Origin of the sequence: Streptomyces sp. cf386 (assembly GCF_900103585.1) — a bacterium.
Lineage (GTDB): Bacteria > Actinomycetota > Actinomycetes > Streptomycetales > Streptomycetaceae > Streptomyces.
The window spans coordinates 1-56,986 of record NZ_FNHV01000020.1; the positions used below are offsets into that span (position 1 = coordinate 1).

Here is a 56,986-nt window from a genome sequence, read left to right on the forward strand (position 1 = left end):
GGCGATCATCTCCAGGGTGGACTGCTGGCGCTCCAGCTCGGCGTCGAGCGCGGCGGCGACGGCCGGGTCGAGCTCATGCAGGGGCGTGTTCAGAACGGTCATCCGCGGCTTCCTCGGGTTGGGGTGCGGGTGCGGCGGTGCTCTGCGTCTCGAAGGCTGTCTCGAATAGCGCAACCTGCTTCTACATATGCAACATGCTTTCCGCTCGGCTCCGAGGTTGTCAAGGGGGCGGCGTCTTGACAGAACGCCACCGGGCGGGGTTCCTTGGATGCGTTGCGTATCGTGAGATGTCGATCGCATTATGCAACTCAAGGCTTCCATCGTCCCGCGGAGCGCATCGATGACCCGCAAAGCCCCTGCCGAGGACCCCGGCGACGCCCGACTGCGGGTGGGCCCGCCGAAGGACCACGCCGCCGGGCTGCCGGCGGTCACCTCCTCGCTGCGCCACGCGAACGCCCAGATGGGCGCCCGCCGCAGCCTCCTCACGCTGCTCCAGGTCAACCAGAAGGACGGCTTCGACTGTCCCGGCTGCGCCTGGCCCGAACCGGAACACCGGCACCGTGCAGAGTTCTGCGAGAACGGCGCCAAGGCGGTGGCCGAGGAGGCCACGGTGCGCCGGGTGACCCCGGAGTTCTTCGCCGAGCACGGTCTGGCCGAACTCGCCGGGCGCAGTGACTACTGGCTCGGACAGCAGGGGCGCCTCACCAGTCCCCTGTACCGGCCGGCGGGCAGCGATCACTACTGCGCGATCTCGTGGGAGGACGCGTTCGGGATCGTCGCCCGCGAGCTCGCCGCGCTCGACCATCCCGACCAGGCCGCCTTCTACACCTCCGGCCGGGCGAGCAACGAGGCCGCCTTCCTCTATCAGCTGTTCGTCCGGCTCCTGGGCACCAACAACCTGCCGGACTGCTCCAACATGTGCCACGAGTCGAGTGGTTCGGCGCTGGTCGAGACGATCGGCATCGGCAAGGGCAGCGTCCGCCTGGAGGACCTTTACGAGGCCGACCTGATCCTCGTCGTCGGCCAGAACCCCGGCACCAACCACCCGCGGATGCTCTCCGCCCTGGAGCGCGCCAAGCGGCGCGGCGCCCGTGTCATCGCCGTCAACCCGCTGCCCGAGGCCGGTCTGCTCCGGTTCAAGAACCCCCAGCGGCCGTCCGGCGTGGTCGGCGGCGGTACCCAACTGGCCGATCTCTTCCTGCAGATCAGGCTGGGCGGCGACCAGGCGCTGTTCCAGGCGTTCAACCGGCTGCTGCTGGAAGCGGAGGACGACGCGCCCGGCACCGTCCTCGACACCGGCTTCATCACCGCCCACACCCTCGGCTTCGAGGAGTTCGCCGAGCTCGCCCGCAAGACCGCCTGGGAGGACGTCCTGGCGGCCACCGGGCTGTCCGAGGACGAGATCAGGGCCGCGTTCCGAGAGGTGCTCGCCGCCGAGCGGATCGTCGTCTGCTGGGCGATGGGTCTCACCCAGCACCGCCATTCCGTCCCGACCATCCGCGACGTCGTCAACTTCCTTCTCCTGCGCGGCGACATCGGCCGCCCCGGCGCCGGACTGTGCCCGGTGCGCGGCCACTCCAACGTGCAGGGCGACCGGACCATGGGCATCCACGAGAAGCCGGGCGAGGACTTCCTCGACGCGCTCGGCGCCGAGTTCGGCTTCGCACCACCACGGCACCACGGCCACGACGCGGTCGACACCATCCGCGCCATGCGCGACGGCCGGGTGAAGGTCTTCGTCGGGCTGGGCGGCAACTTCGTCGCCGCCGCCCCCGACACCGAGCTGACGGAGCGGGCGCTGCGCGGCTGCCGGCTCACCGTGCAGATCTCCACCAAGCTGAACCGATCCCACGCGGTCACCGGAGAACAGGCGCTCGTCCTGCCCTGCCTGGGCCGCACCGAGGCCGACCTGAGGCCCTCCGGGCCCCAACTGGTGACGGTCGAGGACTCGATGGGCCTGGTGCACCTCTCGCGCGGACGGCTCGCCCCCGCCTCCGACCATCTCCTCAGCGAGGTGGCGATCATCTGCGGGATGGCCCGGGCCGCTCTCGGACCCGACGACTCCCGGGTGCCCTGGGAGGACTTCGCGGCCGACTACGACCACATCCGCGACCGCATCGCCCGCGTGATCCCCGGCTTCGAGGAGTTCAACGCCCGAGTACGGCAGCCGGGCGGTTTCGCGCTGCCCCACCCGCCGCGCGATGAGCGCCGCTTCACCACCGCCACCGGCCGGGCCAACTTCACCGTGAACCCACTGGAGTTCCCGCGGGTGCCGGAAGGCCGGCTGCTGCTGCAGACACTGCGGTCGCACGACCAGTACAACACCACGATCTACGGGCTGGACGACCGCTATCGCGGCATCCACCAGGGGCGCCGTGTGCTGTTCGTGCACCGGGACGACCTCGCCGCCCGTGGCCTCGCCGACGGCGACCTCGTCGACATCGTCAGCGAGTACGAGGACGGCGTGGAGCGCAGGGCGCCGGCCTTCCGCACGGTCGCCTTCCCGACGCCCCGCGGCTGCTGCGCGGCGTACTTCCCGGAGACCAACGTCCTGGTGCCCCTGGACTCGACGGCGGCCATCAGCAACACCCCCACCTCCAAGTCCGTCGTGGTCCGGCTGGAACCGGCGGCCGGGCTGACGGGGGAGTAGGGCCTGTCTCCTCGGCCGGCGGCGGAGCCGAACCTCGACCGGCAGTGGAGCCGAACAGAGGCGGGCTGTCGTCCGTTCGGAGTTCCGGATTGCTCCTGATGACGCATCGGAATGCGCACTCTGCGAGCGCGTCGGATGCTGGTGCTCCGCGGGACGTCGGGCTAAGGAGAAATCCATGCAGAGCGTGCGGTTCAATTCTTGCGGCAATGAGGTGGCGAAGGTTTCCTACACCGCTCGCCGTCTTGTCGAGCTGGGCTACGGAGACATAGGAACACTCGGCCTGAGCGTGCCGGATGAGCCTCCACGGGCAGGTGACCTGGTGTTGTGCCGGGTGACGGAAGTCGGCCAGCACAGATTCCTCGGGCAGGTACACGGAAAGCGGAATCGGCTGTTCGTCGGAGACACGATCGTGGTCGCCTTTGGCGCCCGCTATGCCCCCGACCAATTCGAGGCGGAGGTGCCCGACGACTTCGGACCTTGTGACCTGGTCGCCGGAGGCGGCATAGCGGGGCGGGTCGTGTCCTCCCACTCCAGAATGAAATCCCCCACCCGGTTGCAGCCCTTGGGCCTGGTGACCGACGAGCACGGCGACGTCATCAACCTCGCCCGCCTGGCCCGGCCCGTGGTGCCGGTCCTCGCTCCGCGACCGCGCACCATCGCCGTACTCGGCACCTCGATGAACGCGGGCAAGACGACCGTGGCCGCCGCCCTCATCCGTGGCCTCAGCCTGGCCGGCCGCCGGGTCGGCGCGGCAAAGGTGACCGGCACCGGCGCGCCCGGGGATCCGACGCTGATGGCCGACGCGGGCGCGGCGCGGGTCATCGATTTCACCGACCTGGGTTTCCCCACCACCTACCAGCAGCCGATGCCCCAGGTGATCCGCATTCTGCGCAGCGCGATCACGGATCTGACGAGTCACCAGGCAGATGCCATTGTGCTGGAGGTCGCGGACGGCCTCCTGCAACGGGAGACGGCGGCTCTGATGCGGACACCGGAGTTCCGCACCGGCGTGGACAGCATCGTGTTCGCGGCCGGTGAGTCGGTCAGCGCGGTGGCGGGAGTACGGCAGCTGCGTGAGGAGGGACTTCCCGTCGTGGCCCTGAGCGGGGTGCTGACGTCCTCTCCGCTGTCCATGGCCGAAGCGCTGACCGTCGTGGACGTCCCGGTGTACAAGGCGGCCGCCCTGTCCGACCCGTCCGTCGCCGAGCAACTGCTCGCGGGCGCCGTCGCAGGCAGGGGCGCCGCGGGAGACGGCACCACGAGGCTGGAGGAGGCCGGCCGGCTGACGGAACACAGCGGGGTACCGCAGGAACGCAGCCGACTGGCGGACTACAGCGGTCCCCTGACGGCCGAAACAGTGGCGTGACCATGACCCGACGGCGGCGCGTCCGGATGCCGCACACCCTCGGCGGTGTGCGGCGCCGGCTGATGCTGCTGTTGGTGCTCGCGGGTTTCGGGCAGGCGGTCTGTGTGATCGCCTTCGCCCTGCTGGTGCATGGCGCGGCCTACCGCGTCACGCACGGCGGGGGCATCACGTCCGGAAACGACCGCAGCGCCATCTACACGCATGTCGCCGGTTATTCGCCCACCACGCTGGCCGTCGGACTCGTCACGTCGGCCTGCGCGACCGTGCTGCTCAAGGCGGCGGGCGAACCGCTGGCGGAACGGCTGGCCCAGAGTTACGTACACAGCGTCAGAATGCGTCTCTTCGACCACGTCGCCCGAAGCGAGGCGGGGGGGCCGTTCCGGCGCACGGTCGGCGTGACCGTGCTCCGCTTCACCGGTGACGCTTCCGCCCTGCGGCTGTGGATGAGCAAGGGTGTGGCACCGATTCTGGTGGACGGGGTGTTCGTGGCGTGCGCGCTGGTCGTCCTGGCCGTCACCGTGCCGGGCATCGGCGCGCTCTCCGCGGTGCTGGTCCTCCTCGCCGCCGTGGCCGTCGCCCTGTTCGGACGACGGCTGGGCGACCGCGTGCGCGACACCAGACGGCACAACGGCAGGCTCGCCGCCTTCGTCAACGAGCGGGTCACCCACACCGCCGTCATCCAGTCCCTCGGACGGGTCGCGCAGGAGCGCCGGGTCATGCGGCGGCACAGCCGGGAGTACGGTCGCGCGATGGTGCGCCAAGCGCGGCTCACCGGAGCGATGTCGGCGACGGCCGAGGCGTGCGGCATCGGGATCCTGCTGATCGTGGTCACGGTGGGCCTGATGGCGGGCACCACCTGGGAGACCCTCGCTTCGCTGCTCACGGTGGCGAACTTCCTCGGCGGGCCCCTGATATCGCTGGTCCGTGTACAGGAGCACTGGCAGCGGTCGCGCGTCGCACGGCGGCGCATCGCCGAGGTCCTCGCGGCACCGGCTCCGCTGGGCGGACCACGCAGAGCCGAGCCGCTCGCGAACGGACCCGGGCAGCTGGAACTCGCGGAGCTGCGCGTGGACGGCGTCCTGGAGGCGTCGGCCGTCGCCCGGCCCGGGCAGCGGATCGTGCTGCAGGGACCCCCGGGCGCGGGAAAGTCACTGCTGCTTCGCCTGATCGCGCGGCTGCAGAAACCGGACTCCGGCGCCGTACTGCTCGACGGCCAGGACCTGGCGCGGCACGACCCCGAATCGGTACGGCGGGTGATCAGGCTGACCAGCCCCGAACTGCCGTTGCTCCGCGGGAGCGTGGGCAAGAACCTGCGGCACGGTGAACCACCGGACGCCGCCGAGGGGGCGGACGAGGACCACATCGAGGCCCTGGCCGAGCTGCTGCCCGACGGTCTGCGCACCCGGGTGGGCGAGAACGGGCACGGCCTGTCCATGGCCGTGCGCTACCAGGTGGCGATGGTCCGGGCGCTGCGCAGCGGGCCCAGGGTTCTGCTGCTGGACGACGCCCCACCGGAGGAGGCGCTCACCTCCGGCCTGGTGGAGCGCCTGTTCGAGCAGTATCCGGGCACGGTCATCTACGTCACCGACGAGCCCAAGCTCGCCGCGCGCGCGGATGTGCTCTGGCGCATCGACGACGGCAGACTGACGGTCCATGAGCCGGCGCGGCAGACCGACGAGCCCGTGCGGCCGGGCATGGAGAAGGAAATGGATTAGCACTCCCGTGTGACTTCGTGGGAAAAGGGCAGGCGGACGAGCCGAACCCACGACACCAGGAGATGGACACATGCCCCCTTCGTACGACGTGATCGTCGTCGGCCTCGGCGGAATGGGCAGCGCGGCCGCCTACCATCTCGCCGCACGCGGCCGGCGTGTGCTGGGGCTGGAGCGCTTCGGCCCGGTCCACAACCTCGGCTCCAGCCACGGCGGCTCCCGCATCTACCGGCAGGCCTACTTCGAGGACCCCGCCTATGTGCCGCTGCTGCTCCGCGCGCACGAACTGTGGAAGAAACTGGCCACCGACTCCGGCCGCGAGGTCTTCACCGAGACCGGCGGCCTGCTGATCGGCCGCGAGGACAGCCTGGCCTTCGCCGGAACCCTGGACAGCGCCCGGCAGTGGGGCCTGGACCACGAGGTCCTGGACGCGGGCGACATCCGGCGCCGCTTCCCCACCTTCACCCCGGCCGCCGAGGAAGTCGCCTTCTACGAGCGCAGGGCCGGCGTGGCCCGGCCCGAGGCCACGGTCGGCGCCCATCTGGACCTCGCCCGCGCGCACGGCGCCGAGCTGCACTTCGCGGAACGCGTGCTCGCCTGGGAGGCCGACGGCCCGGGCGCCAAGGTACGGGTGGCCACCGACCTCGGCACCTACACCGCCGACCGGCTGGTCGTCGCCCCCGGCGCCTGGGCGCCGAAGCTGCTGTCCGACCTAGGGGTGAACGTGACGGTGGAACGCCAGGTCATGTACTGGTTCCAGCCCGAGGGCGGCACCGGTCCGTTCACCGCGGACCGGCACCCCGTCTATATCTGGGAGGACCCGGACGGCACCCAGATCTACGGTTTCCCCGCCCTCGACGGCCCGCAGGGCGGTGCCAAGGTCGCCTTCTTCCGCAAGGGAGGCACCACCGACCCGGACGCCCTCGACCGCCGGATCCACCCGGAGGAGATCGAGACGATCGCCGAGTATCTGCGCCCGCGCATCCCCACCCTTCCCGGCCGCTTCCTCAAGGGCGCGGCCTGCATGTACTGCAGCACCCCCGACGAGAACTTCGTCCTGGCCCTGCATCCCGAGCACCCGAACGTCACGGTCGCCTGCGGCTTCTCCGGACACGGCTTCAAGTTCGTGCCGGTGATCGGCGAGATCCTCGCCGACCTGGCCATCGAAGGAACGACCGACCATCCCATCGCCCTCTTCGACCCCCGCCGAGTGCGAGCCTGAGGTCCCGGCGAAGTGACCGTGCGGATCAGGCCGTTGCCGGGTACAGCAGACAGTCCTCCGGCCTGATCAGCAGGCTGATCTCCGTGCCGTCGTGACGATTGGCCGGCGTACCCGTCGGCGTGCAGGCCCTCGGTACCAACCCGCGCAAGAGCGGCAAGGCCGGCAAGGGCGAGGTCGACGTCCCGGTGACCCTCGGCGGCGTCACTTTCCGCCCCGGCGACATCCTGCATGCCGACGAGGACGGCGCGGTGCTGCTGCAGGCGTCCGCCTGGTGACGCGGCGGGGAATGCGCGCGGGCCCTGCGGATCTGTGAGGTCTCGCCGCCCGCGCGCGGTGCGTCGTCGGGATTCTCGGTCAGCCCTCCCCGCGCACGAAGACGGGCTTGAGGTGCTTTTCGGGCAGGGCGTCCGGGAGTTGCTCCCAGTCGATGACATGGGAGACGACCCGACGGGGGTCGACCTCGCCGGAGCGGGCGAGTTCGAGGGCGTCGGGGATGTGGCCCCGGACATTGTCGCGGGCGATGCGCAGCGTGACGCCGGTGAGGTACATGTCGAGCAGCGGCAGTTCGCCGGGGCGGAAGTGGTTGCCGGCGGACTCGCAGATGCCTTCCGGGGCAAGGGACTTGACGGCCAGGGCGAGCTGCTCGACGCGACCCGTGGCCTCGACGGCGATGTCGAAGCCGTGCCGGACGGGCTCCAGTGCCTCGGCGGTGGCGGCGCCGAAGCCGCGGGCGAGCTCGCGGTGCGCGGGGTCGGGATCGACGTACAGCACCTCGGAGGCGCCGAGCGCGCGGGCGATGTCGCATACGTACAGGCCGATGCTGCCGCGGGCGACGACCAGGACGCGGGCGCCGGGCCTGTTCCTCAGGTGGGGGGCGACCAGACGCCAGGACAGTGACCAGTTGTCGCTGGCCGACGCCATGGCGACGGGGTCCAGATCGCCGGGCAGCGGCACCAGCATGGCGTCCGCCCACGGCACGCGGACCAGGTCGGAGAAGAGCCCGCCCCAGCTGCCGCCGATCGGCGCGCCATACATCGCCATGTGCGGTACGGCCGTGCAGTGCGCGGTCAGTCCGGCGCGACAGTGGTCGCAGATGCCGCAGTTGATGGACCAGGGGACCACCACCAGATCACCCGGCGCCACGGTGGTGACGGCGTCGCCGGTCTCCACGACCCGGGCCACGCACTCGTGCCCGAGGGCGAAGGGCGGATCAATGAAGCCGTGCCCCGCCAGGATCGCTGAGTCGACGTCGCAGGAGGTCGCCGTGACCGGGGCGACGATCGCCTCCTGGTCCGACCGGAGCTTCGGATCGGGCGCCTCACGCCATTCGACCGTGTGCCGGGCGACGTAGGTCAGTTCACGCATCGGTCGGCTGCCCCTTCGCCAGCGCCACGAGGTCGGCGTACCGGATGACCGATCCGCCCGCGCCCCAGGTGCCGTCGGCCTGCTCGTGCACCAGCACCCACACCCGCAGGGCATCGGCCTGGGAGAGTCCGGCGGCGTCGAGCACGGTCCTGGTGGCCTCCTCGACCAGACCGGCCTTGCGCCGCTCGGAGAGCGCGCCCTGCGGCACCGTCACCTCCACGAGGAACCGGGGCGCGTCGTCCTCGGCGGTCGTCTGCGCCCCATCGGGCAGTTCGACGAGATAGCTCCACGCCTGGGCGCGGAAGAACGCGGTGTCGGGCGCGCCCTCCCAGCGCAGCAGTACGGCGGCCAGGTCCCGCTGGACGGTCCTGCGGCCCTCCTCGGTCAGGGAACCTGACGGGACGGTGAGCCGGATCATCGGCATGACTGAAGTCTCCCCTCGTGCGCTGGGCCCGCCTATAACACTCGTTATAAGAGAAGGTCAGGCTAGAGTATGACGAGTGTTATAGTCAGAGGGGAGTTTCGGTCTTGGCCAAATCCAGCGCGCCGTCACGTGACCGCATCGTGGCCGGTGCGGCCGACCTGATCAGCAGGCGCGGTCTGAACGCCGCGAGCATCCGGGAGGTCGCCAAGCACGCGAAGGCGCCGCTCGGCTCGACTTATCACTACTTCCCCGACGGCAAGCAGCAACTGGCCACCGAGGCCGTGCGGTACGCGGGCACGGCGGTCGCCGGCATCCTGCGCAAGGAGCTGGACGTCGGGCCGGTCGCCGGCCTGCGCGCCTTCCTGGCCCTGTGGCGCGGCATCGTCGTCGAGAGCGACTTCCGCGCCGGCTGCCCGGTGCTGGCCGTGTCCGTCGAGGAGCCCCCGGCCGACGAGATCCCGCCGGCTCTCCTCGCCGCCGCCGAGGCCTTCCTGGAGTGGGAGCGGCTACTCGTCGAGACGCTGTGCGCGCACGGGGCCGACCCCGATCAGGCCCCTGGGCTGGCGGCCCTGATCGTGGCATCCGTCGAGGGCGCGATCGCCATGAGCCGCGCCGAGCGGAGCATGCGGGCGCTGGACCGGGTTGCGGAGCAGCTCGAAGTGCTGATTGTGGGGGCGGTGGGGCGTTCGGCCTGAGGGGAGGGGAGAGAGGGGGGTGCGGGGTGAGGCGGTTGCCGACGTGGGGCGTACGTGACGACCGCCGAGGCGTCCCCGGTGGCGATTTCCTGGTCGGACGGTCAGATCACGCAGCCCACATGCGCCAGCGCCTGCTTCAGCAGCACCCCGTGTCCACCCGGCATCTCGCTCTGCACCGCCGGGGACAGCGCCTCCTGCGGGCTGAACCACACCAGGTCGAGGGCGTCCTGGCGGGGGCGGCAGTCGCCGCTGACCGGGACGACGTAGGCGAGGGAGACCGCGTGCTGGCGTGGGTCGTGGTACGCCGTGACGCCCTGCGTCGGGAAGTACTCCGCGACGGTGAACGGCTGCAGGGAGGTCGGGACGCGGGGGAGCGCCACCGGGCCGAGGTCCTTCTCCAGATGGCGCAGCAGGGCGTCGCGGACTCGCTCGTGGTGCAGTACGCGGCCGGAGACCAGGGTCCGGCTGACCGTACCGTCCGGTCCGATGCGCAGCAGGAGGCCGATGCTGGTGACCTCTCCGCTGTCGTCGATGCGCACGGGCACGGCCTCGACGTACAGGATCGGCATGCGGGCGCGTGCCATCTCCAGCTCGTCGGGGGACAGCCAGCCGGGCGTGGTTTCGGTCATGTCAGACATTGCTTGATCATACTTTCCGGGAATTGCGAACGCTCAGTCGCGGGGCTGACGGGATTCGGGAGCGGGAGCGGGAGCGGGAGCGGGAGAGGGAGGGGAAGGGGCGGGTTCGGGGGCGGGCAGTCCATAGAGGCGGCGGGCGTTGTCGCCGGCCGTCCACGCCGCGATCCGCAGCGCGTCCGGCAGGCTCAGTTCGTCGGCGTCCACCCGGTCCTGGAGCAGGTCGCCCAGGCCGCGGCGGAACGCCAGTGCGCCGAGCCGGTAGAACTCGGCCAGACCATACGCGTCCGAGCTGTACAGCAGCTTGCGGAACGGGGTGATCTCCAGGGCCTCGGCCAGGATCGCCCGGGACCGGGCCGGGCCGACGTGGTGCAGGGTGAGGCCCACGTCCAGGTACACCTGCTCGAACACCGCCGCCAGATAGGCGGCCTGGCGCTGGTACGGCCAGCAGTGCAGCAGCAGGACGGGGATGGTGCCCTTGGTGAGGTGCAGCCAGTCCGTCAGGTGGGTGGGGTCCACCCGGTGCAGCCGGATGTCGTTGTCGCCGAACCCGGTGTGCAACTGGAGCGGCAGTCCCAGGTCCACCGCCGTCCACAGCAGGTGCCGTACCAGGACCGGATCGGCCAGCCGGCCGCCCTCCGCCAGCCAGCGCCGGGCCGCCGCGGTGACGAGCACGTCCGCCGGGCGCGCCGGGTCCAGGTCGAAGCCCGTGCGATACGCGGCGACCGACTTCACGGCCACCACGCCCGGACGTCGTACGGCCTCCTCGACGGCCGTGCGGAAGGCGGTGGCATACGCGTCCGGCTCGACCCCCTCCGCCGCCACCGCTTCGGCGACCGCTTCCAGCCGTACGACTTCGTACGCAGCCCCGTCGGCGGTCTCCGCCAGTTCCCCCGGTGTGGTGAGGGGGTGCGGGGTGTACCCGGTGTCGACGCAGAACACCTCGGTTCCGGCGGCGGCGAGCAACCGGCGGTTCACCTCGCGTGCGCCGAGTTCCGCGCGCCGGGACAGGTAGGCGTCGGCGGGGGCGTGGCGCGGCAGATCGAGCAGGGGTGCGCAGTGGCGGCGTACGGCCACGCCCGCCGGGGTGTCGAAGGGCGAGATGCCGGGCCAGGGCTCGCCCTCGGTGAGCAGGGACTCGAAGCCCTCGCGGTCCAGGTCGGCGGTGACCACCCCGTGGCAGTGATGGTCCACCAGCGGCAGCGCCGCGAGCGCCTCGTGGACCGGGCCGGTGGCGCTCATCTCAGTACTTCCACCGGTACGCCGCTGCCACTTGATCGTCGTTCAGCCCGGCGACGGCATCGAGCTCGCCTTCTCGTACGGCGATCACGGCGTCGGTGAGGACCGGGCCCAGCGCGGTCCGCAACGGCTCGTCCGCACGGAAGTGTCTGACGGCCTCACGCAGCGATACCGGTAGCCGGCGGACGCCCCTGGCTGCCGCGACCTGCGCAGCGAGGTGCGCCGGATCGCCGGTGATCTCCTCGGGCAACCGCGCGCCCGAGGTCAGTCCGTCCAGCCCGGCGGCGATCAGACAGCCGAGGGCGAGATACGGGTTGGCGGCCAGGTCCACCGGCTTGACCTCCAGGTTGGCGGCCTGGTCGCGGTGGCCCGCCGTGCCGGTGACGACGCGCAGCCCCGCCTCCCGCGTCTCCCGGCCCCACGCGGTGAACACCCCGGCCCACTGCGAGGGTTTGAGCCGCAGATAGCTGGCCGGGCTCGGCGCGGTGACCGCCGTGAGGGCGGGGAGGTGGGTGAGGACGCCGGCCGCGAAGGCCTCGGCCTCGGGCCGCATACCGTGGCGGCGATCCCCGCCCGCGTGCAGGTTGACGCCGTCGCGCCACGCGGAGAGGTGGACATGGCCGCCGTTGCCGACGCCCTGTCCGAGGACCGCCGGGGCGAAGGACACCGCGAGCCCGTGGCGCTGCGCCACCGCGCGGATCGTCTGGCGTACCAGCACGCTGCGGTCGGCCGCCGCCACCGGATCGAGCGCGCTCACCGACAGCTCGAACTGCCCGGCCGCGTACTCGGGATGGAGCTGGTCGACCTCCACCCCCTGCCGCGCGAGCGCCGCCAGCAGTTCGGCCATGCAGTCGCTCAACTGGACCTGGCGGGTGGCGCCGTACGCCGGTCCCGTGACCGCCGGTACGAACTCGCCGTCGGCGCCGGGTGGTTGGGCGAAAGCCCACTCGATCTCGATGCTCGCCCTGAAGGTGACGCCGTGCCGCTCGGCGGCCTCCTGGACCGTCCGCCGCAGGAAGGTGCGGCCGCATCCGGGATGCCGCCCGCCCTCCTGGGTGATCCGGTCGACCGGCGCCCACGCCCAGCCGGGCTGCCCGGCCAGCTCCACCAGCTGGTCCAGGTCGGGGTAGAGACGCAGATCGCCGTCCGGGGAGCCGAGGACGTCGGTGGTGACGATGGAGTCGTTCGCGAGGAACGTGTCAAACACCGGTGACATCCCGATGCCCCAGGCCGCCGCTGAGGCGAGCTTCGCCGTCGGGACCGCCTTCACCCGGCCGATGCCCGCCGTGTCGACGTACGCCAGGACGATCCCGTGCACGCCCCGCCCGGACAGCTCGCCGCTCAGCGCGGTGGCCCGCTCGACGTCCCCGGGACGCCCTCCCGGTACGGGGTCGGCAAGGGTGGTCATACGGTCTCCTCGACGAGCTCGGCCGGTCCGTGCCGGTGCTGTCCGCGCCGGTTCGGTCCGGGTCGCGCGGTCCCTGCTGGGCGTCAGGGTTTCACGGCCACCGCGCCGTACTGCGGCACCGCAGCGGGAGAGTCGGCGGCGCGCCACTGCGAGCAGGACACCATCCCCGGTTCCAGCAGCTCAAGACCCTCGAAGAACGCGGCGATGTCGGCGCCGCTGCGGGCCGTGATCGGCGGCGTGGCGTTCTCGTTCCAGAACTTCATCGCCGGGATCTGACCCTCGCCGCCGAGTTCGGAGTCGAAGGTCGGGTGCGTCAGCACCAGCAGGCTTCCGGAGGGGACCGCGGCCAGGACGCGCCGCACGATGTCGCGGGCCTTGTCGTAGTCCAGCACGAAGTTGAGGATGCCCAGCATCATCACCGCGACCGGCTCGGTGAAGTCCAGGGTCTGCCCGGCGCGCTCGACGATGGCGTCCGGGTCGTGCACATCGGCGTCGATGTAGGCGGTGACGCCCTCGCGGGTGCCGGTCAGCAGCGTGCGGGCGTGCACGAGCACGATCGGGTCGTTGTCGACGTACACGATGCGTGAGTCGGGCGCGACGAGCTGGGCGATCTCGTGAGTGTTCTCCGCCGTCGGCAGCCCGGTACCGATGTCCAGGAACTGCCGTATGCCGCGCTCCTCGGCCACGAACCGCACTGCCCGGCCGAGGAACTCGCGGTCCGCGCGGGCGATGTCCCGGATGATCGGGAACATGCCGGCGACCTGCTCGCCGACCTGCTGGTCGACCTCGTAGTTGTCCTTGCCGCCGATCCAGTAGTTCCACACGCGCGCGTTGTGCGCCACACCGGTGTTCAGCTTCGCCGACCCGCCCGCCGGGGTGTGGCCATCGCTCACGACTTGTTCCTCTCCTCGCACGCATGCACGACCGAAACCGGCCATCGCCGCCATTGTGCCGCTCCGTTGATCACGTTGTCCCGGGAATCGGCAGAGCCGGTACGGCCGTTGGCATGCGGAGGGAGAGCTGCCGCGGAACCGTTACTCGATCTCGCTGGGAGTCGCGGCCGGCGACTTCCCGGCCAGGACGTCCTGGAGGCGCTGGGTGCCCAGCTTCACCGCCTGCTCGACGGAGTCGTGCTCGTCCCCGTCGAGGCCGCCCGCCGTGACGGTGATCGCGTCGTTGCCGACCCGTACGGCGGCGACGTCCAGGGTGAGCGTGGCCTCCTCGCCGTCGGTCGTGCCCTGCACCGTCACCCGCAGGCCCTGCCGGGCGTCGCCCACCTTCGGCAGCGAGGTCTCGATCACCTGGACGGTGCGCTCCTCGCCGTTCTCGGTCATCGTGAACTGGTCGCACTCGTCCGGCAACTTCGCCATCCAGTTCAAGGAGTCCTGCGGGTCGCTCCGGTCGTAGGAGGCGACCTGGTACAGCAGCCGCGAGTTGTCCTGCGTGAAGCCGCGCAGCGCATTGGCTCCCGACGGCTTGCCCAGCAGATCGTCGTCGTAGAGCGAGTCCATGAGCTGCTGGCAGTCGGCGGCGTCGGCCTTGGCGGTGAGGAAGTCGGAGACGTCGACCGTGCCGACGAGCAGGGAGTCGTGCCAGTTCTCGGCCTCGGTGTCCTTGACCTGCGTCCAGTCGTCCTCGATGTCCGCCGCGGTGATCAGCGCCGTCTCCGCGCCTGACTCGGTGAGGGTGGCCGTGGGCGAGGGCGTCGGCTGCTTCCTGGCGGCGGGGGACGCGGTGACGCCCGAGTCCCGTGCCCCGTCCTTGTCGCCGTCGTCCGAGCAGGCGGCGGTGGTCAGCAGTGCGCCCGCCGTCAGGGCCGAGGAGAGAACGCGGGCGAGCCGGGACGTACGACGGATCATCGGGAGTGCCTCCTGAGAACGAGACGCGTGCCCTCAGCGCACCACCGCGGCTGATGGCCCACCAGCGGCGCCGGACCGTTCGAGTGAGCCCCGCCCGCAGTGCCGCCGCCTCACCCGCCGGGCTGCGCGTGCCCGTTCTGCCAGGCCCAGGCCGCGATCTCGACGCGGTTCCGTGCCGCCAGTTTGAGCTGGACGCTGGACAGGTGCGTCTTGACCGTGGACAGGGAGACATACAGCTCGGCGGCGATCTCGGCGTTCGTGCGGCCGAGGGCGACCAGGCGGACGACGTCGAGTTCGCGGTCGGTGAGCGGCTCGGTGAGCGCCGCGGGCTTCACCGGGGCGACGACGGGGGTGGGCTCGGACTGCGGGGCGGTGACGTGCTTGAGCAGGCGGACCGTGACCGACGGCGAGACCAGCGAGTCGCCGGCCGCGGCGGCGCGGACCGCCTCCGCGAGGAGGGCGGGCCCCGAGTCCTTCAGCAGAAACCCGCACGCGCCGCCGCGCAGCGCCCCGTAGACGTACTCGTCGAGGTCGAACGTGGTCACCACGACCACCCGCATCGGGTCGGCCACATCGGGCCCCGCCAGCAGCCGGGTCGCCTCCAGCCCGTCCAGCTTCGGCATCCGGATGTCCAGCAGGCAGACGTCCGGCCGCTCCCGCCGGGCCAGCGCCACCGCCTCCTCGCCGTCGGCGGCCTCGGCGACGACGGTGATGTCGGGCTGGGCGTCGAGGAAGAAGCGGAAGCCGGTGCGGACCATCTCCTGGTCGTCGGCGATGAGGACGCGGATGGGCGCCCCGGACGGGGGTGGGGTGGTCATGGCTCGATCATGCCGCAGCGACGCGGCCCCCGAGTGACTGCCGTCCACGGTCAGTCCGCCGTCTGTGCGGGATCGGCCGTGACCTTGCGCAGCAGCGGTCTGCTGCCGCTGATCGCCGCGAACATGGCCAGCGCGCCGATGACCACGCAGGCGGCCAGTTGCAGGGCGCCGGCGGTGTTGATGGTGGCGTCGAAGGCCTGGTTGAGCCGGTAGGAGCCGTAGACGCCCATCGCGGTGGTGCCGCCGGCCAGCACGACCAGCGGGAGGACAGTCTCGCGGATCCGGGCCCGGTCCAGCACCTTCAGCGGAGTTCCGGCCAGCCGCAGCAGCCCGTACACCCGGCGCCGGTCCAGGACGTTCGCGGCGGCGGTCAGACCGGCGGAGGCGGTCGCGACCATGAAACTCAACGCCAGGGTGGCGGTACTGACGTCGGAGAAGCGGGCGATGGCCGTACGGTCGTTGGCCTGCGCGTAGTCCTGGGTGTACAGCGGCGTGCCCGACGCGGCGGGTGCGACGGCGGTGACGGCGGAGTCGATCCGCGCGGAGTCACCGGACGCGCCGGACGCGCCGGATCCACCGGATGTTCCGGATCCGGCGGAAGCCCCGGATCCTTCCGAAGATCCTTCGGTGACCCGGACGATCACGCCCGGCTCGCCGCCCAGCAGATTGTCGTAGTCGTCCTTCTTGCCGACGGTGACGGTGGCGTCGACGCCCGCGCGGTCGAGCAGCGTTCGGGCCTCGCTGGCGGTGTGCCGGGCGTGGGCCGTGGTCGTGGTGGCGATCGCGACCTGGTCGCGGTACTGCGAGGTCTCGGCCCCCAGTTGGCTGACCGCGAAGAACCCGGCCGCGAACCCGGCGAGCACCAGGCCGCTGACGGTGCGCCAGGCGCCCCGCGGGTCGTCACTGAGCCGGCGCGCGGCCAGCAGGGTCGCGGGGCGGCGGGCGAAGCGGCCCGCGAGCCTGCCCAGCCGGTCGACGGCCCACGGCCCGAACAGCCAGAACGTGCCGTAGAAGAGCAGGAGCAGGGCGAGCGCCGTGCGGTTCGACATACCGCCCCCGGAGAACTGCATGATCACGAGCAGCGCCGCCGCGAACAGCGCGAGCCGGATCCAGCGGGTGCGGCGCGGGTTCGCCTGCTGGGCGACCCCCAGCGGCGAGGTCGCCACCTGGCGCAGCATCGTCACCGCGCTGAGCGTGAGGAGCGCGGTGACCCCCGCCACCACGGCCGCGAACCAGGGCAGGCCCACCCACAGCTGGCTCGGGTACCAGGCCCCGATGCCGTACGGCACCTCCGCCAGGGCGGGCAGCGACGCCACGTAGGCGAGCGCCCCCGTCAGCGCCCCGGCCGCGCCGACCGCTGCGGCCTCGACGCCGGTCATGGCGAGGATCTGGCGCGGCGTCGCCCCTGCCAACCGCAGTGCGGCGAGCCGCTGTTCGCGCCGGGCCGCGCCGAGCCGTCCGGCGGCGGAGGAGAGCACGACGACGGGCATCGCCAGCAGCACCACACCCAGCAGCGCACCGCCCTGGTCCATGGAGGTGAACAGGCTCGCCTTGCCGCCGGCGAACCCGGAGATGTCGGCGCGCGCCGCCTGCTCCAGGTCGAACCAGGTGGCACCGCCCGCCGCCGCCTTGGAGACGGCCGGGTCACCAGGAGTCCGCCCGATCACGGCCACGAGCTCGTCGGGGGAGGCGAGCCCGGCGGCGCCGAGCGTGCCGTACGCCGTCACCTTCGGGAAGCGGTCGGCCAGTTGGCCCGCCGGCAGCTTCCGCATCAGCTCGGCGAGGGCGGGGGAGACGTACACCTCGCCCTTCTTCGGGAACGCGCTCAGCCCGGGCGGGGCCGGGGTCGCCTTGCGGCCGGGAAGCTGGGCCAGCGACACGACGGTGACGGGTTCATGGCGGACGTACGTCGTGGCGAGCGCCTGGACGGCGGTGGCCTGCTGGGCCGAGACGGCGTCGGGGGTGCGCCAGGCCGTGCGGTCGGCGCGGACCTCCGAGCCGAGAGTGGCGGCGATCATCACCAGCATCACGAACGCGCCGACGGCGGCGGCACCGGCCGCGAGCAGTTGGCTCTGCAGGCCGTGGCGGCCGGCGGACCTGGCGAGATGCCAGGTCAGGGGCAGGACGGGGGAACGCATGGGCAGGTCTCCGGGAGTGGCTGCGCGGTCGAGCGACCGTGAACTGGCTGGGTCGATTGCGCGGTCGGTCGACCGTGAACCGGCTGTCGATGGCGCGGTCAGGCGACCGTGTACTGGCTGTAGTTGCTGATCCGGCCGTCGCGGACCTGGAGGATCCGGTCGCAGTGGGCGGCGACGTCGGCGTCATGGGTGACCATCACCAGGGCGGCTCCGGAGGCACGCGTGACCGAGGTCAGCAGCCGGACCACCTCCTCGCTGGTGCGCTGGTCCAGGGCGCCGGTGGGCTCGTCGGCGAAGACCACGTCCGGTTCGGCGACCAACGCGCGGGCAATGGCGACGCGCTGGGCCTGGCCGCCGGAGAGCTGTCCGGGGCGGCGCTGTTCCAGTCCCTCCAGGCCCAGCGGCGCGAACCAGCGGCGCGCCCGGGCGACGGCCTGTCTGCGCGGCATGCCCTCCAGCATCAGCGGCAGCGCGACGTTCTCCTCGGCGGGCAGCTCCGGCAGCAACTGACCGAACTGGAACACGAACCCGAATCGTTTGCGGCGCAGGTCGCTCAGCTTGTTCTCGCTCAGCCTGTCGACGCGCTCGCCACGCAACAGCACCTCGCCGCCGTCCGGACGGATGATCCCGGCGAGGGTGTGCAACAGGGTCGACTTGCCGGACCCCGACGGGCCCATGATCGCCAGCGAGTCGCGCTCGCGGACCTCCACGTCCACGCCCGCCAGGGCCGTGGTGGAGCCGTACTTCTTGACCAGGCCGTATCCGGCCAGGACGGTGCTCATGGTGTGTCGTCGCCCCTTCTCAGCGCTCGAACTTCCAGGTGACGCTCTTGGCGTCGGCCTTGGTCACACGGACGGGTATGCGGACGACCTCGCCGTCGTTATTCCTGCCGGTGCAGGTGATGGAGGCTCCGGCCACGGCCTTGAGACCGGTCGGGCAGGTGACGCCGGAGAGCTGCGCGCCGACCCAGGGCAGCGGGTGGTACTTGCTCTCGGTGCGGGCCGCGACGATGTTCGCCGCGAGCGCCCGGTGGCCGTCCACCGATGCCGTGCTGTGCCCGTCGAGGCCGGTCGTCGACTCCGTTCCGGCGAACAGATACGTGCCGAGGCCGCCCAGCGCGACCACGGCGGTCGCGCCGCCGACGATGCCGACGAGGAACTTGTTGCGCTGCATCGGGTGCTCCAGATGTCCGTGGTGAGGATGCGTCACCACCCTCGCCCGCGAGCCCGGGCACGCGCCTCGGCCATAAGGCCGGAGCCGGCGACGCTCCCCTCGGCCGAACGGCCGATACCGCCCCGCGCGGCCTCGCCTACCGTGATCGGCATGAAGTCTGCTTCTCCCCGGGGCTGCGCCCATGGCTTCGCCGTCGGGCTCCTGCTCGCCGCCTGTGTTGTCGACGTCCTCTACGCGGGGTCCGACGGGACGAGCGTCCTGCCGACGGCGAGCCCCGTCTGGCCGACCCTGGCCGTCCTGCTGGTGGGCCTGGCCGCCGTGCTGTGGCCGGACGGGCGACGGCCCGAATGGCTCACACCGCAGGTGCGCACCGCCGTGCCCGCCCTCGCCTCGGCCCTGTACACGGCGGGCTCGCTGCTGGCCGGGGCGGAGAACATGTTCGGTCCCGGCGAGGCCGTGATCCTGCTGTGCCTGCTGTTCATCGCGGTACGGCACTGCCCGCCGCGCTGGGCCGTGATCTGCGGCGTCCTCGACGCGGTCGCCCTGCTCCTGCTGCCGGTGCGGTACACCCGGTCCGTGGCCGGGGACGCGCAGGCCTTCATGCTGGTCGGCCTGGTCCTGATCGGCATCTTCGCCGGACTCGCCGTCTACCTGCGCACCATGGACTACCGGCGGACGCTCGCCGTCAGCGAGACCCGGCGCGCAGAACGCGTAGCCATCGCCGCCGACCTGCACGACTTCGTCGCCCACCATGTCACCGGGATCCTCGTGCAGACCCAAATGGCCCGGATGATGGCGCAGACCCAGCCGCAGGAGCTCGACCCGGTGCTGTCCGGCATAGAGCGCGCCGCCACCGAGGCCCTCGCCTCGATGCGCCGCACCGTCGGTGTGCTGCGCGACACCGGGGACGAGGCGGCCGACCGCCGCCCGGTCGGTGACCTGGCGGGCATCGCCGAACTGACTGACGGCTTCGCGAGCCCGGTCCAGCAGGTCACCCTGCGCCGTGACGCCGCCGTCTCCGACGATCTGCCCCACGAGGTGCAGGCCGCGGCCTTCCGGGTCGTCCAGGAGGCGCTGACCAACATCCGCCGCCACGCGGCCGACGCCTCGCACATCGAGGTCCGCCTGCGGGACGACGCCGGTCGTCTGGAGGTGTCGGTGGCCGACGACGGCCGGGGCGGCACCCAGCTCCCGGCGGCCGCCCACGGCGGCGGCTTCGGCCTCGTCGGGCTGAAGGAGCGGGTGACCGCACTGGGCGGCGAACTGCACGCCGGGCCGCGGGGCGGGGCGGGGTGGGAGGTGCGGGCGGAGTTTCCGGTGGGGAAGTCCTGAGGGCCGTGGTACTGCGCCGCCCTGCGCAGCCCTTCTATTGTTCAATGAGAGCGAACATGCCCTGGTCCCTGTCCGGCCTGCCGAGAGGAGCCGCCCATGCCCCCCGCCGCCGTGCCGCCCGTCGGTGCGCGCATCCGGCAGGCGCGCCTCGAACGCGGGACGAGCCTACGGGCGCTCGCCCGTGAGATCGGCATGTCGGCGAGCCTCGTCTCGCAGATCGAGAACGGCAAGAGCCAGCCCTCGGTCAGCACCCTGTACGCCATCACGACCGCCCTCGGCATCTCCGTCGAGCCCCTCTTCGACGCGGGCGAGTCCGCATTCGTGTCCCCGGCGACGACGGCATCCGGCACGCCCCCCGGCACCGTCGTGCACGCACTGGCCGCCTTCGCCGCCGACCCCGGCCGCCGCATCGGCCCGCTGGTGACGCCGGGCGAGCGGGAGGTGCTGGAGCTGGACTCGGGTGTCGCATGGGAGCGTCTCGGCCATGTCCCCGGCACCGACGTGGACTTCCTGCTGGTGACGTACCGGCCCGGCGGCGCCTCCTCCAGCTCAGGCGGCCTCATGCGCCACACGGGCACCGAGTACGGCTATCTGACCTCGGGCGAACTGATCCTCACCCTCGGTTTCTACGAGCACACACTGCGCCCCGGCGACGCGGTCTGCTTCGAGTCGACGACGCCGCACCGCTACCGCAATGATGGTGCTGTACCGGCCGTGGGTGTGTGGTGCGTGTTCAGTGGCACTTGACACTCGCGGCGCACGGACGTTCACTCCGAGGTGGGGGTGGTCGCCATGGCGATCCGCACATTCGGACCCAATGCCGTTGACTGGGAAGAGCGCGTCGACCTGGACCGGCTGCGCAGACAGCGGCTGGCCCGCCTCAACGAGACCCTGAACCGCTCCGAGCTGGGCGCGGTGCTCAGCTTCGACTTCGCCAACATCCGCTACATGACCGCCACGCACATCGGCACCTGGGCGATGGACAAGCTGATCCGCTTCGCCCTGCTGGTGCGCGGCGCCGAACCGATCGTCTGGGACTTCGGCTCCGCCGCCCGCCACCACCAGCTCTACAACCCGTGGCTCGACTACAGCGACGGCAAGGAAGGCCCGCCCACCGGCGCCCGCGCCGGTATCTCCACACTCCGCGGCGCTTTCCACCCCGACGCGGGCATCGCCGAGGACGTCGCCGCGAAGATCGCCGGAGAACTGCGCGCCCACGGCCTGGCCGGCGAGCCGCTCGGCATCGACGTCGCCGAGATGCCGATCCTCACCGCGCTGCGCGCCGAGGGCATCGAGGTGGTCGACGGCCAGCAGGTCTTCCTGGAGGCCCGCCGCATCAAGACGCCGGACGAGATCTCCCTGCTCACCCAGGCCTGCGCGATGGTGGACGCCGCATACGAGGAGCTATACGGCTATCTGCGCCCCGGCGTACGCGAGAACGAGTGCGTCGGCGTGGTCAGCAAGGTGCTGTACGACCTCGGCAGCGAGTACGTCGAAGGCGTCAACGCGATCTCCGGAGAGCGCTGTTCACCTCACCCGCACGTCTACAGCGACCGTCTGATCCGCCCCGGCGACCCCGCCTTCTTCGACATCCTGCACAGCCACCTCGGCTACCGCACCTGCTACTACCGCACCTTCGCCGTCGGCAGCGCCTCCCGCGCCCAGCGCGACGCCTACGTCCGCTGCCGCGAGTACATGGACCGGGCCATCGACCTCGTCCGCCCCGGCGCCACCACCGCCGACATCGTCCAGGTCTGGCCGCGCGCCGAGGAGTTCGGCTTCTCCGACGAGACGGCCGCCTTCGCGTTGCAGTACGGCCATGGCGTCGGCCTGTCGATCTGGGAGAAGCCGATCTTCAGCCGGCTGGTCTCCCTGGACCACCCCGAAGTCCTCGAAGAGGGCATGGTGTTCGCCCTGGAGACCTACTGGCCCGCGGCCGACGGCTGGTCCGCCGCCCGTATCGAGGAGGAACTGGTCGTCACCGCCGACGGCTGCGAGGTCATCACCAAGTTCCCGGCGGAGGAACTGCTGGTGGCGGGCCGCAAGTACTGGACGGTCGGCGGCGAGCTCAACACCCGGCGCGAATCGCAGTCCCACCTCAACACATCCCGCAACCCCCCGCGCGACAACGGGGCACGCTGATGGAACCGGCCGAACTCCTCGCCGCCTACGAGCAGATGACCGTCATCCGCCGTACGGAGCAGGCCGCCCACGACCTGTTCCTCCAGGGCCTGGTCAAGGGCACCACCCACCTGGCCGCCGGACACGAGGCCATCGCCGTCGGGGCGAGCGCCGCCCTGCGCCCCGACGACTACGTCTTCGCCACCTACCGCGGCCACCACCACGCGATGGCCCGGGGCGCCACCCCGCAGGAGTGCCTCGCCGAACTCATGAGCCGGGCAACGGGGTTGTGCAAGGCCAAGGGCGGCTCCATGCACCTGACCAAGGCGTCCACCGGCATGCTCGGCTCCTACGCCATCGTCGGCGCCCACCTCCCGATGGCGGCCGGCGCCGCCTGGTCGGCCAAGCTGCGCGGCACCGACCAGATCGCGGTCGCCTTCTTCGGCGACGGGGCCACCAACATCGGTGCCTTCCACGAGGCGCTCAACCTGGCCGCCGTATGGAAGCTGCCGGTGCTGTTCGTCTGCGAGAACAACCTGTACATGGAGTACACGCCGATCGCCGACGTCACGGCCGTGGCCCGGCCCGCGGCCGACCGGGCGCCCTCGTACGGCATCCCGGGCGAGGTCGTGGACGGCAATGACGTGGTCGCCGTCGAGGAGGCGGTGGCCCGCCTCGCGGCGCGGGCCCGGGCAGGAGACGGGCCCGCACTGCTGGAGGCGCAGACCTACCGCCACTTCGGACACAGCCGCGCCGACCCGGCGACCTACCGTCCGGCCGAGGAGGTCGAACGCTGGCTGAAGCACGACCCGTTGGACCTGGCGCGTGGGCGGCTGACCGAGTCGGGGGTGCCCGAGGCCGTGGTCGACGAGGCGGACGAGCGGGCAACCACCCTCGTGCGGAAGGCCGTTGAGGCCGCGAAGGCCGCGCCGCCGCCCGATCCGGACGAGGCGATGACCGACGTATGGGCGGACGGAGGTGCGGCGTGGCGGACGTGATCAGCTACCGGGACGCGGTCGCCGAGGGTATCGCGCGGGAGATGCGGCGCGATGCGTCCGTCGTGTGTCTGGGCGAGGACATCGGCGAGGCCGGTGGCGTGTTCAAGACGACCGTCGGGCTGTTCAAGGAGTTCGGGCCCGGGCGGGTGTGGGACACGCCCATCTCCGAACAGGCCATCGTGGGGGCCGCGATGGGTGCCGCGATGACCGGGATGCGGCCGGTCGCCGAGATCATGTTCTCCGACTTCCTGGCCTGTTGCTGGGACTACCTCGCCAACGAGATCCCGAAGGTGCGGTACATGACGGGCGGTCAGGTCACCGTCCCGCTCGTGGTGCGCACCGCCAACGGCGGCGGGCTCGGCTTCGGCGCCCAGCACTCGCAGGCCACCGAGAACTGGGCGTTCACGATCCCCGGGCTGAAGATCGCCGCTCCGGCGACCCCCGCCGACGTGATCGGCATGATGGCGGCGGCGATCCGCAGCGACGACCCGGTCGTCTTCTTCGAACACAAGGGGCTCCTCGCCTCCAAGGGCGCGCCTCCGCCTGCGGACCACGTCGTCGAGCTGGGCCGTGCCGCCGTCGTCCGCGAGGGCGCCGACGTCACTCTCGTCGCGCTCGCCTCGATGGTGCCCGTGGCGCTCAAGGCCGCCGAGCTGCTGTCCGGCGAGGGCATCGAGGCGGAGGTCGTCGACCTGCGCTGCCTGGTGCCGCTGGACGTCACCGCCGTGCTGGCCTCGCTCGCGCGGACCTCGCGGCTCGTCACCGTCGAGGAGAACCCGTACCAGGGCGGCTGGGGCGCCACGCTCGTCTCCGTCGTCGCCGACGAGGGGTTCGCTCTGCTGGACGCGCCCATCAGGCGGGTGGCGGGGGAGTGTGTCCCGCTGCCGTTCGCCGACGCGCTGGAGGAGCGCGTGATCCCCACCGTCGACAAGGTCGTGGCGGCCGTACGTGGACTCGCCGCCTACTGAACACCCCATGGGAGGAAGGGCGATGAGCAATCGGATACTCCTGCGCGGCGGTCATGTGCTGTCGATGGACCCCGGCATCGGGGACCTGCCCCAGGGCGACGTCCTCATCGAGGACGGCAGGATCGCCTCCGTGGAGCGCGAGATCAGCGCCGACGCGGAAGTGCTCGACATGACCGGCCGGATCGTGATCCCCGGCTTCGTCGACACCCACCGCCACACCTGGGAGGCGTCGATCCGGAACGTCGCCCCCGACGCCACCCTGGACGACTACTTCGTCGACATCCTCGACACCTTCGCACCGCTGTACACCCCCGAGGACGTGTACGCGGCCAACCTCGCGGGCTCGCTGGAGTGCCTGAACGCAGGCATCACCACCCTCGTCGACTGGTCGCACATCAACAACACGCCCGCGCACCCGGACGCCGCGATCCAGGGCCTCACGGAGGCCGGTATCCGCGCCCAGTACGCGTACGGCAGTGCCAACACCTCGCTCGCCGACTACTGGTTCGAGAGCAAGATCGCGATCCCGGGCGACGACGTACGACGGATCCGCGACACCTACTTCTCCTCCGACGACCGCCTGCTGACCATGGCCCTGGCCACCCGCGGCCCCGGCTTCTGCCTGGGCGACGTCGTCACCGCCGAGTGGGCCCTCGCCCGTGAGCTGGACATCCCGATCACGGTGCATGTGGCGATGGGCCGGCTGGCGGGCCGCTTCGGCATGGTCAGGCAGCTGAACGACCTGGGGCTCCTCGGCGCCGACACCACCTACATCCACTGCTGCTACCTCAGCGACGAGGAGTGGCAGATGGTCGCCGACAGCGGCGGTACGGTGTCGATCGCGCCGCAGGTCGAGGTGCAGATGGGGCACGGCTGGCCGCCCGTGATGAAGGCCATCGAGTTCGGGCTGCGGCCGTCGCTCAGCATCGACGTCGTCACCACCGTGCCCGGCGACATGTTCACCCAGATCCGCGCGGCCTTCGGCGCCGAGCGGGCCCGGGTCAACGCCGACTGCTGGAAGGCCAATCTGCCCGTTCCGGAAACCATGTTGACGGCACGTCAGATGCTGGAGATCGCCACGCGCAACGGTGCACACGTCGCGGGTCTGGAGGACCGCACCGGCTCCCTCACCCCCGGCAAGCGCGCCGACGTCGTCGCGATCGACGCCACCGCGCTGAACGTCGCCCCGGTGCACGACGCGGCGGCCGCGGTGACGTTGTCGGCGGACGTCTCCAACGTCGACACGGTCATCGTCGACGGAGTGATCCGCAAGCGCGACGGCAGGCTGGTCGCCGACGTCGACCGGGCCCGGCGACTGGTCCAGGAGTCCCGCGACCGGCTCCTGGCCGCGAAGGAGGCGAAGAGCGCCGCATGACCCGACACCTGGTGCGCCGGGCCGCCGACGTCCCGGAGCCGCCGTACGACGAAATGGGCCATCGGCGGCGGGAGTTGGTGGGCGAGGGCGACGGAAGTGTGCACACCGGCTTCGGCCTGTGCGAGATACGGCCCGACGGCAGGGTCGCGGCCCATGTGCACTCGTACGAGGAGAGCTTCCAGGTGCTCGACGGGGCCGTGATCCTCGACGTGCCCGAGGGGTCGTACCTCCTCGAAGAGGGCGACTACGGCCTCCTCCCGACCGGCGTCCCGCACGCATGGCGGGGCGCCGGGGACACGGGCGGGCGCTGGGCCGACATGCTCGCACCGGTGCCGCGGGCCCGCTACGGCCACGACACCCAGGCCGTGTCCGCGCTGCCGGAGCGCGCCCCCGTCCGTATCGACGTCCGCGACCCGCGCACCCGGTCCTTCGGTCATTTCGAGCCCGCGCAGATGGACCCCGGCAAGCAGTCCCAGGACCTGCTCGCCATGTCGGCGAGCATGCGGACCGCGCTGTTCGTGTACAGCGGGATCACCGTGAAGATGATGGTCGACAGCGACCTCGGCGCGGTCGCCTCGACGATGTTCATGGTGCAGTACGCCCCCGACGGCGTCGCGGGCACGCACGACCACCCCTTCGAGGAGACCTACCTCATCCTGGAGGGCGTCGTGGACGCCACCTTCGACGGCGAGCGGTACCGACTGGTGCCGGGCGACCTCGCCTGGGCGGGGGCGGGATGCGTGCACGGATTCGCCAACGCGGGTCAAGGGCCGGTGCGTTGGCTGGAGACACAGGCGCCCCAGCCGCCGGCCCGACACTCCTACCGGTTCACGCGGGACTGGGAGTACCTGAGGGAGGCTCTGGGGTCATGAGCAGTGTGGTGGTCGTCGGCGGGACGTCCGGGATCGGCCGCGAGTTCGCCCGCTCGCGCGCGAGGCGGGGCGACGAGGTGGTGCTCACGGGCCGGGACGCGCATCGCGCGGACACGGTGGCGAAGGAGGTCGGCGCCTCCCAGGGCATCGCCCTCGACCTGTCGCGGCCACGTGAGATCGCCGGCGCGCTGGCCGGGGTCGGGCGCGTGGACCACCTGGTGATCGCGGGCATCTCACGGGACGAGAACCGGGTCGCCGAGTACGACATCGACGCCGCGCTGCGACTCGTCACCGTCAAGCTCGTGGGCTACACCGAGGTCGTGCACACCCTGCGGCCCCGGCTGCACGACGACAGCGCGATCGTGCTGTTCGGCGGTCAGGCCAAGGAGCGTCCGTACCCCGGGGCGACGACGGTGGCGACCGTCAACGCGGGGGTGCGGGGTCTGGTGAACACCCTCGCCGTGGAGCTGGCGCCCATGCGGGTCAACGCCGTGCATCCGGGGGTGGTGGGCGACAGTCCGCACTGGGCGGGCAAGCCCGAGGAGGTGCTGGCGGGGTTGCGCGCCAGGACGCCCATCGGACGGCTCGCCACGATGGCGGACGTCGTGGACGCGGTGGACTTCCTGCTGCGCAACCGGTCGGTCAACGCGGTCGAACTCGCCGTGGACGGTGGGTGGTTGCTCGGCTGAGCGGGGTCGTGCGACAGGGAGGTGAGGGTCAGCGTTTGATGCCGACCGCGCCGTACAGCGAGACCTTCTCCCCGCTCTCCTCCGCGCCCGGCCGCCAGTCCGAGAGGGAGACGATTCCCGGGTCCAGGAGCTCAAGTCCCTTGAAGAAGCGGCTCATTTCGGGGTGTGAGCGGGCCACGAGGGTCACACCGCTCGCCGTGTAGGCCGCGATGCCCCGGTTGACGTTCTCCGGGTCGAAGTCCGCCGTCATCGCCGACAGCACCAGACAGCTGCCCGGCGCCAGTGCGCCGACCAGGGTGTCCACGAGGTCGTGGGCGCCGTCGTCGTCGGCGATGAAATGCAGGAGCGCGATCAGCGACAGGGCGACCGGGCGGTCGAAGTCGAGGACAGCTGCGGCCCGTTCGAGAATCCGCTCCGGCTCGCGCGCGTCGGCCTGCGCATACTCGGTCGCGCCCTCCGGGGTGCCGTGCAGCAGGGCCCCCGCGTGAGCCAGCACGATCGGGTCATTGTCGACGTACACCACCCGCGCGTCCGGGACGACGGACTGGGCGATCTGGTGCAGGTTGGGCTCGGTCGGGATGCCGGAACCGACGTCGAGGAACTGGCGGATCCCCGTCTCCCGGACGACCGCCCGCGTGGCCCGTTCCATGAACCGGCGATTGGCACGCGCGTGCCGCGGAGCGTCGCCCTGCATCGCGGTGATCCGACGCCCCAGTTCCTCATCGACGGGGTAGTTGTCCTTGCCGCCGAGATACCAGTCGTAGACGCGGGCCGGATGCGGCCTGCTCGTGTCGATGAGCGGTATGGCCGGATCGGTCCCGGTCACGCAGGTCTCCTCTGCTCGACAGCGACGTGTGCGAGCAGTCTGTCACGATCATGCGGCCCGGCGGAGGCTGTCTTCGGCCACCTCCTCGCCGAGCGAACGCCGCACCGGCGAGGCCTCTGTCACTCGGCGCGCGGCCAGTTCTCCGCGTCGAACATCCAGCGCTGCTTCTCCAGTTCGCCGGTGATCCCGATCAGCAGGTCCTGCGTCACCGGGTCGGGCTCGGCGGTCGCCTCGATGCGTTCGCGCAGCCGCCCGATGGCCGCCTCCAGCGTGTCCACGATCAGCTGGACGACCTCGGTGTCGCGCACCCAGCCCTCCTTGGGACCGGGCAGCGTGTAGGCGGCGGCGATGGTCTCCGGCCGGCCGTCGGGCGGGAGGCCGAGCGCGGCCGAGCGCTCCGCGACCGTGTCGGCGAACTCGCGGGCCGCCGACACCACGTCGTCGAGTTGGAGATGGATCGAGCGGAAGCGCGGGCCCACGATGTTCCAGTGCGCCTGCTTCCCGATCAGTGAGAGCCCGAGAAGATCGACGAGGGTGCTCTGCAAGGCGTCTCCGGCCACCCGGCGGGCCGGCTCGGGGAGCGTGCTCTTGATGACAGTCATACCGAGCTCCTCCTTCTGGCTGCTTGCTCCACGCCGGCGCGGGTGCCCAGGGTGAACCGGAGCAAACGCGACGCGTCTCAGCGTGTGAGCACGCCGTCCAGGAAGCGGATGAGGTCCGCGAGGACATCCGCCTTGTTCGTCTCGTGGAACACCTCGTGCCGTGCACCCGCGTACACGCGCTCGGTCAGCTCCTCCCCGCGCAACTCCTCGATGCCGGTGCGGCTGCCGGGGAGCGGGACCAGGCGATCACCGTCGCCGTGCAGCCACAGCAGCGGCACGCGCCCGATTCCGCCCTCCTTGGACACGGTGTCCAGCATCCGGGTGAACGCCTCCACCGTCGGCCGCTTCATCGGGCCGTGCCACACCAGTGGATCCGCCGCGTACGCCGCGCCCACCTCGGGGTCGCGGGAGAGCGCGGCCGGGCTGATCGGGGTGTCGGGGATCGTGTCGAGGGCGAGCAGCCGCCGGGGCAGTTCCCAGTCGCCGATCACGGGCCCGGAGAGCACCAGGGCGGCGAGCGTGTCGCCGTGGAGCTGGGTGTACCGGGCCGCGATCAGACCGCCCATGGAGTGCCCGATCATGACGACCGGTACGCCCGGATGCGCGGCCCGGGCCAGTTCGGCGACGGCGTGCACATCGGCGACCACGTCCGCGAAGTCCTCGATCACCACCCGCTCACCCGCCGACCTCCCGTGCCCGAGGTGATCGGGCCCGAACACGGCCGCACCGTGCGCGACCAGGGCATCCGCGAGCTCGGCGTACCTGCCGACGTGCTCTCCGTAGCCGTGGACCACGAGCGCGAGGTAGCGGGGCCGGGGGTTCGGCCACTCGCGGACTGCGATCGATCCCCGGCTTCCGTCGAGGACGTGCTCGCGGACATCGGTCATGGCTCCTCAGCTCCTCCGGCTGCTTCGGTGAGGTCCCGGGGGATCTTCCCAGGGCGCTGGGGGCCGGTCTATAGTCCGAAACTAGCGGTGCTAATTAATGGTGTGCCGAGTCAGAGGCGCCGATCCACGGGCGCCGATTCGAACTGCCCGGTCAGGAGACCTGTCGTGCGTCCCGTCCACTTCGCGGCCGCCCGCCGCACCCCCATCGGCAAACTCCGCGGAGCGCTGTCGTCGGTACGGCCCGACGACCTCGCCGCGACGGTGATCCGGGGCCTCGTCGCTGATGTGCCCGCGCTGGACCCGGCGCGCATCGACGACGTGTACTGGGGCGCCGCCAACCAGGCCGGCGAGGACAACCGCAACGTCGCCCGCATGGCCGCGCTGCTCGCAGGCCTCCCGGAGTCGGTCCCCGGCGCCACAGTCAACCGCCTGTGCGCGTCCGGCCTCGAGGCGGTGACGACCGCGGCCCGCACCATCGCGGCCGGCGAGGCCGACATCGTGCTCGCCGGCGGCTCCGAGTCGATGAGCCGCGCCCCCTTCGTCCTGCCCCGCCCCGACGAGGCGCTGCCCCACCGCATCGAGACCGTCGACACCCGGCTCGGCTGGCGCCTGGTCAACCCGGCGATGAAGGAACTGCACGGCCTGCTGTCCATGGGCGAGACGGCCGAGGAGGTCGCCGAGCGGTACGGCGTCCCACGCGAGCGGCAGGACGAGTTCGCGCTGCGCAGCCACCAACGGGCCGCCGACGCCCGCAAGTACGGCCACTTCGACGACGAGATCCTGCCGGTGCGGCGCCCGGACGGGGTGCTGGTCGACAGCGACGAGTGCGTCCGAGAGGACACGTCGTACGAGAAGCTGTCCCGGCTGAAGCCGGTGTTCCGCGCAGGCGGCACCGTCACCGCGGGCAACGCCTCCCCCATGAACGACGGCGCGGCCGGACTGCTCCTGGTCAGCGAGGAGGCCCTGAACGAGCTGGGCCTGGAGTCCCTCGGCCGCTATGTCGCCGGCGCCTCGGCCGGCGTCCACCCCGACGTCATGGGCATCGGCCCGGTCCCCGCCACCCGCAAGGTCCTGGCCCGCGCCGAGTGGACGGTCGCCGACCTCCAGGAGGCCGAGTTCAACGAGGCGTTCGCGGCCCAGGCACTAGCCTGTGTGGACCAGCTCGGCGTCGATCCCGAGCTGGTCAACCCGAGCGGCGGCGCGATCGCACTCGGGCATCCGCTGGGCTGCTCGGGCGCACGGATCCTCACGACGCTGCTGCACCGGATGCGGCGGACGGGGGCGGAGCGGGGCCTGGCGACGATGTGTGTAGGTGTGGGGCAGGGGAGTGCGGTGCTGGTGGAGAGGCACTAGCGGTCTCCCGACTGGCGAGACGGTGCTTACCAGTACCTGTTGTCTGCACATACCATCGGTCTCCGCATGGACACGATGAACCTCTGGCACATAACAGGGTGGGAATTCGCCGCGCTCGCCTTCGCGGCCCTGCTCGTCGGCTTCTCCAAGACGGCCGTGAGCGGGGCCAACACGGTCAGCCTGGCGATCTTCGCCGCCGTACTGCCCGCCCGCGCCTCCACCGGCGTCCTCCTGCCGATCCTGATCGCCGGGGACGTGCTCGCCGTCCTCACCTACCGACGTCACGCCCACTGGCCCACCCTGTGGCGTCTGTTCCCGGCGGTCGCGGCCGGCGTCGTCTTCGGCACGCTGTTCCTGGTGTGGGCGGACGACGGGATCGTCCGTACGTCGATCGGCGCGATCCTGCTGCTGATGGCGGCCGTCACGGTTTGGCGCCGGCGTACGGCGGAGAAGGAGGACGCACCCGACTCCGTCACCACCCGGGCCGGCCGGGTCAAGGCCCGCTCGTACGGCGTCCTCGGCGGCTTCACCACCATGGTCGCCAACGCGGGCGGTCCGGTGATGTCGATGTACCTGCTGTCGGCCGGCTTCCGAAAGCTCGGCTTCCTGGGGACCTCCGCTTTCTTCTTCCTGATCGTCAACGTCTCCAAGGTGCCCTTCAGCGCCGGACTGGGCCTCATCGACGGCCCCTCGCTCCTGCTCGACGCGGCTCTCGTGATCTTCGTCGTACCCGGCGCGCTGATCGGCAGATGGGCCGTGGACCGGATCAACCAGCGGCTGTTCGAGCAGCTCGTCATCGCGGCGACGGTCGTGGGCGGCCTGCAGCTACTGTTGCGCTGATCCCCGCAGTTCCCTCAGCAGCGCCGGCAGATCGGCGAACGAGTCGATCACATGGTCGGGCGTGCCGCTCGCCGCCCGATGGGTCTCCGGCAGGTACTTCCCCGTCCTGACCAGCACCCCCGTGACCCCGGCCCGCTGCGCCGCCAGCACATCCGACTCGATGTCGTCACCGACCATCACCGCTTCCCCCGCACCGGCCCCCACATGTGCCAGCGCCGCCTCGAAGAACGCGGCCGACGGCTTCCCCGTGATCTCCGCCTCGACCCGCGCGGCCTTCTCCAGACCGACCAGGAACGCGCCGGTGTCGAGCTGCAACCCCTCGTCCGTCCGCCAGTACAGATTCCGGTGCATGGCCACCAGCCGCGCCCCGCGCTGCACCTGCCCGAAGGCCCGGTTGAGGGCCGCGTAGTCGAACTCGGGTCCGGCACCCCCGAGGACCACGACGTCCGGAGCGGTGTCGTCCCCCTCGTCCTCGCCGATGACGGTCACCCCGCCGAGATCCTCCACGATGTCGCCGCTGTTCAGCAGCGCACACCGGGCCCCCGGACAGTGCTCGGCGAGATACGCGGCGGTGACGGCGGGCGCGGTCAGGATGTCCTCGGCGGACACCGGGAACCCCGCCTCCGCCAGCACCCGGGCGATCGACGCCCGAGTCCGCGACGTCGTGTTGGTGACCAGCGCGACACCGAGACCGGCCGCGCGGATCTCCCGCAGCGCCTCGACCGCCCCGGGCAGCGGCTGCCACGAGACGGTGAGGACCCCGTCGATGTCGATGAGGACGGCCCGTACGGATCCCATGCGAGGACGATAGCCACCGACCGTCGCGGCACCGCTCAAGCAGCGATCCCGACACCCTCGATCCTGCCCCAGGCCCGCTCCTGACCCGCCGTCATCGCGGGCCACCGCAGCCCGCCCGGGCGCGGCTCGACACGCGTGGCGTACGGCGCCGGGCGGAACTCCGGGTCGTAGAAGCACCCGGTGCCATACGTACGGTCGAACACCGCGCACGACGCGGCGACCGACCGGGCCGTGGGCCGCTCACCCGCCCGCACCCACCTGTCCAGGGCCGCGATGGAGGCGGCGTACTCGGCATCGCTCAGCTCACTGTGCTCGTGCTCCCGCGTGAACGTCTGCACCAGGTGCCCGGCCCGACCGGCCCCGCGCAGCGTGGCCCGGTACGCCGCCTCGTGCTCCACGAACGCCGTCGGATCGTCGATCGCGTGCAGGGTCAGCACCGGGATCGAGACCTTGCCGGTGAGATCGCTGTCGTAGGACAGATCCCGTACGGCCGTCGGGTCCGCGGCGAACCGCTCGGCGCCGGCGTTGAGCGCCTCGTCGTCGTGCGACCCGGAGTACCGGACGCCCTGGTTGCCGAACGGGTTCCGGCCCCCGAGGCGGTCGTGCACGATGTCCCGGAACGTGAAGGTCGCGAACCGCAGATGCGACTCCAGCGCGCGCTCCGGGATCCTCGTGACGGCCAGAATGTCGTCGAGATTGCGCTGCTGCAGCGCGCTCCGCTCCTCGGGCGCCGACGCGTAACCGGTGCATTCCTGCAGCCGGGCGCGCAGCCCGGCGGACGTCATGGTCGAGCCGGCGCGCAGCCCCTGCCACAGCGGGTACTGCGGCTCGGTCGGACGGGGGTGGTTGCCGCAGTAGTACTGGTAGACGACGCGCAGGTCGACGCGGTAGTCGTAGCCCCGTGAGCCACCGGCGAGGACGCCGTTGGTGAGCAGCGCCCCGTCGTAGGCCCCGCCCCGCCCGCCGTAGGTCTCGACGACCTTCGCGGCGACGTTCCCGCCCCAGGACTGGCCGTGCGCATACGTCCGCCGAGGCTCGCCGAACTCCTCGACGAACAGCCGACGCACGCTCTCGGTGTCGGCGGCGGCCATCCGCGTCCCGTAGCCGCCCCGGCGGTACGACGAACCCGCCCAGGCGTAGCCCTCCTTCACCATCACCGACCAGCGGCCCAGGTCGTCGAGGCTGCGGGCGGGGTCGGAGCCCGTACCGAGATCGGGGCCTCCGTGGGAGTGCACGACGAGGGAGCGGTTCCAGTGGTCGGGCACGGCTATCGCGTAGTAGGCGCCGTTGGAGTCGCGGCCGCTGTAGCAAGTGGCCCGGCTGACCAGTTCGGCGGGACATTCGGCACGCGCCGGTCCCTCCGCCGACTCCGACTCCCCTCGGGCGTTCGAGGCGCCGACGAGGAAGCCGACGGTGAGGACCCCGGCCAGTACGGCTGCCAGCGCCGTACGCCGCCGTGGAACCGGTGAAACAGACCTGCGGATCACTGTGTGCGTTCTCGTCCAGTCCAAGACGCTGCTCCTCGTCCTCGTCGGCGCGTCGTCGAGCCGTGCGCCGCGATGCTAGGGAGCGACGGGGTGAGGAACCACGATCTGATCGTTGTGTTCATAGTGTTCGCCGGAGACGGCGCTCGGGACGGGCGGTGCGCGGACATGCCGCCGCCCGCCGCACCCCGGTTTCAGTGCGACGCGCTCAGCTCCGGCTCCTTCGTGCGGCTCGGGAGCCCCTCGGTCAGGTCCTCGATCAGCAGGCGCTTGGCGATCGTGTGGACCGCGGCGCGCAGGTCGGTGCCGGGAGGGCTGCCGATGTCGTCGTGCACCCGTTGTTCGAGCCAGCCGCCCCACGCCTTGCCGATGATGTCGGCCTCTCGGGCGCCCGCCGCGGTGTGGGAGAGGAAGGAGCCGTCGCGGGTGAGGTAGCCCTCGTCGACCATGCGGTCGAAGACGGGCAGGAGCACTTCCGGGGGCATGCGACGGCGGGCCGCGATCATCCCGAGATCGGCGTGGCCGACCAGGCGCGTCAGCAGCTCGACCTGGAACACCGCCCAGGCGCCGGCCACGTCGAGGCGGGTGTCCGAGTCGGCGATGATGCGGCGGGCGGTGTCGGCCCCCAGGCCGCCGATGATCTTCCCGACGGACGCCTCCAGCACCCGCTGGGCGTTGGCGTCGTGCGGCGAGGCGAACCCGTCGCCCATGTCGGTGGACCCCAGGCGCGCGCTGTCGCGCAGCGGCACCTGTTTGAGGAACAGGGAGACCACGAAGCCGACCGCCGCGACCGGCACCGTCCACAGGAAGACGGTCTGCAGCGTGTCGGCGTAGGCCTCGACGATCGGGGCGGCGACGTCCGACGGGAGCGCGTGCAGGCCGTCGGGGCTGGTCGCGGCCCGGGAGACGGCGGCCGGATCGAGGCCGGTGTCCGCGCTCGCGGCTTCGGCGACGGCCGCGGTGAGACGGGGGTGAGCGAGTTGGTGTAGATCGTGCCGAAGGCGGCCGTGCCGAACGAACTGCCCAGCGTACGGAAGAAGGTGACCCCGGAGGTCGCGGTGCCGAGGTCGGCGTAGACGACGGTGTTCTGCACGGCGATCGTCAGGACCTGCATGCACAGGCCGATGCCGGTACCGAGCACGAACATGTACAGCGACTCCAGCCAGGCGTTGGAGGACGGCCCCATGAGGGACATCAGGTACAGCCCGACCCCCATCACGAGGGAGCCGACGATCGGGAAGAACCGGTACTTGCCGGTCTTGCTGACCACGTTGCCGCTGAACACCGAGGCGATGAGCAGCCCCACCACCATCGGCAGCGTCCGCACGCCCGAGATGGTGGCCGAGTCGCCGTCGACGTACTGCAGATAGGTCGGCAGATACGTCAGCGCGCCGAGCATGGCGAAGCCGACGATGAAGCTGAGCACGGAGCAGACGGTGAAGACCGGGCTGGCGAACAGCCGCATGGGCAGCATCGGTTCGGCCGCCCGCGTCTCCGCCCAGCAGAACAGGCCGAGCGCGATCGCGCCGCCGACGAACAGGCCGATGATGATGCCGGAGCCCCAGGCGTACTCGTTGCCACCCCAACTGGTCGCCAGAATCAGCGCGCTGGCGCCGACCGCGACCAGCCCGATGCCCAGATAGTCGATGATGGGCCGGGCGGCCGACTTGACCACCGGGATGGTCCGGGCGGCCGCGATGACGACGATGATCGCGATCGGGACGTTGACGTAGAACGCCCAGCGCCAGGTGAGATGGTCGGTGAACAGCCCGCCCAGGAGCGGCCCGATCACCGTCGCCACACCGAACACGGCACCGATCGCGCCCTGGTACTTGCCGCGCTCCCGGAGCGGGATGACGTCCGCGATCAACGCCATCGCCGTCACCATCAGACCGCCGGCCCCGACCCCCTGCATCGCCCGCCAGACGATCAGCAGCGTCATGTTGGAGGCCAGACCGCACAGGAACGAGCCCGTGATGAACACGATCGCGGAGACCTGGAAGACCACCTTGCGGCCGAACATGTCGCCGAACTTGCCGACCAGGACCGTCGCGACGGTCTCCGCGAGCAGGTACGACGTCACCACCCACGACATGTGCTCGGCGCCGCCCAGGTCCGACACGATCGTCGGCAGCGCCGTGCCCACGATCGTCTGGTCGAGTGCCGCGAGCAGCATCCCCAGCATGATCGTCACGAAGACGACATTGCGGTGACGCTTGTCCAGCACGGGTGGCTGGGAGGCGGCGGGCGGAACGGATTCCTCGGCGAGCGTCACGGCCCGACGATCACAGCGGTGCGGAGACGGCGCATGCGGGAACGGTCCGCCCGGGTGCCGTGCGGATGCCGCTCACCCTGGGCGCGTCCGTGCTGCTCCTTACTGCTTCCTACTGATCTCTCGGGTTCCTGCGCAGCAGATACGTGTCCATGATCCAGCCCTTGCGCTCACGCGCCTCGGCACGCAGCCGCTCGATCCGGGGCGCCGCCTCGACGATCGGGCCCGAGGCGAGAATCTCGTCCGGGGTGCCGATGTAGGCACCCCAGTAGATGTCGATGTCCTGGTCGGCGTACCGCCGGAAGGTCTGATGGGCGTCGAGCATCACGACCACGTCGTCCACGCCCTCGGGGAAGCCCTCGGCCAGCCGCCGACCGGTCGTGATCTGCACGGGCCGGGCGATCCGGTTGAGCCCCGTCCGATGCCGGGCGACGAGCGCCGAGACACTGCTGATGCCGGGCACGACGTCGTACTCGAAGTCCACCGCGCCCTTGTCCAGGACCTCCTCCAGGATCCCGAGCGTGCTGTCGTACAGCGCGGGATCACCCCACACCAGGAACGCGCCCGTCTCGTCCTCGCCCAGCTCCTCGGCGATCATCCGCTCGTAGATCAGGGCGCGGGCACTGCGCCAGTCCCCGACGGCGGGGGAGTAGGCGGCACCGCCCGCGGACCGGTCCCGCTCCGGGTCCCGCGCCTCCACGATCCGATACGTCCCGTCCGATATGTGCGCGTCCAGCAGGTCCCGGCGCAGCTGCGTGAGGTCCGCCTTCACCTCGCCCTTGTCGAGGATGAAGAAGACGTCCGTACTGCGCAGCGCCCTGACCGCCTGCAGCGTGAGCTGCTCGGGGTCGCCCGCTCCGATACCGATGACATGAATCTTTCGCACACCCCGAGTCTGCCCCACGCCACTGACAACGCGGGCATCGCGTCCGAGGTCGGGGCACGTTTGCGAGTGCCGGGCCGCTCCCTCGGGGCAGGGGCCCGGGGGCGGGGTCGGGCCGCGCTCGCCCTCACCCCCGCAGCCGCGGCGCCCGTGCCCTCGCGTCCACGGCCCCGGCGTCCCGCTCCACGTCCCCCGCCACCGACCGAGCCCACTCTGCGAGCCCGCTCAGGTCCATCCCGTACGGCTGCGCGCGCCCCGAGGTCGACGCCCACTCCTCGACCGCCCCGGCGCCGCGCCGCAGCAGCCGCGCCCCGCCCGTCACATTGCCCCGGGCCGCGTGGGTGAGGCCCACCGCGAGCTGGGCGAGGCCCCGCCACAGGGCCCGCTCCTCGTCGGGGCCCGTCTTCCAGGCGTCCTCGAAGACCTCGTGCGCGTGGAAGGGCTTCCCCGCGTCGAGCAGCTCCTGCGCCTCAGTGACGCTCTGCTCGGGGGCGCGCACGACCCCCTCGGGCTGCCGCTCCACACCCTCCGCGCCGTATGGCAGGGGCCGCCCGAGCCCGTCCCGCGGTCGGGCGTTGCGAGCCCGCCCCTCGTCGTCCCGGTCCCGCGCACCGGCCGGCCTGTCTGAGGATGTACTGCCCATACGTCGATTGTCCCGCCCTGCCCCGGCCCTCTGCGAAGCGGCCCCCGACGTGGGGTAAAGTGCTGTTTGCGCGATCACGCGGTTCACCGTGTGAGACGCACCGGGACGTGGCGCAGCTTGGTAGCGCACTTGACTGGGGGTCAAGGGGTCGCAGGTTCAAATCCTGTCGTCCCGACGGTGCGAAGGGTCTTCGCAGGCAACAGCCTGGGAGGGCCCTTTTTGCGTCTGGGTCGTCTCCGCCGCTCCCGTGTGGACCGTTCCTCTGTGTGCACCCCTCCTTTGTCCGCCCCGCCCGGTCCTCCCCCCCCCGCACGCCGTATTCGTAGCGTGGTCAAGGGACTTGGCAGAATGGGCGGCGGCGTAGATCGGACCGACACGGTGCGGACGCCCGACGGGCGGGAGGCTCAATGGGGGCAGGGGAAGCGGTCGGGGTTCGGTCTGTGGCGGAGTTGCTCGCCGGGAACGCGTTACGGCAGGGCGAGAAGGTCGCGTTCGAGGACGACCGGCGCGGTGTGAGCTGGGCCGAACTGGAGCGCCGGACCGCCGGGTTGGCGGTCGGACTCGGGGTCGGCCGCGGCGAGCGCGTGGCGTTCTGCCTGGACAACAGTGTGGAACTGGTCGAAGGCCTGCTGGCCACGGTGCGGGCCGCCGCGGTCGGTGTGCCGCTGAGTCCGCGCGGTACCGACGCCGAGCTCTCGGCGCTGCTGGCCGACTGCGATCCGTCCGTCATCGTCACCGACCTGCGCCGGCTGCCGCGGATCGCCGGGTTGACCGCCGGGCGCGCGCCCCGCCTGGTGGTGACCGGCGACGGCGCGGCACCGGACGACGTCGGCCGCTTCGAGGATCTCGCCGCCGGGCACCCGTCCGCCCCTCGCGACGACCTCGGGCTGGACGAGCCCGCATGGCTCCTCTACACGTCCGGCACCTCCGGAACGCCCAGGGCCGCCGTGTCGAGCCAGCGGTCCGCGCTGTGGTCGTCGGTCGCCTGCTACGTGCCGCGGCTCGGCCTGTCGGAGGCGGACCGGCTGCTGTGGCCGTTGCCGCTCGCGCACACGTACGCCCACTCGCTGTGCGTGCTGGGCACGACCGTGGCCGGGGCCAGCGCGCGGATCACCGCGGCGGCGGATCCGGCCGAACTGGTCCGGCTGATCGGCGAGTTCGAACCGACCGTGCTGGGCGGCGTGCCGCTCACCTACCGCCAGTTGCTCGACGCCGGCCTCGGTGCGGTGCCCTCGCTGCGGCTGTGCGTCACCGCGGGCGCGCCCAGTGAACCGGACCTGCGGGACGAGGTGGAGACGCGGTTCGGCGCCCCCCTCCTCGACGGCTACGGCAGCACCGAGACCTGCGGCAAGATCGCCATGGAGACGGTGCGCGGGCCGAGGGTGCGCGGGAGCAGCGGACCGCTCGTTCCCGGCATGGAGGTCCGGCTGGTCGATCCCGAGAGCGGTCGGGACGTGGCCGGCGCGGAGGGGGAGATCTGGGTCCGCGGTCCCGGCGTCATGCTGGGCTACCACGACCGCCCCGAGGCGACCGCCGCTGCCGTGTCCGACGGCTGGTACCGCACCGGCGATCTGGGGCTGCTCGCCGAGCACGGGTGTCTGACGGTCACGGGCCGGGTGAACGACCGGATCGTGCGCGGCGGCGAGAACGTCGACCCGGCCGAGGTCGAGCAGGTGCTGCTCGGCCTGCCCGGAGTGCGGGACGCGGCTGTGGTGGCACGGGCCCATCCGCTGCTCGGCGAGGTGCCGGTGGCGTTCGTCGTCCCGGCGGACCAGACGGTCGAGGCGGCAGCTGTGCTGCGCGCCTGCGCCGCCGTGCTCTCCGCGCACAAGGTGCCCGAGGAGGTCCTGTTCACGCCCGCCGTGCCGCGCACCGCCGGGGGCAAGCCGCGACGGGCCGTACTGCGCGAGACGCTCGCCGAACGCCCGGCCGAGCCGGCGCTCGCGCGGCTGTCCGGCCGGACGCCCGGCGAGCGACGGGCCGCGCTGACCGACCTAGTGTGCGAGGAGACCGCGACGATCCGTGGGACGGCCGCCGATCCCGGCACCGCGTTCGCCGATCTGGGTCTGACCTCGATGGACGCGATGTCCCTGTGGCACCGGCTCAGCCTGCGCACCGGACTGCGGCTGCCCGCGACGCTGGTCTGGGACCACCCGACCCCGGCCGCGGTCGCCGCCCACCTCGACGCCCGGCTGCACGGCGGCGCCCCCACGACGGCTCTCCCACGCCGCGGGCCGGCCGCCGAACCGGTGGCGATCGTGGCCGTCGGCTGCCGCTACCCGGGCCAAGTGAGCTCGCCCGAGGAGCTGTGGCGGCTGGTGGCCGACGGCGTGGACGCCACCGGCGAGTTCCCCGTCGACCGCGGCTGGGACCTCGACGCCCTGCATGATCCCGACCCGGACCGGATCGGCACCACGTACACCCGTCGTGGCGGCTTCCTGCACGACGCGGCGGACTTCGACCCGCTGTTCTTCGGCATCTCCCCGCGGGAGGCCCTGGCCACGGATCCCCAGCAGCGGCTGCTGCTGGAGGTTGCCTGGGAAACCGTGGAACGCGCGGGCATTCCGGCGCCGTCGCTGCGCGGCAGCAGCACCGGCGTGTTCGTCGGCCTGATGCACGCCGGCTACGGCAGCGGGGTGTCGCCGCACGAGCTGGAGTCGCACATAGGCATCGGCTCGGCGGGCAGTGTGGCGTCCGGCCGGATCTCCTACGTCCTGGGCCTGCGCGGCCCCACCATGACCGTGGACACGGCCTGTTCGTCCTCGCTGGTCGCGATGGACCTGGCCGCCACGGCGCTGCGGGCCGGTGAGTGCACCCTCGCGCTGGCCGGCGGGGTGACGGTGCTGTCGAGCCCGCACCCGTTCGTCGCGTTCAGCCGTCAGCGGGCGCTGTCGCCCGACGGCCGGTGCCGCTCGTTCGCGGCGGGCGCCGACGGTACGGCGTGGGCGGAGGGCGTGGGCCTGGTCATGCTGGAGAAGCTGTCGGACGCCCGCCGTAACGGCCACCCGGTGCTGGCCGTGCTGCGCGGCTCGGCGGTGAACTCCGACGGCGCGTCGAACGGTCTGACCGCCCCCAACGGCGAGGCCCAGCGCGAGCTGATCCACCTGGCACTGGCGGACGCCGGACTGCGCCCGGCCGACGTGGACGTCGTCGAGGGACACGGCACGGGGACCGCGCTCGGCGACCCGATCGAGGCGGGCGCCGTGCTGGCCACCTACGGCCAGGACCGCGACCCCGCCGACCCGGTGTGGCTGGGCTCGGTCAAGTCGAACCTCGGGCACACCCAGGCCGCGGCCGGAGTGGCCGGCGTGATCAAGATGATCGAGGCCATGCGGCACGGCGAACTGCCCGCCTCGCTGTACGCGGACGAGCCGTCGCCGCACGTGGACTGGTCCACCGGCGCCGTGCGCCTGCTCGACCGGGCGCGCTCCTGGCCGCAGCGCGAGAGGCCGCGCCGGGCGGCGATCTCCTCCTTCGGCATCGGCGGCACCAACGCCCACGTGATCATCGAGGAGCCGTCGGACGTCGATGCCGGTGTCGAGGGCGGCAAGGGTTCCGGTGCCGATACCGGCGACCGCGTCGGCCAAGGCTCGGCCGAGCCCGCGGGCCCCTGGCCCGTCGTCCCCTGGCTGGTCAGCGGCAGCGACGAGGCCGGGCTGCGCGCCCACGCCGGGAGGCTGGCGGACGCGCTGGCCGACGCGACCGACGAGAGCGTGCTGGACATCGCGTACTCCCTGGCCACCACCAGGACACCGCTGTCCCGCCGCGCGGCCGTACTGGCCACCGACGCCGAAGGACTGATTGCCGGACTGCGCGACCTGGCGGGCGGAGCCGACAACCCGGCCCTGCACCGGAGCACCGTGCGGGCCCATCCACGGCTGGCGCTGCTCTGCGCGGGCCAGGGCGCGCAGCGGCCCGGCATGGGCCGTGAACTGGCGGCTGCCTTTCCGGTGTTCGACGCGGCCTTCACCGAGCTGTGCGAGGCGTTCACACCATGGCTCGACCGGCCGTTGTGGGAGGTGATCGACGCACCCGACGGCAGCCTCCTGGACCGCACCGACTACGCGCAGCCCGCGCTGTTCGCCTTCGAGGTCGCCCTGCACACACTGCTCGCCGAGTGGGGCGTACGACCGGACTTCCTGGTCGGCCACTCGGTGGGTGAGCTGGCCGCCGCCCATATCGCGGGGGTGTTCTCCCGCGCCGACGCGGTACGGCTGGTGGCGGCGCGCGGCCGTCTGATGGCGGCCCTGCCCGGCGGCGGAGCGATGATCGCGGTGCGCGCGCCGCTGACCGAGGTGGCGCCCCTGCTCGACGACGCCGCGGGGCCCGGCCGCGTCGCTGTGGCGGCGGTCAACGGACCGGAGGCCGTGGTGCTCTCCGGTGACGAGGACGCGGTGACCGCGCTGGCCGCCCGCGTCGGCCGCCCGACCACCCGGCTGCGGGTGAGCCATGCCTTCCACTCGCCGCTGCTCGACCCGATGCTGGCCGAGTTCCGCGCGGTCGCCGAATCGGTTGCCTACCGGCGCCCGTCCGTCCCCGTGCTGTCCACGCTGACCGGTCGTGCCGAGACGGACGCGCTCGCCACCGCCGACCACTGGGTACGCCAGGCACGCGAGACGGTGAGGTTCGCCGACGCGATGGGCGGACTGGTCGCTGCGGGGGTGACGGCGTTCGTCGAGGCCGGCCCCGCGCCCGCGCTCAGTGTGTCGGCCGAGGAGTGCGTCGGGCAGGACGCGGGCACGGTGGTCACCTCATGTGCCGACGTAGGCGGAGCGCTGGCGGCGCTGGCCGCGCTGCATGCGCACGGCGTGCCGGTGGACTGGCAGGCGGTGTACGCGGGCAGCGGTGCCCGCCCTCACCGCCCCCTTCCCACGTATCCGTTCCAGCGGCAGCGCTACTGGCTGGACGCCGTCCGACACCGGGTCACGGCCGGCCATCCGCTGGTGGGGGAGCCGCAGCCGGACGCCGACGGGCCCGGAATCCGGCACACCGGAGTGCTGTCCCCCGCTCGCCTCCCCTGGCTCGCCGACCATGTGATCGGCGATCGGGTACTGGCGCCCGCAACGCTGTTCGCCGAGCTGGCCTGCCGCGCCGCCGGCACCTCCGAAGCCGTCCGGCTGGCCGAACTGGCCTTCAGGGAGCCGCTGTTGCTGCCCCCGTCGGATCCCGTACGGGTTCAAGTGGTCGCCGGTGCGGCGGACCAGCAAGGGCACCGCCCGGTCACCATCTGGGCCCGCCCGGCCGACACCGCCGAGCCCTGGACCCGGCATGCCACCGCGACGATCGCCCCGGCCGGTCCTCCGCCCGCTCTCGCGTCCGGGACATGGCCGCCCGAGGGCGCCGAGGAGATCCCGGTCGACTACGCACGGCTCGCCGCGTACGGCCATGACTACGGCCCGGCGTTCCGTGCGGTGACGGCACTTTGGCGCCGGGACACGGACCTCTTCGCCGAGCTGACGCTCCCGCCCCGGGAGGCGGCGACCGCCGGGTCGTACACCCTGCATCCCGCCCTGTTCGACGCGGCGCTGCACGCCGCCCTGCTGGCCCGCCAACCGGACGAACCGCGCGCCCCGCTCACCTGCACCGGCGTGACCGTGTACGCGACCGGCGCCACCGCCGCACGGGCACACCTGCAACGGCTCGGCCCGGACGAGCTCCGCGTCACCCTCACCGACCCGGCCGGCCGTCCGCTGGCCGTCGTCGAGTCGGTGATCACCCGGCCGATCCCCGCGCAGGCGGCGGGCGCCAGGCCGTTCAGGATGACCTGGAGGCCCGCCACCCCTGCCAACCCCGCCACTCCCGTCGGCGGCACCGACTCGGATCACGAACTGCTCGACGTGGCACACCTGTCCGCCGCCCAGCCCGAAGGCACCAACCTCCCCGGTCGCGTAAAGGGCCTGGTCACGGCCGTGTTGGAGCGGGTACGCGAGTGGACGTCGCAGGCGCGACCGGGCCGACTGCTGGTGCTCACGCACAACGCCACCGGCGATGATCCCGACCTGGCCGAGGCCGCGGTGGCCGGACTCGTGCGCAGCGCCCAGTCCGAGCATCCCGGCCGGATCGTGCTGGTCGACCGCCGCGGCGCCGCCGCTTCGCCGGAGGTCCTGGACGCGGCGCTGCGGACCGGCGAACCGCAGGTCGCCCTGCACAACGGCGGCGTTCTGGTGCCGAGGCTGACCGTCGCGGATCCGCCGTCCGCCGCGCCGCCCGAGCCGGATCCCGAAGGGACGGTGCTGATCACCGGCGGCACCGGCGCGCTGGCCGCGAGCCTCGCCCGCTACCTCGTGGCCGAACGCCGGGTCCGGCACCTGTTGCTGGCGAGCCGCAGCGGTCGTATCCCGGCGTGGGCGGCGGAGTTGTCGGCGGACGTGCGGGTGGCGGCGTGCGATGTCAGCGACGGGGCGGCCGTCGAGGCCCTGGTGGGTTCCTGCCGGCCCGCGCTGACCGCGGTGTTCCACCTCGCGGGGGTGGTGGCCGACGGAGTGGTGGACGGCATGACGCCCCAGCGGGTGGCGAGCGTGCTGGCGCCGAAGGCGGACGCCGCCTGGCATCTGCACGAGGCGACCAGCGGCCTCGACCTGTCCGCGTTCGTGCTGTACTCCTCGGCGGCCGGTGTGCTGGGCCGGCCCGGTCAGGCCAACTACGCGGCGGCGAACGGGTTTCTCGACGCGCTCGCCCTGCACCGGGCCGCGCGCGGGTTGCCCGCGCAGGCGCTGGCCTGGGGCCCTTGGGCCACCGCGGACGACGAAGGAATGGCGGGCCGGGTCGCCCCGCACCATCTCGTCGAGGGTGGCGTACGGGCGGTCACCGAGCGCGAGGGCATCGACCTGCTCGACGCCGCGCTGCGCACACCCGAGCCGGTGCTCGTGCCGATCCCGCTGGACCGGGCTGCCGCAGGAGGCCAGGCCGGGCCGCCGGTCCTCGCGGACCTGCTGCCCGGCCGTCCGGCGCGGGCGGGACAGGCGGCCACCGCCGCCCCGGCTGTCGGGCAGACGCCCGGGGGCTGGCGCGACCGGCTGGCGGCCCTTCCCGCGGACCGCCGTGAAGCCGAGCTGACCGACCTGATCCGGGCCGAGCTGGCCGCGGTGCTGGGCTTTCCGGACGCGGCTTCGTTCCCCGTCGACCGCGAGTTCACCGAGCTCGGCTTCGACTCTCTGACCGCTGTCCAAGTCCGCAACCGGCTCAGCGCGTTCCTGCGGGTCCGGCTGGCGCCGACGATCGTCCTGGAGCACCCCACGCTGCCCGCTCTGGCCGCCCACGTCCACGCCGCCCTCCGCGACGCCGGAGGCCTGCCGCAGACCGGAACCGAACCGGAGCCGCGTACCGGAACCGAAGCGGAGTCACCGGCCGCAGCCGGCAGCGGCATGGAGAACTACGCCCGGTTCAGCACCGTCTACCACCGCGTGCTCCGCGAGCAGGGGCCGTTCGAGGCGATGGCGCTGCGCCACTTCGCGTCGTACGCACTCCCGACCTTCTCCGCGGCCGACCGCGCCCGGTACACCGTCGCGCCGACCCGGCTCGCCCACGGCGACGGCGCCGCGCTGGTCTACCTTCCGGACTACCTCACCCCGACCCAGCGCATCCCGCACGGCCTGGCGAAGCAGTTCGACGGCGAACGCGACCTGTTCCTGCTGGAGCATCCCGGTCTCGGCGCCCACCGGTCGGTCCCGGACAGCGTGGCCACGCTCGTGCGCGCGCACGCCGAGACGGTACGAGACCTGCCCACGGGTCGGCCGCCCGTCCTCGTCGGCTACTGCGCCGGCGGAGCGGTCGCACATGCCGTGGCCCGGCACCTCGCGGCGGAAGGGCAGCCACCGGCCGGCCTGGTCCTGCTCGACTCCCACGTCGGCGTCCTGCGCCGCGACGACGCACGGGGACTGGCTCTGATGGCCGCCGGTGCGGCCCTGCCGGACGATGTCGCCGACCAGTTCGACGACTCGTTGCTGATGGCGGGCGGCGGCTACGCGCGCGTGCTGGAGCAATGGCGACCCGAACCGTCACCGGTCCCCACGCTGCTGCTGCGCGGACGGCCGACCCCGCAGATGCGGCGGATCGACCCCGACGGCGACTGGCAGCCGCACTGGCCGCTCCCGCACGACGCCGCCGACATCCCCGGTGACCACTATTCCCTCGTCCACCACGACGCCGACACCACCGCCGCGGCGATCCGCGCCTGGCTGACCACGTAGGAACCCACAGCCGACCGCGTGGCAACCTCCGCAAGAACAGGAGACCTTGGATGACCTCGGACTACGACCTGATCGTCGTGGGCGGCGGACCGGCCGGCTCGACCGCCGCGACCGTCGTGGCCATGCGCGGGCATCGGGTGCTGCTGCTGGAGCGGGAGACCTTCCCCCGGTACCAGATCGGCGAGTCGCTGCTGCCCGCCACCGTGCACGGCGTCTGCCAGATCCTCGGCGTCGCCGACGAGGTCGCCCAGGCCGGGTTCACGCTCAAGCGCGGCGGAACCCTGCGCTGGGGCCGTGACCCCGAGCCCTGGCAGTTCTCCTTCTCCATGACGCCCCGCCTGCCCGAACCCACCGCAACCGCCTTCCAGGTGGAGCGCTCCCGGTTCGACGAGATCCTGCTGCGCAACGCGGGCAAGGCGGGCGTCGAGGTCCGCGAGGGCAGCCCGGTGCGCCGCGTCCTCGCCGACGGCGAGCGCGTACGCGGCGTCGAGTACACCGACCCCGACGGGACCGTACGGACGGCGTACGCCCCGCACGTCATCGATGCCTCCGGCAACACCAGCCGGATCCACGGCCAGGTCGGCGGCACGCGCGTGTACTCCGACTTCTTCCGCAACCTCGCCGTGTTCGGCTACTACGAGGGCGGGCAACGGCTGCCCGAGCCGAACAGCGGGAACATCTTCTGTGCCGCCTTCGATGCCGGCTGGATCTGGTACATCCCGCTGCGCCCCGACCTGACCAGCGTCGGCGCGGTGATCTCGCCCGAGCACATCCCCGCGGTGCAGCGTGATCCGCGCGCCGCCTGGCAGGACATGATCCGGGCCTGCCCGGACGTCGAGCGGTTGCTGACGGGTGTGCCGGTCGCGACCGAGGCGCCGTACGACCGGGTCCGGGTGCGCAAGGACTACTCGTACTGGAAGAAGTCCTTCTGGAACCCGGGCATGGCGCTCGTCGGCGACGCCGCGTGCTTCGTGGACCCGGTGCTGTCCTCGGGCGTGCACCTGGCGACCTACGGCGCTCTGCTCGCCGCCCGTGCGGTCAACGCCGCCCTGGACGGCAGCGTGCCGGAGGCGCGCGGCTTCGCCGAGTTCGAGGCCCGCTACCGGCGTGAGTACGCCGTGTTCTACGAGTTCCTGATTGCCTTCTACGACATGGAGCAGGCCGAGGACTCGTACTTCTGGGCGGCGAAGAAGGTGACCAAGGTCGACCTCGGCGAGGCCGCCGCGTTCGCCGAACTCGCCGGCGGACTGGTGTCCGGCGACCGGGCGGTCGTGGGCCCCGAGCAACTCGGCGACCACTGGCGCGCCGCGGCGGCCGAACTGGACGGTGCGGTGGGCCGGTTGGCGACCGCGGACGACCGCGTCAACCCGCTGCTGTCGGCCCGAGTCGTCGGCGAGACCTTCCGCACCGGCAACGACCTCCAGGAACAGGCCCTCTACGGCGGTCCGCTCGACGGCCCGGCCCCCACCGGCCCCAACTCACTCGCCGTCACCGCGGACGGCCTGTCCTGGACCCTCGCGTGAAACGGCCTCAGTCGGCCCGGCGGGGTTCGCCGGGATAGGTGCCGAAGGACCACTTGTTGCCCTCCGGGTCGGCGATGGCGAACTCCCGGCTGCCGTAGGGCTGGTCCTCGATCTCGCGGATGATCTTCACGTCGGCGTCCTTGAGACGCCGGTGGAGATCGTCGACGTGTTCGGTGACGACGTACGCCCCGAAGGTGCCCGGCTGCAGGGACCACGACTCGCTGCCCGGTTTGTGCGACCCGAGCATGATCCCGCCGCCCTCGGGCCAGTCGAGCTGGGCGTGCGCGACCAGGTCACCGTCCTGGTACACGGCAGTGCGCAGGAAGCCGACGGTGCCGACGAGGAAGTCGATCAGCGCGGGCGCGTCGTGGGCCTGGAGCGCGGGCCAGACGCTGGGTGCGCGCCGGGGATGCGCGGTGTCCGTTGTGTCCGTGATGTTCGTGGTGTCCGTGGTTGGGTTCATGGCTCATACTCTTCGCCGTTGAGATGGCCGCCCGCTTGGATATTCCGGCACTCTTCGGCCAGCCAGCCCGTGGGGCTCAGGTCGGTGTACTGCCGGAAGTCCCGCACCAGGTGGGAGTGGTCGTAGTAGCCGCACTCGGCGGCCACCCGTGCCAGGTCCGGTGGGTGGCCCGCGGTGACGGCCCGGACGACGGCGCCGCGTGCGTGCTGGAACCGCATCAGCCGGGCGGCCTGTTTCGGGCCGATGCCGGTCTCGGCCCGGAACACGGTGGTCAGGCGGCGCGGGCTCAGTGCCACATGGGCGGCCAGCCCGTCCAGCGTGCCCGCACCCCGATGACGGGCGAGCCAGGCCCAGGCCTCGGCGACTTCGGGCCGTACGTCGGCGGTGCGGCCGGCCGCTGCCGCGCGCCGCTGGAGATAGTCGGTGACGAGGGCGAAACGCTCGTGCCAGGTTCCCTCCGCGCACAACCGCTCGTGGATCTCGCCCGCGTCGCGCCCCAGGACGTCCGTGCCCGGGGTGACGAGCCGGTCGGTGAGCTCCCCGGCGGGCATGCCGAGCAGCCTCCTGGCCGCCAGAGGATGGACGGCCAGCTGGATGCCCGCCTCGTGCTCGGGCTGCAGCACATACGCCGGACGCTGATGCAGCCCGCCCACCACGATGTCCGTCCGCACGGCGTCGGTCCCGTGCGCCTGCTCGGGTGTGCTGCCACTGACCACGGGGCCGTCGATGGAGAAGATGAGCGTCAGATACGGGGAAGGCAGCCCTCGGTGGAGGGCGGGTCGCATGCCGGTGGATCGGTAGCCGACCGCGGAGACCACCAAGCCGTCCAGTCGCGGCGCGGCCGTGACGAACTCCCGGACGTCCCCGGGCGGCTCGGATTCCCGGCTGGTAGGCGCGCCCATGAGGCCAGTATGCGGCCGTCCCGACCTCTTGGGCCACGCTCGCCGCCCAGCGGGATCGGGGTCAGTTCTCCTGGAGCACGGACAGCACGTTGCCCGCCGGGTCCGTGAACCAGGCGATCCCCGCCGGTCCCTCGGGGCCCCGGACGATGCCCTTGTCGTCGGCCTCGAACTCCGGGTAGCGCTCCATGCGCACGCCCCGCTGCGTCAAGCCGTCGACGGCCGCCTCGATGTCGTCCACGGGGAAGTTCAGGATGGTGAAGCTCGCGGGGGTGTGGTTGTCCTTGGGGTAGACGAAGACGCTGGCGCCGCTGCCCAGCTTGATGGTGAGCAGCCTCATGTCGCCCTGCCCGGTCTCCTCCACCGAGAGGCCGAGGGTCTCGCCGTAGAACTCACGAGCCTTGCCGAGATCGTCGACCGAGAAGCCGCTGAACGCCTTCGACTGTCCGAACATGCCGTCGTCTCCTTCGCCTGCACCGTCCGGGATTTCCGGGGCCACTCCCAGCGGACCACCACACGGGGCCCTGGCACGCGGCCCGGCGTCCGAATGGTCCCCGCGCCTCACCCTCAGGCGTCGGCCCCGTAGGTCCCGTAGTCCGGCAGCCCCGTCGACTCGACATGTTCGGCCAGTCCCGCGCGAAGTTCTGGTAGGCGCGGCGGCCGAGCAGGAAGGCGTTCGCCTCGTCGAGCCAGGTGCCGGCCAGGCGCTCGAACTCCTCGTCCAGGTGCGGCACGAACCAGCCGCCCCTGGTGAACCCGTCGCTGGTGTCCTCGTCCGGCGACCCCGGGCCCTGGGACACACCGTCGAGCGTCAGGAACTCCTGCAGCACCAGCTTCATCGCGCACCACGCTCTCTTCGACCGGTCCGGCCGATCCACCCCCGCCTCGCCGGATGACGGTGCCGATCGCCCGCTCCCCGCCAGGGTGCGTCCATGAAGGCCGCCGTGCACAGCTGGTACGGGCCACCGGGCGGGCTGTGCCTACCGGGCGGCCAGGCCCTTCAGACAGCCGACGCCCACCGCCATGTCGAGACCGGGCAGAAGATCGGCAACGGGGTCATCACCGTCGTACCGTCGCGCCAGAACCCGTCCTCCGCGACGCCCCGCGCCCCGAAATGGTAGAAGCGGGCCATGACCAACTCGCTCATCCACCGGGCCGGTGCCCGATGACCGCCGGCGTCGACACACCCGACCGTCGTGGCCGCACCGGGCTCGACCAGGCAGGCCGGGACCTGACCGGCAATCCCCGCGTCAAGGTGCGGGACGTGACGCTGCTCTCCAGCCACTGGTACGTCGAGCGCGCAACGACCTTCGACTTCCAGCACGCCGACGGCACCTGGAGCACCCAGCAGCGCGAGACGCACGACCGGGGCAACGGCGCGACCATGCTGCTGTACGACGCGGAACGCGAAACCGTCCTGCTCACCCGCCAGTTCCGCTTCCCGGTGTACGTCAACGGGCACCCCGACGGGATGCTCGTCGAGACGCCGGGCGGGCTGCTCGACGACGATGACGAGCACCCGGAGATCGCCGTACGTCGCGAGGTGGTGGAGGAGACCGGGCACACCATCGGCGAGGTCCAGCACGTCTTCGACGTCTACATGAGCCCGGGCTCGGTCACCGAACGCGTCAGCTTCTACGCCGCCGCATACGGCCCCTCGACCCACACCCATGAGGGCGGCGGCCTCGACGAGGAGGGCGAGGACATCGAGATCCTCGAACTGCCCTTCCGGCGGGCCCTGGAGATGATCAGGTCCGGGGAGATCGCCGACGCCAAGACCATCATGCTGCTGCAATGGGCGGCGCTGGACGGGCCGTTCGCGTCCTGACGCCTGAATTCGCCGCGCACTGCCTTGACTTGAAGTGCGCTTCAGGATGAACACTCCCGTTCGTGCCCCCAGATCGGGGTGCACGAACGGGAGGGGACCCGGCCATGAAGTACCGCACCATCGGCACCGACCCGAAGAACCGCCGCGAGGTCAGCGTGCTCGCGCTCGGCGCGATGCTGTTCGGTTCGCAGACCGACGAGGCGACCTCCTTCGCCGTACTCGACCGCTATGTCGAGGCCGGCGGGAACTTCATCGACACCTCCGACAACTACGCCTTCTGGATCGACGGCGGTCAGGGCGGCGAGAGCGAGGAACTGCTGGGACGGTGGCGGCGCAGCCGAGGCGTGGGGGACGAGATCGTCTTCGCGACCAAGCTCGGGGCGCGACCGCTGGCCCCCGGCACCGGATACATCGACAACGCGGAGGGCCTCTCGGCGAAGGTGATCCGCGAGTCCGCCGAGCGCAGCCGCGACCGGCTCGGCGTGGCGAAGCTGGACCTGCTCTACGCCCACATCGAGGACCAGAGGGTTCCGCTGCAGGAGACCGTCGAGGGGTTCGCCGAGCTGGTCGCCGAGGGCACCGTCGGTCTCCTCGGCGCCAGCAACCACGCCATCTGGCGCGTCGAGCGGGCCCGCGCCCTCGCCGCGGCGGCGGGCCTCCCCGGCTACGAGGTGCTCCAGTACGCCCACAGCCATCTGCGGCCCCGTCTCGACGTGCCGGACGACCTGTTCCCCGACGGCAGCCTCGGCCACGCCGGCCCGGAGCTGCTGAGCTATCTGCGCGCCGAGCCCGCCCTGACCCTGGTCGCCTACTCGCCGCTGCTCAAAGGCGCCTACACGCACCCCGACCGGCTGCCCCAGGACTTCGACCACGCGGGCACTCCGGCCCGGCTCAAGGTCCTGCGCGAGGTCGCCCGGGAGCGCGGGGCGACGGTCAACCAGGTCGTCCTGGCCTGGCAGATCGGCGCCGAGCTGCCGATCGTCCCGCTCGCCGGGGCGTCGTCCGTGGCCCAGCTGGAGGAGAACCTGGCCGCCGTGGACCTGGAGCTGACCCCGGAGCAGCGGGCCCGGCTCGACGCGGCCCACTGAACGCGCCGGGAGTACGCTCCGAAGAGGAGCCGAAGGAGAGTGGGCCATGCCTCTGTTTCCCAACGAGCGCAACGTCCGTACGACCCCGGAAGGCCTCCTCTGGGAGCCCAGCGAGCGCTGGGTGCGTGGCCGCAAGGGCGACGTCACCGTCGTCGACAGCCGGCACCCCCTCCTGGTCTGGGAACCCGATCTGCCCGTGCCCTGTTACGCGTTCCCGCGCGAGGAGGTTCGCACGGATCTCCTCCGCCCGGCCAAGAACCCGCAGACCGGCAAGCACACCGGATCGCAGATCTTCTACGACCTCGAAGCCGGCGTGGAGCTGGTGGAGAACGCGGCGTGGACGTTCCCCGCCGCGGACCTCGCGGACCACATCGCCTTCGAGTGGTTCTGGCGCTGGGGGAGCGGCCTCGACCACTGGTACGAGGAGGAGGAAGAGATCTTCATCCACCCGCGCGACCCGCACAAACGGGTGGACGCCATGCCCAGCAGCCGCCATGTCCAGGTCGAGATCGCCGGTACCGTCGTCGCGGACAGCCACAGCCCGGTGCTGCTGTTCGAGACCGGGCTGCCGACGCGGTACTACCTGCCCCGCGAGGACGTCCGACTCGACCTGTTCGAGCCGACCGACCACAGCACCGGCTGCCCGTACAAGGGCACGGCCCAGTACTGGAACTGGAGCGGCGAGGGCGAGGTCCCGCGCAACATCGTCTGGAGCTACGCCGAGCCGCTGCCCGCGGTGGGCCCCGTCAAGGGGCTGCTGGCCTTCTACAACGAGGCCGTGGACATCGTCCTGGACGGCGCACGCCTGCAGCGGCCGGTCACGCCGTTCACGCAGGGCCTCAAGCCGTGACCACCGCGAGCCTCAGGGTCTGACCAGCAGCTGGAAGTCGAACGCGTACCGGGACGCGCGGTAGATGTGGGTGCCGTACTCGACCGGCCGGCCGGTGTCGTCGTACGCCGTGCGCTGCATGGTCAGCAGCGCGGCGCCCTCCTTCTCGTCGAGGCGCTCGGCCTCCTCGTCGGTGGCGCAGCGGGCGCCGATGGTCTGGCGGGCGCTGTGCAGGGTGATGCCGGCGGCGCGCATCATCCGGTACAGGCCGGTCGACTCCAGCCGCGCGGTGCCGAGGTCGAGCAGGCTCGCGGGCAGGTAGTTGCACAGGATGGCCACGGGCTGGCCGTGCGTGCAGCGCAGCCGCTCCAGGAGCGTGACCTCCGCGCCCTCCGCGATGCCGAGCGCGGCGGCGACGTCGGCGGTCGCCGGGACGCGCTCGTTGCGGACGACCGCCGTGGTCGGGCCCTGTCCGGCGGCTTCCAGGTCGTCGTAGAGACTGCTGAGTTCCAGACCGCGCTTCACCTGGCTGTGCACCACCTGGGTGCCCACCCCGCGCCGCCGGACCAGCAGCCCCTTGTCGACGAGGGACTGGATCGCCTGCCGGACGGTGGGCCGGGACAGGCCCAGCCGTACCGACAGGTCGACCTCGTTGCCCAGGAGGTTGCCCGGAGCGAGGGCCCCGTGCTCGATCGCCGTCTCCAGCTGCTGCGCGAGCTGGTAGTACAGCGGCACCGGACTGCCCCGGTCCAGGGCGAAGTCCAGCGAGTCCAGCGCTGAGGCGGACACGGCACGTGCGGAGCCGCGGGTCTTCGCCATGGGACGACCTCCCGGTCGGGGTGTCAGGAGTTGCTGGGGAAACCGAGGTTGATGCCGCCGTCGGACGGGTCCGGCCAGCGCGTGGTGATCACCTTCCCCTGGGTGTAGAAGGCGATGCCGTCGTTGCCGTAGATGTGCAGGTCGCCGAAGAGCGAGTCCTTCCAGCCACCGAAGGAGTGGTAGCCGACCGGCACCGGGATCGGCACGTTCACGCCGACCATGCCCGCCTTGACCTCCAGCTGGAAGCGTCGGGCGGCGCCGCCGTCGCGGGTGAAGATCGCGGTGCCGTTGCCCCAACGGGAGTCGTTGATCAGCTTGATGGCCTCTTCGTACGTCTCCGCGCGCACCACGGCCAGCACCGGACCGAAGATCTCGTCCCGGTAGGCGTCCGCCGTCAGCGGCACCCGGTCCAGCAGGGAGACGCCGATGAAGAAGCCGTCCTCGTGGCCGTCGACCGAGTAGCCGGTGCCGTCGACGACGACCTCGGCGCCCTGCTCGGCGGCCGACGACACATACGACGCCACCTTGTCGCGGTGCTCGCGCGTGATCAGCGGGCCCATCTCGGAGGCCGGGTCGTTGCCGGGACCGATGCGCAGGTTCTTCGCCCGCTCGGCGATCTTGCCGACCAGCTCGTCGCCCGTGTCACCGACCGCGACCACGACCGACACGGCCATGCAGCGTTCGCCCGCCGAACCGTAGGCGGCGTTGATCGCCTGGTCGGCGGCGAAGTCGAGGTCGGCGTCGGGCAGCACCAGCATGTGGTTCTTGGCGCCGCCGAGGGCCTGCACGCGCTTGCCGTGCTCGACCGCCTTGAGCTGGATGTACTTCGCGATCGGCGTCGAGCCGACGAAGGACACCGCCTCGATGTCCGGGTGCTCCAGAAGCCGGTCCACGGCCACCTTGTCGCCCTGCACGATGTTCAGCACGCCCTCGGGCAGCCCTGCCTCGGTGGCCAGCTCGGCGAGCCGGTACGACGCCGACGGGTCCTTCTCGGACGGCTTGAGCACGAAGGTGTTGCCGCACGCGATGGCCAGCGGGAACATCCACATCGGCACCATGGCCGGGAAGTTGAACGGCGTGATGCCGGCGACGACACCCAGCGGCTGGCGGATCGAGGCGACGTCCACCCGGGTCGAGACCTGCGTCGACAGCTCGCCCTTCAGCTGCACGCTGATCCCGCAGGCCAGCTCCACGATCTCCAGGCCGCGCGCGACCTCGCCGAGGGCGTCGGAGTGCACCTTGCCGTGCTCGGCGGTGATCAGCTCGGCGATCTCGTCGCGGTGGGCGTCCAGCAGCTCGCGGTACTTGAAGAGGATCGCGGTGCGCTTGGCGAGGGAGGACTGGCCCCAGCTCTCGAACGCGGCCTTCGCGGAGGCGACGGCGGCGTCCACCTCGTCGACGGACGCGAAGGCGACCTGCTTCTCCTGGGCGCCGGTGGCCGGGTTGTAGACGGCGCCGAAGCGGCCGGAGGTGCTCTCGGCGGGCTTGCCGTCGATCCAGTGGGTGAGGGTCTTCATCGTGCGAAAGGCCTTTCGTGTGCGGGGAGTTGAGAGGGGGTGACGGCGATCAGAGGTGGTGGCGGCGTCCGGCGACGTGCCGGTCGTAGCGTTCGCGGGCCTCGACGGCGGCCTCGCGGGAGGCGACCTCGGCGACGGGCACGTCCCACCAGGCCTCGGGGCCGGGGGAGGTGGGGTTGAGGATGTCCGTCTCGACGTAGACACAGGTCGGCCGGTCGGAGGCGCGGGCCGCGGCCAGCGCCTCGCGCAGCTCGCGCACCGTCTTGGCGCGCAGCACGTCCATGCCGAGGCTGGCCGCGTTGGCGGCGAGGTCGACCGGGAGCGGAGCGCCGGTGAAGGTGCCGTCGGCGGCCCGGTAGCGGTAGTCGGTGCCGAAGCGCTCGGCGCCGGTCTCGGCGGACAGCCCGCCGATGGAGGCGTAGCCGTGGTTCTGGATCAGGACGATGTTGACCGGCAGTCCCTCCTGGACCGCGGTGACGATCTCCGTCGGCATCATCAGGTAGGTGCCGTCGCCGACCAGCGACCATACGGCCCTGTCCGGGGCGGCCTGCTGGATGCCGATGCCGGCTGGGATCTCGTAGCCCATGCAGGAGTAGCCGTACTCCAGGTGGTATTGGCGCGGGGAGCGCGACCGCCACAGCTTGTGCAGGTCACCCGGGAGCGAACCGGCCGCGTTGATGACCACGTCGTCGTCCCCGACCACCGCGTCCAGCGCGCCCAGCACCTGGGTCTGCGTCGGTACGGCACTCTCGTCGTCGGCACGGTAGGCGGCCTCGACGACCGCGTCCCAGCGCTCCTTGCCGGCCCGGTACTCGGCCTCGTACGCGGCCTCGACGCGGTGGCCGGAAAGCGCCTCCGTCAGGGCCGTGAGCCCTGCCCGCGCGTCGCAGACCAGCGTCCGTGCCGCCAGCTTGTGTGCGTCGAAGCCCGTGATGTTGAGGTTCAGGAAGCGCACGTCCGGGTTCTGGAAGAGGGTGCCGGAGGCGGTGGTGAAGTCCGTGTACCGGGTGCCGACGCCGATCACCAGGTCGGCGGCGCGGGCGACGTCGTCGCTGACCGACGTCCCGGTGTGGCCGATGCCGCCGAGGTCGGCGGGGTGGTCGTGGCGCAGCGAGCCCTTGCCCGCCTGGGTGGAGGAGACGGGGACGCCGGTGGCCTCCACGAAGGCCTTCAGCGCGCCCTCGGCCTCGCTGTGGTGGACGCCGCCGCCCGCGACGATCAACGGGCGCTCGGCGGCCCGGATCGCCTCGACGGCCGCCGTCAGCTCGACCGGGTCGGGCGCGGGGCGTCGTACGTACCAGACGCGCTCGGCGAAGAACTCCGTCGGCCAGTCGTACGCCTCCGCCTGGACGTCCTGGGGGAGGGCCAGCGTCACCGCTCCGGTCTCGGCCGGGTCGGCGAGCACGCGCATGGCGTTCAGCGCGGACGGGATCAGGGCCTCGGGGCGGGTGATCCGGTCGAAGTACCGGGAGACCGGGCGCAGGGTGTCGTTGACCGACAGGTCCGCCTCGGTCGGGTGCTCCAGCTGCTGGAGCAGCGGGTCGGGGGCGTGCGAGGCGAAGTAGTCGCCGGGGAGCAGGAGGACGGGCAGGCGGTTGATCGTCGCCAGGGCCGCTCCGGTCACCAGGTTCGTGGCGCCCGGACCGATCGACGTCGTGACCGCCTGTGCGGAGAGGCGGTTGAGCTGACGGGCGTAGCCGACGGCCGCGTGCACCATGGACTGCTCGTTGCGGCCCTGGTGGTACGGCATGACGTCCTCGCCCGCCTGGAGCAGGGCCTGGCCGAGGCCGGCCACGTTGCCATGGCCGAAGATGCCCCAGGTGCCGGCGACCAGCCGGTGCCGTACGCCGTCACGCTCGGTGTACTGGACGGACAGGAACCGCACCAGCGCCTGGGCGACGGTCAGGCGGACGGTGGATTGGCTCATCGGGGACCTCACTGGGACGGAGCGGTGTAGAGGGGGAGACGGGGGTCGACGGGCTGGTCCGGCCAGGTGCCGCGGACCCAGGCGTGATCGGGGTGGTCGCAGATCAGCCAGGCGCGGTCGGCCTCGGGGCCCGCCATGACGTTGAGGTAGTACATGTGGTGGCCGGGCACCGCCATGGAGGGCCCGTGCCAGCCGTCGGGGATCAGTACGACGTCGCCGCCGCGCACCTCGGCCAGGACGTCGGTGTTCCGGCCGTG

The 56,986-nt window shown here is 71.9% G+C and carries 47 protein-coding genes, 1 tRNA gene and 1 pseudogene (1 of these 49 cut by a window edge); 23 read left to right on the top strand and 26 right to left on the bottom strand.

Annotation, left to right across the window (positions count from 1 at the left end; all coding sequences use genetic code 11):
- Positions 1 to 340 precede the first annotated feature (340 nt).
- From BLU79_RS37400 to BLU79_RS37420, 5 genes are all read left to right on the top strand, one after another.
- Complete coding sequence (locus BLU79_RS37400; RefSeq protein WP_093910464.1) at positions 341 to 2,650, top strand: FdhF/YdeP family oxidoreductase; 2,310 nt, start codon at positions 341 to 343, stop codon at positions 2,648 to 2,650.
- Between the two features lie 175 nt (positions 2,651 to 2,825).
- Positions 2,826 to 4,016 carry a P-loop NTPase family protein gene (locus BLU79_RS37405; RefSeq protein WP_256333612.1) on the top strand — a complete coding sequence of 397 codons (1,191 nt, stop codon included), beginning with the start codon at positions 2,826 to 2,828 and terminating at the stop codon, positions 4,014 to 4,016.
- A gap of 2 nt (positions 4,017 to 4,018) precedes the next feature.
- Positions 4,019 to 5,731, top strand: a complete 1,713-nt coding sequence (locus BLU79_RS37410) for an ATP-binding cassette domain-containing protein (protein ID WP_093910465.1) — start codon at positions 4,019 to 4,021, stop codon at positions 5,729 to 5,731.
- A gap of 70 nt (positions 5,732 to 5,801) precedes the next feature.
- A complete protein-coding gene (gene solA / locus BLU79_RS37415) occupies positions 5,802 to 6,950 on the top strand; it encodes an N-methyl-L-tryptophan oxidase (protein ID WP_093910466.1) in 1,149 nt (382 codons plus the stop codon).
- 98 nt (positions 6,951 to 7,048) lie between these two features.
- Complete coding sequence (locus BLU79_RS37420) at positions 7,049 to 7,225, top strand: RraA family protein (protein ID WP_093910467.1); 177 nt, start codon at positions 7,049 to 7,051, stop codon at positions 7,223 to 7,225.
- A 79-nt stretch (positions 7,226 to 7,304) separates the two neighbouring features.
- Here BLU79_RS37420 and BLU79_RS37425 read toward each other — a convergent pair whose 3' ends face one another.
- Together BLU79_RS37425 and BLU79_RS37430 are read right to left on the bottom strand one after the other, a co-directional pair.
- Positions 7,305 to 8,315 (bottom strand): zinc-dependent alcohol dehydrogenase, encoded by a 1,011-nt coding sequence (locus BLU79_RS37425; protein ID WP_093910468.1) that lies wholly within the window; start codon positions 8,313 to 8,315, stop codon positions 7,305 to 7,307.
- Positions 8,308 to 8,739 carry a tautomerase family protein gene (locus tag BLU79_RS37430; RefSeq protein ID WP_093910469.1) on the bottom strand — a complete coding sequence of 144 codons (432 nt, stop codon included), beginning with the start codon at positions 8,737 to 8,739 and terminating at the stop codon, positions 8,308 to 8,310. The genes BLU79_RS37425 and BLU79_RS37430 overlap by 8 nt, the downstream gene beginning before the upstream one ends.
- A gap of 104 nt (positions 8,740 to 8,843) precedes the next feature.
- On the opposite strand from BLU79_RS37430, the gene BLU79_RS37435 reads away from it, so the two are divergent.
- The gene (locus tag BLU79_RS37435; protein ID WP_093910470.1) at positions 8,844 to 9,434 is read left to right on the top strand and encodes a TetR/AcrR family transcriptional regulator; all 591 of its coding nucleotides are present in this window, start codon (positions 8,844 to 8,846) and stop codon (positions 9,432 to 9,434) included.
- 101 nt (positions 9,435 to 9,535) lie between these two features.
- On the opposite strand, the gene BLU79_RS37440 is transcribed toward BLU79_RS37435, so the two are convergent.
- The 9 genes from BLU79_RS37440 to BLU79_RS37480 all read right to left on the bottom strand — a co-directional run bounded on the left by BLU79_RS37440 (position 9,536) and on the right by BLU79_RS37480 (position 18,704).
- Positions 9,536 to 10,063: an NUDIX hydrolase family protein gene (locus tag BLU79_RS37440; protein WP_177001334.1), complete on the bottom strand. Its 528-nt coding sequence runs from the start codon at positions 10,061 to 10,063 to the stop codon at positions 9,536 to 9,538.
- A 42-nt stretch (positions 10,064 to 10,105) separates the two neighbouring features.
- Positions 10,106 to 11,311, bottom strand: coding sequence for an amidohydrolase family protein (locus BLU79_RS37445; protein WP_093910472.1), 1,206 nt, complete (start codon positions 11,309 to 11,311; stop codon positions 10,106 to 10,108).
- 1 nt (position 11,312) lies between these two features.
- Positions 11,313 to 12,716, bottom strand: a complete 1,404-nt coding sequence (locus tag BLU79_RS37450) for a glutamine synthetase family protein (protein ID WP_093910473.1) — start codon at positions 12,714 to 12,716, stop codon at positions 11,313 to 11,315.
- 83 nt (positions 12,717 to 12,799) lie between these two features.
- Entirely contained in the window at positions 12,800 to 13,609 is an 810-nt protein-coding gene (locus tag BLU79_RS37455) for an SAM-dependent methyltransferase (protein ID WP_093910474.1), read from the bottom strand.
- A gap of 141 nt (positions 13,610 to 13,750) precedes the next feature.
- Positions 13,751 to 14,575, bottom strand: a complete 825-nt coding sequence (locus BLU79_RS37460) for a hypothetical protein (RefSeq protein ID WP_093910475.1) — start codon at positions 14,573 to 14,575, stop codon at positions 13,751 to 13,753.
- A 110-nt stretch (positions 14,576 to 14,685) separates the two neighbouring features.
- The gene (locus BLU79_RS37465; protein WP_093910476.1) at positions 14,686 to 15,393 is read right to left on the bottom strand and encodes a response regulator transcription factor; all 708 of its coding nucleotides are present in this window, start codon (positions 15,391 to 15,393) and stop codon (positions 14,686 to 14,688) included.
- A gap of 50 nt (positions 15,394 to 15,443) precedes the next feature.
- Positions 15,444 to 17,531 (bottom strand): FtsX-like permease family protein, encoded by a 2,088-nt coding sequence (locus BLU79_RS37470; RefSeq protein ID WP_093910477.1) that lies wholly within the window; start codon positions 17,529 to 17,531, stop codon positions 15,444 to 15,446.
- A gap of 98 nt (positions 17,532 to 17,629) precedes the next feature.
- Complete coding sequence (locus BLU79_RS37475; RefSeq protein WP_093910478.1) at positions 17,630 to 18,313, bottom strand: ABC transporter ATP-binding protein; 684 nt, start codon at positions 18,311 to 18,313, stop codon at positions 17,630 to 17,632.
- 19 nt (positions 18,314 to 18,332) lie between these two features.
- Positions 18,333 to 18,704 carry a DUF4333 domain-containing protein gene (locus BLU79_RS37480; RefSeq protein ID WP_093910479.1) on the bottom strand — a complete coding sequence of 124 codons (372 nt, stop codon included), beginning with the start codon at positions 18,702 to 18,704 and terminating at the stop codon, positions 18,333 to 18,335.
- A 150-nt stretch (positions 18,705 to 18,854) separates the two neighbouring features.
- Here BLU79_RS37480 and BLU79_RS37485 point away from each other — a divergent pair, with 150 nt between their 5' ends.
- The 8 genes from BLU79_RS37485 to BLU79_RS37520 all read left to right on the top strand — a co-directional run bounded on the left by BLU79_RS37485 (position 18,855) and on the right by BLU79_RS37520 (position 27,059).
- Positions 18,855 to 20,036, top strand: coding sequence for a sensor histidine kinase (locus BLU79_RS37485; RefSeq protein WP_093910602.1), 1,182 nt, complete (start codon positions 18,855 to 18,857; stop codon positions 20,034 to 20,036).
- Between the two features lie 96 nt (positions 20,037 to 20,132).
- Complete coding sequence (locus BLU79_RS37490) at positions 20,133 to 20,783, top strand: helix-turn-helix domain-containing protein (RefSeq protein ID WP_093910480.1); 651 nt, start codon at positions 20,133 to 20,135, stop codon at positions 20,781 to 20,783.
- A gap of 45 nt (positions 20,784 to 20,828) precedes the next feature.
- On the top strand, positions 20,829 to 22,178 hold the full coding sequence (locus BLU79_RS37495; RefSeq protein ID WP_093910603.1) for a M24 family metallopeptidase: 1,350 nt from the start codon (positions 20,829 to 20,831) through the stop codon (positions 22,176 to 22,178).
- The gene (locus tag BLU79_RS37500) at positions 22,178 to 23,155 is read left to right on the top strand and encodes a thiamine pyrophosphate-dependent dehydrogenase E1 component subunit alpha (protein ID WP_093910481.1); all 978 of its coding nucleotides are present in this window, start codon (positions 22,178 to 22,180) and stop codon (positions 23,153 to 23,155) included. Before BLU79_RS37495 ends, BLU79_RS37500 begins: the two co-directional genes overlap by 1 nt.
- The gene (locus BLU79_RS37505; protein WP_093910482.1) at positions 23,143 to 24,123 is read left to right on the top strand and encodes an alpha-ketoacid dehydrogenase subunit beta; all 981 of its coding nucleotides are present in this window, start codon (positions 23,143 to 23,145) and stop codon (positions 24,121 to 24,123) included. The genes BLU79_RS37500 and BLU79_RS37505 overlap by 13 nt, the downstream gene beginning before the upstream one ends.
- Positions 24,124 to 24,145: 22 nt before the next feature.
- A complete protein-coding gene (locus BLU79_RS37510; protein ID WP_093910483.1) occupies positions 24,146 to 25,498 on the top strand; it encodes an amidohydrolase family protein in 1,353 nt (450 codons plus the stop codon).
- Positions 25,495 to 26,370 carry a cupin domain-containing protein gene (locus BLU79_RS37515; RefSeq protein ID WP_093910484.1) on the top strand — a complete coding sequence of 292 codons (876 nt, stop codon included), beginning with the start codon at positions 25,495 to 25,497 and terminating at the stop codon, positions 26,368 to 26,370. Before BLU79_RS37510 ends, BLU79_RS37515 begins: the two co-directional genes overlap by 4 nt.
- Positions 26,367 to 27,059 (top strand): SDR family NAD(P)-dependent oxidoreductase, encoded by a 693-nt coding sequence (locus tag BLU79_RS37520; protein WP_093910485.1) that lies wholly within the window; start codon positions 26,367 to 26,369, stop codon positions 27,057 to 27,059. Before BLU79_RS37515 ends, BLU79_RS37520 begins: the two co-directional genes overlap by 4 nt.
- Positions 27,060 to 27,087: 28 nt before the next feature.
- Here the strand turns inward: BLU79_RS37520 and BLU79_RS37525 are convergent, their stop codons facing one another.
- The 3 genes from BLU79_RS37525 to BLU79_RS37535 all read right to left on the bottom strand — a co-directional run bounded on the left by BLU79_RS37525 (position 27,088) and on the right by BLU79_RS37535 (position 29,374).
- Positions 27,088 to 27,885, bottom strand: a complete 798-nt coding sequence (locus BLU79_RS37525; RefSeq protein ID WP_093910486.1) for an SAM-dependent methyltransferase — start codon at positions 27,883 to 27,885, stop codon at positions 27,088 to 27,090.
- A gap of 119 nt (positions 27,886 to 28,004) precedes the next feature.
- A complete protein-coding gene (locus BLU79_RS37530) occupies positions 28,005 to 28,487 on the bottom strand; it encodes a Dps family protein (protein ID WP_093910487.1) in 483 nt (160 codons plus the stop codon).
- A gap of 77 nt (positions 28,488 to 28,564) precedes the next feature.
- The gene (locus BLU79_RS37535) at positions 28,565 to 29,374 is read right to left on the bottom strand and encodes an alpha/beta hydrolase (RefSeq protein ID WP_093910488.1); all 810 of its coding nucleotides are present in this window, start codon (positions 29,372 to 29,374) and stop codon (positions 28,565 to 28,567) included.
- A 165-nt stretch (positions 29,375 to 29,539) separates the two neighbouring features.
- Between BLU79_RS37535 and BLU79_RS37540 the strand changes: the two genes are divergently transcribed.
- Together BLU79_RS37540 and BLU79_RS37545 are read left to right on the top strand one after the other, a co-directional pair.
- Positions 29,540 to 30,727: a thiolase family protein gene (locus tag BLU79_RS37540; protein ID WP_093910489.1), complete on the top strand. Its 1,188-nt coding sequence runs from the start codon at positions 29,540 to 29,542 to the stop codon at positions 30,725 to 30,727.
- A 66-nt stretch (positions 30,728 to 30,793) separates the two neighbouring features.
- Entirely contained in the window at positions 30,794 to 31,567 is a 774-nt protein-coding gene (locus BLU79_RS37545) for a sulfite exporter TauE/SafE family protein (protein WP_093910490.1), read from the top strand.
- Here the strand turns inward: BLU79_RS37545 and BLU79_RS37550 are convergent.
- The 5 genes and pseudogenes from BLU79_RS37550 to BLU79_RS37570 all read right to left on the bottom strand — a co-directional run bounded on the left by BLU79_RS37550 (position 31,553) and on the right by BLU79_RS37570 (position 37,647).
- Positions 31,553 to 32,365, bottom strand: a complete 813-nt coding sequence (locus BLU79_RS37550; RefSeq protein WP_093910491.1) for an HAD-IIA family hydrolase — start codon at positions 32,363 to 32,365, stop codon at positions 31,553 to 31,555. The two genes, BLU79_RS37545 and BLU79_RS37550, sit on opposite strands and share 15 nt — an antisense overlap.
- 35 nt (positions 32,366 to 32,400) lie before the next feature.
- Positions 32,401 to 33,876: a hypothetical protein gene (locus BLU79_RS37555; protein ID WP_256333613.1), complete on the bottom strand. Its 1,476-nt coding sequence runs from the start codon at positions 33,874 to 33,876 to the stop codon at positions 32,401 to 32,403.
- 167 nt (positions 33,877 to 34,043) lie between these two features.
- Positions 34,044 to 36,124: pseudogene (locus BLU79_RS37560) on the bottom strand (MDR family MFS transporter).
- A 109-nt stretch (positions 36,125 to 36,233) separates the two neighbouring features.
- Complete coding sequence (cobF, locus tag BLU79_RS37565) at positions 36,234 to 37,007, bottom strand: precorrin-6A synthase (deacetylating) (RefSeq protein ID WP_093910493.1); 774 nt, start codon at positions 37,005 to 37,007, stop codon at positions 36,234 to 36,236.
- A gap of 124 nt (positions 37,008 to 37,131) precedes the next feature.
- Positions 37,132 to 37,647, bottom strand: coding sequence for a DUF309 domain-containing protein (locus BLU79_RS37570; RefSeq protein ID WP_093910494.1), 516 nt, complete (start codon positions 37,645 to 37,647; stop codon positions 37,132 to 37,134).
- A gap of 101 nt (positions 37,648 to 37,748) precedes the next feature.
- Here BLU79_RS37570 and BLU79_RS37575 point away from each other — a divergent pair.
- The 3 genes from BLU79_RS37575 to BLU79_RS37585 all read left to right on the top strand — a co-directional run bounded on the left by BLU79_RS37575 (position 37,749) and on the right by BLU79_RS37585 (position 47,359).
- Positions 37,749 to 37,822, top strand: a tRNA-Pro gene (locus BLU79_RS37575).
- Between the two features lie 265 nt (positions 37,823 to 38,087).
- A complete protein-coding gene (locus tag BLU79_RS37580; RefSeq protein WP_256333614.1) occupies positions 38,088 to 45,836 on the top strand; it encodes a type I polyketide synthase in 7,749 nt (2,582 codons plus the stop codon).
- Positions 45,837 to 45,886: 50 nt separating this feature from the next.
- Positions 45,887 to 47,359 (top strand): tryptophan 7-halogenase, encoded by a 1,473-nt coding sequence (locus BLU79_RS37585; RefSeq protein WP_093910496.1) that lies wholly within the window; start codon positions 45,887 to 45,889, stop codon positions 47,357 to 47,359.
- A gap of 7 nt (positions 47,360 to 47,366) precedes the next feature.
- Here BLU79_RS37585 and BLU79_RS37590 read toward each other — a convergent pair whose 3' ends face one another.
- The 3 genes from BLU79_RS37590 to BLU79_RS37600 all read right to left on the bottom strand — a co-directional run bounded on the left by BLU79_RS37590 (position 47,367) and on the right by BLU79_RS37600 (position 49,175).
- Positions 47,367 to 47,822 (bottom strand): VOC family protein, encoded by a 456-nt coding sequence (locus BLU79_RS37590; protein WP_093910497.1) that lies wholly within the window; start codon positions 47,820 to 47,822, stop codon positions 47,367 to 47,369.
- On the bottom strand, positions 47,819 to 48,724 hold the full coding sequence (locus tag BLU79_RS37595; protein ID WP_093910498.1) for an AraC family transcriptional regulator: 906 nt from the start codon (positions 48,722 to 48,724) through the stop codon (positions 47,819 to 47,821). Before BLU79_RS37595 ends, BLU79_RS37590 begins: the two co-directional genes overlap by 4 nt.
- Positions 48,725 to 48,785: 61 nt before the next feature.
- The gene (locus tag BLU79_RS37600; protein ID WP_093910499.1) at positions 48,786 to 49,175 is read right to left on the bottom strand and encodes a VOC family protein; all 390 of its coding nucleotides are present in this window, start codon (positions 49,173 to 49,175) and stop codon (positions 48,786 to 48,788) included.
- 478 nt (positions 49,176 to 49,653) lie between these two features.
- On the opposite strand from BLU79_RS37600, the gene BLU79_RS47915 reads away from it, so the two are divergent.
- From BLU79_RS47915 to BLU79_RS37620, 4 genes are all read left to right on the top strand, one after another.
- Positions 49,654 to 49,842 (top strand): hypothetical protein, encoded by a 189-nt coding sequence (locus tag BLU79_RS47915; protein WP_143052551.1) that lies wholly within the window; start codon positions 49,654 to 49,656, stop codon positions 49,840 to 49,842.
- Between the two features lie 44 nt (positions 49,843 to 49,886).
- Positions 49,887 to 50,549, top strand: coding sequence for an NUDIX domain-containing protein (locus BLU79_RS37610; protein WP_093910500.1), 663 nt, complete (start codon positions 49,887 to 49,889; stop codon positions 50,547 to 50,549).
- Positions 50,550 to 50,653: 104 nt separating this feature from the next.
- The gene (locus BLU79_RS37615; protein ID WP_093910501.1) at positions 50,654 to 51,637 is read left to right on the top strand and encodes an aldo/keto reductase; all 984 of its coding nucleotides are present in this window, start codon (positions 50,654 to 50,656) and stop codon (positions 51,635 to 51,637) included.
- A gap of 46 nt (positions 51,638 to 51,683) precedes the next feature.
- On the top strand, positions 51,684 to 52,487 hold the full coding sequence (locus tag BLU79_RS37620; protein WP_093910502.1) for a DUF427 domain-containing protein: 804 nt from the start codon (positions 51,684 to 51,686) through the stop codon (positions 52,485 to 52,487).
- Positions 52,488 to 52,499: 12 nt separating this feature from the next.
- On the opposite strand, the gene BLU79_RS37625 is transcribed toward BLU79_RS37620, so the two are convergent.
- The 4 genes in view from BLU79_RS37625 to iolB are tightly spaced (at most 49 nt apart) and all read right to left on the bottom strand, a layout consistent with a single transcriptional unit that may run on beyond the window.
- Positions 52,500 to 53,285, bottom strand: a complete 786-nt coding sequence (locus tag BLU79_RS37625; RefSeq protein WP_093910503.1) for a GntR family transcriptional regulator — start codon at positions 53,283 to 53,285, stop codon at positions 52,500 to 52,502.
- A gap of 23 nt (positions 53,286 to 53,308) precedes the next feature.
- Positions 53,309 to 54,802, bottom strand: coding sequence for a CoA-acylating methylmalonate-semialdehyde dehydrogenase (locus tag BLU79_RS37630; protein WP_093910504.1), 1,494 nt, complete (start codon positions 54,800 to 54,802; stop codon positions 53,309 to 53,311).
- 49 nt (positions 54,803 to 54,851) lie between these two features.
- Positions 54,852 to 56,729 carry a 3D-(3,5/4)-trihydroxycyclohexane-1,2-dione acylhydrolase (decyclizing) gene (iolD, locus tag BLU79_RS37635; RefSeq protein ID WP_093910505.1) on the bottom strand — a complete coding sequence of 626 codons (1,878 nt, stop codon included), beginning with the start codon at positions 56,727 to 56,729 and terminating at the stop codon, positions 54,852 to 54,854.
- A gap of 8 nt (positions 56,730 to 56,737) precedes the next feature.
- Positions 56,738 to 56,986, bottom strand: the end of a protein-coding gene (iolB, locus tag BLU79_RS37640) for a 5-deoxy-glucuronate isomerase (RefSeq protein ID WP_093910506.1). The gene runs 639 nt beyond the window's last position; the window shows 249 of its 888 coding nt (coding positions 640–888); its start codon lies beyond the right edge, outside the window; its stop codon occupies positions 56,738 to 56,740.

Bases quoted from the DNA above. Each gene is read 5' to 3' on its own strand.
- BLU79_RS37400 (WP_093910464.1), top strand. From the start codon at position 341: ATGACCCGCAAAGCCCCTGCCGAGGACCCCGGCGACGCCCGACTGCGG.
- BLU79_RS37405 (WP_256333612.1), top strand. From the start codon at position 2,826: ATGCAGAGCGTGCGGTTCAATTCTTGCGGCAATGAGGTGGCGAAGGTT.
- BLU79_RS37410 (WP_093910465.1), top strand. From the start codon at position 4,019: ATGACCCGACGGCGGCGCGTCCGGATGCCGCACACCCTCGGCGGTGTG.
- solA (WP_093910466.1), top strand. From the start codon at position 5,802: ATGCCCCCTTCGTACGACGTGATCGTCGTCGGCCTCGGCGGAATGGGC.
- BLU79_RS37425 (WP_093910468.1), bottom strand. From the start codon at position 8,315: ATGCGTGAACTGACCTACGTCGCCCGGCACACGGTCGAATGGCGTGAG.
- BLU79_RS37430 (WP_093910469.1), bottom strand. From the start codon at position 8,739: ATGCCGATGATCCGGCTCACCGTCCCGTCAGGTTCCCTGACCGAGGAG.
- BLU79_RS37440 (WP_177001334.1), bottom strand. From the start codon at position 10,063: ATGACCGAAACCACGCCCGGCTGGCTGTCCCCCGACGAGCTGGAGATG.
- BLU79_RS37445 (WP_093910472.1), bottom strand. From the start codon at position 11,311: ATGAGCGCCACCGGCCCGGTCCACGAGGCGCTCGCGGCGCTGCCGCTG.
- BLU79_RS37450 (WP_093910473.1), bottom strand. From the start codon at position 12,716: ATGACCACCCTTGCCGACCCCGTACCGGGAGGGCGTCCCGGGGACGTC.
- BLU79_RS37460 (WP_093910475.1), bottom strand. From the start codon at position 14,575: ATGATCCGTCGTACGTCCCGGCTCGCCCGCGTTCTCTCCTCGGCCCTG.
- BLU79_RS37465 (WP_093910476.1), bottom strand. From the start codon at position 15,393: ATGACCACCCCACCCCCGTCCGGGGCGCCCATCCGCGTCCTCATCGCC.
- BLU79_RS37470 (WP_093910477.1), bottom strand. From the start codon at position 17,531: ATGCGTTCCCCCGTCCTGCCCCTGACCTGGCATCTCGCCAGGTCCGCC.
- BLU79_RS37475 (WP_093910478.1), bottom strand. From the start codon at position 18,313: ATGAGCACCGTCCTGGCCGGATACGGCCTGGTCAAGAAGTACGGCTCC.
- BLU79_RS37480 (WP_093910479.1), bottom strand. From the start codon at position 18,704: ATGCAGCGCAACAAGTTCCTCGTCGGCATCGTCGGCGGCGCGACCGCC.
- BLU79_RS37485 (WP_093910602.1), top strand. From the start codon at position 18,855: ATGAAGTCTGCTTCTCCCCGGGGCTGCGCCCATGGCTTCGCCGTCGGG.
- BLU79_RS37490 (WP_093910480.1), top strand. From the start codon at position 20,133: ATGCCCCCCGCCGCCGTGCCGCCCGTCGGTGCGCGCATCCGGCAGGCG.
- BLU79_RS37495 (WP_093910603.1), top strand. From the start codon at position 20,829: ATGGCGATCCGCACATTCGGACCCAATGCCGTTGACTGGGAAGAGCGC.
- BLU79_RS37500 (WP_093910481.1), top strand. From the start codon at position 22,178: ATGGAACCGGCCGAACTCCTCGCCGCCTACGAGCAGATGACCGTCATC.
- BLU79_RS37510 (WP_093910483.1), top strand. From the start codon at position 24,146: ATGAGCAATCGGATACTCCTGCGCGGCGGTCATGTGCTGTCGATGGAC.
- BLU79_RS37515 (WP_093910484.1), top strand. From the start codon at position 25,495: ATGACCCGACACCTGGTGCGCCGGGCCGCCGACGTCCCGGAGCCGCCG.
- BLU79_RS37520 (WP_093910485.1), top strand. From the start codon at position 26,367: ATGAGCAGTGTGGTGGTCGTCGGCGGGACGTCCGGGATCGGCCGCGAG.
- BLU79_RS37530 (WP_093910487.1), bottom strand. From the start codon at position 28,487: ATGACTGTCATCAAGAGCACGCTCCCCGAGCCGGCCCGCCGGGTGGCC.
- BLU79_RS37535 (WP_093910488.1), bottom strand. From the start codon at position 29,374: ATGACCGATGTCCGCGAGCACGTCCTCGACGGAAGCCGGGGATCGATC.
- BLU79_RS37545 (WP_093910490.1), top strand. From the start codon at position 30,794: ATGGACACGATGAACCTCTGGCACATAACAGGGTGGGAATTCGCCGCG.
- BLU79_RS37550 (WP_093910491.1), bottom strand. From the start codon at position 32,365: ATGGGATCCGTACGGGCCGTCCTCATCGACATCGACGGGGTCCTCACC.
- BLU79_RS37570 (WP_093910494.1), bottom strand. From the start codon at position 37,647: ATGGGCAGTACATCCTCAGACAGGCCGGCCGGTGCGCGGGACCGGGAC.
- BLU79_RS37585 (WP_093910496.1), top strand. From the start codon at position 45,887: ATGACCTCGGACTACGACCTGATCGTCGTGGGCGGCGGACCGGCCGGC.
- BLU79_RS37590 (WP_093910497.1), bottom strand. From the start codon at position 47,822: ATGAACCCAACCACGGACACCACGAACATCACGGACACAACGGACACC.
- BLU79_RS37595 (WP_093910498.1), bottom strand. From the start codon at position 48,724: ATGGGCGCGCCTACCAGCCGGGAATCCGAGCCGCCCGGGGACGTCCGG.
- BLU79_RS37600 (WP_093910499.1), bottom strand. From the start codon at position 49,175: ATGTTCGGACAGTCGAAGGCGTTCAGCGGCTTCTCGGTCGACGATCTC.
- BLU79_RS47915 (WP_143052551.1), top strand. From the start codon at position 49,654: ATGAAGGCCGCCGTGCACAGCTGGTACGGGCCACCGGGCGGGCTGTGC.
- BLU79_RS37610 (WP_093910500.1), top strand. From the start codon at position 49,887: ATGACCGCCGGCGTCGACACACCCGACCGTCGTGGCCGCACCGGGCTC.
- BLU79_RS37615 (WP_093910501.1), top strand. From the start codon at position 50,654: ATGAAGTACCGCACCATCGGCACCGACCCGAAGAACCGCCGCGAGGTC.
- BLU79_RS37620 (WP_093910502.1), top strand. From the start codon at position 51,684: ATGCCTCTGTTTCCCAACGAGCGCAACGTCCGTACGACCCCGGAAGGC.
- BLU79_RS37625 (WP_093910503.1), bottom strand. From the start codon at position 53,285: ATGGCGAAGACCCGCGGCTCCGCACGTGCCGTGTCCGCCTCAGCGCTG.
- BLU79_RS37630 (WP_093910504.1), bottom strand. From the start codon at position 54,802: ATGAAGACCCTCACCCACTGGATCGACGGCAAGCCCGCCGAGAGCACC.
- iolD (WP_093910505.1), bottom strand. From the start codon at position 56,729: ATGAGCCAATCCACCGTCCGCCTGACCGTCGCCCAGGCGCTGGTGCGG.